This is a genomic window from Citrobacter sp. RHBSTW-00859, from assembly GCF_013729795.1.
Taxonomy (GTDB): domain Bacteria; phylum Pseudomonadota; class Gammaproteobacteria; order Enterobacterales; family Enterobacteriaceae; genus Citrobacter; species Citrobacter braakii.
Genome location: NZ_CP056285.1, coordinates 170,780 through 228,450 on the forward strand (window position 1 = coordinate 170,780; position 57,671 = coordinate 228,450).

Annotated in this window: 62 protein-coding genes (1 of these 62 cut by a window edge); 53 read left to right on the forward strand and 9 right to left on the reverse strand. The window is 45.4% G+C overall.

Annotated features, from left to right (window positions below):
- Together mobH and HV302_RS26890 are read left to right on the forward strand one after the other, a co-directional pair.
- Positions 1-538, forward strand: the 3' portion of a protein-coding gene (mobH, locus tag HV302_RS26885) for a MobH family relaxase (RefSeq protein WP_007372219.1). 2,165 nt of this gene lie to the left of the window's left edge; the window shows 538 of its 2,703 coding nt (coding positions 2,166-2,703); its start codon lies beyond the left edge, outside the window; it ends in the stop codon at positions 536-538.
- Positions 531-965 carry a hypothetical protein gene (locus HV302_RS26890; protein ID WP_326928783.1) on the forward strand — a complete coding sequence of 145 codons (435 nt, stop codon included), beginning with the start codon at positions 531-533 and terminating at the stop codon, positions 963-965. The genes mobH and HV302_RS26890 overlap by 8 nt, the downstream gene beginning before the upstream one ends.
- A gap of 5 nt (positions 966-970) precedes the next feature.
- Here the strand turns inward: HV302_RS26890 and HV302_RS26895 are convergent, their stop codons facing one another.
- Positions 971-2,002, reverse strand: a complete 1,032-nt coding sequence (locus tag HV302_RS26895) for an IS630-like element ISEc33 family transposase (RefSeq protein ID WP_032425611.1) — start codon at positions 2,000-2,002, stop codon at positions 971-973.
- 148 nt (positions 2,003-2,150) lie between these two features.
- Here HV302_RS26895 and traD point away from each other — a divergent pair, with 148 nt between their 5' ends.
- From traD to HV302_RS26985, 18 genes are all read left to right on the forward strand, one after another.
- The gene (gene traD, locus HV302_RS26900; protein WP_326928784.1) at positions 2,151-3,662 is read left to right on the forward strand and encodes a conjugative transfer system coupling protein TraD; all 1,512 of its coding nucleotides are present in this window, start codon (positions 2,151-2,153) and stop codon (positions 3,660-3,662) included.
- A 2-nt stretch (positions 3,663-3,664) separates the two neighbouring features.
- A complete protein-coding gene (locus tag HV302_RS26905; protein ID WP_009654243.1) occupies positions 3,665-4,051 on the forward strand; it encodes a hypothetical protein in 387 nt (128 codons plus the stop codon).
- Positions 4,036-4,686, forward strand: coding sequence for a DUF4400 domain-containing protein (locus tag HV302_RS26910; RefSeq protein ID WP_007372221.1), 651 nt, complete (start codon positions 4,036-4,038; stop codon positions 4,684-4,686). The genes HV302_RS26905 and HV302_RS26910 overlap by 16 nt, the downstream gene beginning before the upstream one ends.
- Positions 4,687-4,880: 194 nt before the next feature.
- A protein-coding gene (locus tag HV302_RS26915) for an IS1 family transposase (RefSeq protein WP_223429336.1) occupies positions 4,881-5,578 on the forward strand; the annotation gives its coding sequence in 2 pieces (ribosomal slippage) (positions 4,881-5,130 and positions 5,130-5,578; 699 coding nt in all).
- A 137-nt stretch (positions 5,579-5,715) separates the two neighbouring features.
- On the forward strand, positions 5,716-5,841 hold the full coding sequence (locus HV302_RS28505) for a hypothetical protein (protein WP_326928785.1): 126 nt from the start codon (positions 5,716-5,718) through the stop codon (positions 5,839-5,841).
- Positions 5,838-6,656: a DsbA family protein gene (locus HV302_RS26925; protein WP_007372223.1), complete on the forward strand. Its 819-nt coding sequence runs from the start codon at positions 5,838-5,840 to the stop codon at positions 6,654-6,656. Before HV302_RS28505 ends, HV302_RS26925 begins: the two co-directional genes overlap by 4 nt.
- A gap of 49 nt (positions 6,657-6,705) precedes the next feature.
- Complete coding sequence (gene traL / locus HV302_RS26930; RefSeq protein WP_007372224.1) at positions 6,706-6,990, forward strand: type IV conjugative transfer system protein TraL; 285 nt, start codon at positions 6,706-6,708, stop codon at positions 6,988-6,990.
- A complete protein-coding gene (locus HV302_RS26935; protein WP_007372225.1) occupies positions 6,987-7,613 on the forward strand; it encodes a TraE/TraK family type IV conjugative transfer system protein in 627 nt (208 codons plus the stop codon). Before traL ends, HV302_RS26935 begins: the two co-directional genes overlap by 4 nt.
- 159 nt (positions 7,614-7,772) lie before the next feature.
- Positions 7,773-8,891, forward strand: coding sequence for a TraK domain-containing protein (locus HV302_RS26940; protein WP_016241588.1), 1,119 nt, complete (start codon positions 7,773-7,775; stop codon positions 8,889-8,891).
- A gap of 4 nt (positions 8,892-8,895) precedes the next feature.
- A complete protein-coding gene (locus HV302_RS26945; protein WP_007372227.1) occupies positions 8,896-10,293 on the forward strand; it encodes a TraB/VirB10 family protein in 1,398 nt (465 codons plus the stop codon).
- The gene (traV, locus tag HV302_RS26950; RefSeq protein WP_016241587.1) at positions 10,290-10,856 is read left to right on the forward strand and encodes a type IV conjugative transfer system lipoprotein TraV; all 567 of its coding nucleotides are present in this window, start codon (positions 10,290-10,292) and stop codon (positions 10,854-10,856) included. The genes HV302_RS26945 and traV overlap by 4 nt, the downstream gene beginning before the upstream one ends.
- Positions 10,857-10,949: 93 nt before the next feature.
- On the forward strand, positions 10,950-12,548 hold the full coding sequence (locus HV302_RS26955) for a YadA-like family protein (RefSeq protein ID WP_007372228.1): 1,599 nt from the start codon (positions 10,950-10,952) through the stop codon (positions 12,546-12,548).
- Positions 12,549-12,728: 180 nt separating this feature from the next.
- Entirely contained in the window at positions 12,729-13,493 is a 765-nt protein-coding gene (locus tag HV302_RS26960; RefSeq protein ID WP_007372229.1) for a DsbC family protein, read from the forward strand.
- Between the two features lie 27 nt (positions 13,494-13,520).
- Complete coding sequence (traC, locus tag HV302_RS26965) at positions 13,521-16,007, forward strand: type IV secretion system protein TraC (protein WP_007372230.1); 2,487 nt, start codon at positions 13,521-13,523, stop codon at positions 16,005-16,007.
- Positions 16,004-16,276, forward strand: a complete 273-nt coding sequence (locus HV302_RS26970; protein WP_007372231.1) for a hypothetical protein — start codon at positions 16,004-16,006, stop codon at positions 16,274-16,276. Before traC ends, HV302_RS26970 begins: the two co-directional genes overlap by 4 nt.
- Positions 16,277-16,286: 10 nt before the next feature.
- Complete coding sequence (gene lepB, locus HV302_RS26975; RefSeq protein WP_007372232.1) at positions 16,287-16,811, forward strand: signal peptidase I; 525 nt, start codon at positions 16,287-16,289, stop codon at positions 16,809-16,811.
- The gene (locus HV302_RS26980) at positions 16,805-18,118 is read left to right on the forward strand and encodes a TrbC family F-type conjugative pilus assembly protein (RefSeq protein ID WP_016241583.1); all 1,314 of its coding nucleotides are present in this window, start codon (positions 16,805-16,807) and stop codon (positions 18,116-18,118) included. The genes lepB and HV302_RS26980 overlap by 7 nt, the downstream gene beginning before the upstream one ends.
- The gene (locus tag HV302_RS26985; RefSeq protein ID WP_007372234.1) at positions 18,115-19,182 is read left to right on the forward strand and encodes a TraU family protein; all 1,068 of its coding nucleotides are present in this window, start codon (positions 18,115-18,117) and stop codon (positions 19,180-19,182) included. Before HV302_RS26980 ends, HV302_RS26985 begins: the two co-directional genes overlap by 4 nt.
- Positions 19,183-19,230: 48 nt before the next feature.
- On the opposite strand, the gene HV302_RS26990 is transcribed toward HV302_RS26985, so the two are convergent.
- Positions 19,231-19,977: an AcaB family transcriptional regulator gene (locus HV302_RS26990; protein ID WP_009653890.1), complete on the reverse strand. Its 747-nt coding sequence runs from the start codon at positions 19,975-19,977 to the stop codon at positions 19,231-19,233.
- Positions 19,978-20,414: 437 nt separating this feature from the next.
- On the opposite strand from HV302_RS26990, the gene HV302_RS26995 reads away from it, so the two are divergent.
- From HV302_RS26995 to traN, 23 genes are all read left to right on the forward strand, one after another.
- A complete protein-coding gene (locus HV302_RS26995) occupies positions 20,415-21,026 on the forward strand; it encodes a hypothetical protein (RefSeq protein WP_009653893.1) in 612 nt (203 codons plus the stop codon).
- Positions 21,027-21,088: 62 nt separating this feature from the next.
- Positions 21,089-21,589, forward strand: coding sequence for a hypothetical protein (locus HV302_RS27000; RefSeq protein ID WP_016241582.1), 501 nt, complete (start codon positions 21,089-21,091; stop codon positions 21,587-21,589).
- Between the two features lie 366 nt (positions 21,590-21,955).
- The gene (locus tag HV302_RS27005; protein WP_016241581.1) at positions 21,956-22,720 is read left to right on the forward strand and encodes a single-stranded DNA-binding protein; all 765 of its coding nucleotides are present in this window, start codon (positions 21,956-21,958) and stop codon (positions 22,718-22,720) included.
- Between the two features lie 75 nt (positions 22,721-22,795).
- Positions 22,796-24,352, forward strand: a complete 1,557-nt coding sequence (locus HV302_RS27010) for a recombinase RecT (protein WP_007372238.1) — start codon at positions 22,796-22,798, stop codon at positions 24,350-24,352.
- Between the two features lie 57 nt (positions 24,353-24,409).
- Positions 24,410-25,519, forward strand: coding sequence for a lambda-exonuclease family protein (locus tag HV302_RS27015; protein WP_007372239.1), 1,110 nt, complete (start codon positions 24,410-24,412; stop codon positions 25,517-25,519).
- Between the two features lie 371 nt (positions 25,520-25,890).
- A complete protein-coding gene (locus tag HV302_RS27020) occupies positions 25,891-26,268 on the forward strand; it encodes a hypothetical protein (RefSeq protein WP_007372240.1) in 378 nt (125 codons plus the stop codon).
- 59 nt (positions 26,269-26,327) lie between these two features.
- The gene (locus HV302_RS27025) at positions 26,328-27,407 is read left to right on the forward strand and encodes an AAA family ATPase (protein ID WP_007372241.1); all 1,080 of its coding nucleotides are present in this window, start codon (positions 26,328-26,330) and stop codon (positions 27,405-27,407) included.
- Between the two features lie 59 nt (positions 27,408-27,466).
- Positions 27,467-28,822: a DUF3150 domain-containing protein gene (locus HV302_RS27030; RefSeq protein ID WP_016241580.1), complete on the forward strand. Its 1,356-nt coding sequence runs from the start codon at positions 27,467-27,469 to the stop codon at positions 28,820-28,822.
- Between the two features lie 64 nt (positions 28,823-28,886).
- Positions 28,887-29,846, forward strand: coding sequence for a hypothetical protein (locus tag HV302_RS27035; RefSeq protein ID WP_326928786.1), 960 nt, complete (start codon positions 28,887-28,889; stop codon positions 29,844-29,846).
- A 69-nt stretch (positions 29,847-29,915) separates the two neighbouring features.
- Positions 29,916-31,084 (forward strand): IS3-like element IS911 family transposase gene (locus HV302_RS27040; RefSeq protein ID WP_094461488.1). Its coding sequence is split into 2 segments (ribosomal slippage): positions 29,916-30,165 and positions 30,165-31,084, totalling 1,170 coding nucleotides; the frame shifts between segments, so codons are not numbered across the junction.
- Positions 31,081-32,052, forward strand: coding sequence for a VWA domain-containing protein (locus HV302_RS27045; RefSeq protein ID WP_326928787.1), 972 nt, complete (start codon positions 31,081-31,083; stop codon positions 32,050-32,052). The genes HV302_RS27040 and HV302_RS27045 overlap by 4 nt, the downstream gene beginning before the upstream one ends.
- A 63-nt stretch (positions 32,053-32,115) precedes the next feature.
- The gene (locus HV302_RS27050) at positions 32,116-32,616 is read left to right on the forward strand and encodes a hypothetical protein (RefSeq protein ID WP_016241579.1); all 501 of its coding nucleotides are present in this window, start codon (positions 32,116-32,118) and stop codon (positions 32,614-32,616) included.
- A 55-nt stretch (positions 32,617-32,671) separates the two neighbouring features.
- On the forward strand, positions 32,672-32,980 hold the full coding sequence (locus HV302_RS27055; protein ID WP_016241578.1) for a hypothetical protein: 309 nt from the start codon (positions 32,672-32,674) through the stop codon (positions 32,978-32,980).
- A gap of 10 nt (positions 32,981-32,990) precedes the next feature.
- Entirely contained in the window at positions 32,991-33,218 is a 228-nt protein-coding gene (locus HV302_RS27060) for a hypothetical protein (RefSeq protein ID WP_016241577.1), read from the forward strand.
- 33 nt (positions 33,219-33,251) lie between these two features.
- Positions 33,252-33,473 carry a hypothetical protein gene (locus HV302_RS27065; RefSeq protein ID WP_007372244.1) on the forward strand — a complete coding sequence of 74 codons (222 nt, stop codon included), beginning with the start codon at positions 33,252-33,254 and terminating at the stop codon, positions 33,471-33,473.
- Between the two features lie 27 nt (positions 33,474-33,500).
- The gene (locus HV302_RS27070) at positions 33,501-33,761 is read left to right on the forward strand and encodes a hypothetical protein (protein ID WP_016241576.1); all 261 of its coding nucleotides are present in this window, start codon (positions 33,501-33,503) and stop codon (positions 33,759-33,761) included.
- Positions 33,762-33,785: 24 nt separating this feature from the next.
- Positions 33,786-34,175 (forward strand): hypothetical protein, encoded by a 390-nt coding sequence (locus HV302_RS27075; RefSeq protein WP_016241575.1) that lies wholly within the window; start codon positions 33,786-33,788, stop codon positions 34,173-34,175.
- A 21-nt stretch (positions 34,176-34,196) separates the two neighbouring features.
- Positions 34,197-34,718, forward strand: a complete 522-nt coding sequence (locus HV302_RS27080) for a hypothetical protein (protein ID WP_007372245.1) — start codon at positions 34,197-34,199, stop codon at positions 34,716-34,718.
- A 216-nt stretch (positions 34,719-34,934) separates the two neighbouring features.
- Positions 34,935-35,273, forward strand: a complete 339-nt coding sequence (locus HV302_RS27085; protein WP_024196083.1) for a hypothetical protein — start codon at positions 34,935-34,937, stop codon at positions 35,271-35,273.
- Positions 35,251-36,351: a conjugal transfer protein TraF gene (gene traF, locus HV302_RS27090; RefSeq protein WP_007372246.1), complete on the forward strand. Its 1,101-nt coding sequence runs from the start codon at positions 35,251-35,253 to the stop codon at positions 36,349-36,351. Before HV302_RS27085 ends, traF begins: the two co-directional genes overlap by 23 nt.
- The gene (locus HV302_RS27095; protein ID WP_009653894.1) at positions 36,348-37,790 is read left to right on the forward strand and encodes a conjugal transfer protein TraH; all 1,443 of its coding nucleotides are present in this window, start codon (positions 36,348-36,350) and stop codon (positions 37,788-37,790) included. Before traF ends, HV302_RS27095 begins: the two co-directional genes overlap by 4 nt.
- A gap of 14 nt (positions 37,791-37,804) precedes the next feature.
- Entirely contained in the window at positions 37,805-41,323 is a 3,519-nt protein-coding gene (locus HV302_RS27100; protein WP_007372249.1) for a conjugal transfer protein TraG N-terminal domain-containing protein, read from the forward strand.
- 435 nt (positions 41,324-41,758) lie between these two features.
- Positions 41,759-44,416, forward strand: a complete 2,658-nt coding sequence (gene traN, locus HV302_RS27105) for a conjugal transfer mating pair stabilization protein TraN (protein ID WP_007372250.1) — start codon at positions 41,759-41,761, stop codon at positions 44,414-44,416.
- A gap of 44 nt (positions 44,417-44,460) precedes the next feature.
- Here traN and HV302_RS27110 read toward each other — a convergent pair whose 3' ends face one another.
- From HV302_RS27110 to HV302_RS27140, 7 genes are all read right to left on the reverse strand, one after another.
- Positions 44,461-45,231, reverse strand: a complete 771-nt coding sequence (locus HV302_RS27110; RefSeq protein WP_007372251.1) for a hypothetical protein — start codon at positions 45,229-45,231, stop codon at positions 44,461-44,463.
- A 127-nt stretch (positions 45,232-45,358) separates the two neighbouring features.
- Positions 45,359-45,889, reverse strand: a complete 531-nt coding sequence (locus HV302_RS27115) for a FlhC family transcriptional regulator (RefSeq protein WP_007372252.1) — start codon at positions 45,887-45,889, stop codon at positions 45,359-45,361.
- Positions 45,890-45,891: 2 nt separating this feature from the next.
- Positions 45,892-46,422 (reverse strand): hypothetical protein, encoded by a 531-nt coding sequence (locus HV302_RS27120; RefSeq protein WP_016241572.1) that lies wholly within the window; start codon positions 46,420-46,422, stop codon positions 45,892-45,894.
- Positions 46,415-46,975 carry a transglycosylase SLT domain-containing protein gene (locus HV302_RS27125; RefSeq protein ID WP_016241571.1) on the reverse strand — a complete coding sequence of 187 codons (561 nt, stop codon included), beginning with the start codon at positions 46,973-46,975 and terminating at the stop codon, positions 46,415-46,417. The genes HV302_RS27120 and HV302_RS27125 overlap by 8 nt, the downstream gene beginning before the upstream one ends.
- A gap of 29 nt (positions 46,976-47,004) precedes the next feature.
- The gene (locus HV302_RS27130; RefSeq protein ID WP_016241570.1) at positions 47,005-47,535 is read right to left on the reverse strand and encodes a hypothetical protein; all 531 of its coding nucleotides are present in this window, start codon (positions 47,533-47,535) and stop codon (positions 47,005-47,007) included.
- A 14-nt stretch (positions 47,536-47,549) separates the two neighbouring features.
- Positions 47,550-48,572, reverse strand: coding sequence for a ParM/StbA family protein (locus HV302_RS27135; protein ID WP_007372253.1), 1,023 nt, complete (start codon positions 48,570-48,572; stop codon positions 47,550-47,552).
- A gap of 846 nt (positions 48,573-49,418) precedes the next feature.
- The gene (locus HV302_RS27140; RefSeq protein WP_128297794.1) at positions 49,419-49,682 is read right to left on the reverse strand and encodes a hypothetical protein; all 264 of its coding nucleotides are present in this window, start codon (positions 49,680-49,682) and stop codon (positions 49,419-49,421) included.
- Between the two features lie 73 nt (positions 49,683-49,755).
- Between HV302_RS27140 and mobI the strand changes: the two genes are divergently transcribed.
- The 10 genes from mobI to HV302_RS27190 all read left to right on the forward strand — a co-directional run bounded on the left by mobI (position 49,756) and on the right by HV302_RS27190 (position 57,634).
- On the forward strand, positions 49,756-50,187 hold the full coding sequence (gene mobI, locus HV302_RS27145; RefSeq protein ID WP_016241569.1) for a conjugative transfer protein MobI(A/C): 432 nt from the start codon (positions 49,756-49,758) through the stop codon (positions 50,185-50,187).
- 876 nt (positions 50,188-51,063) lie between these two features.
- A complete protein-coding gene (locus HV302_RS27150) occupies positions 51,064-51,753 on the forward strand; it encodes a hypothetical protein (protein WP_009652897.1) in 690 nt (229 codons plus the stop codon).
- A 594-nt stretch (positions 51,754-52,347) separates the two neighbouring features.
- Positions 52,348-52,911, forward strand: coding sequence for a hypothetical protein (locus HV302_RS27155; RefSeq protein WP_007372259.1), 564 nt, complete (start codon positions 52,348-52,350; stop codon positions 52,909-52,911).
- Between the two features lie 12 nt (positions 52,912-52,923).
- Complete coding sequence (locus tag HV302_RS27160; protein WP_016241566.1) at positions 52,924-53,340, forward strand: hypothetical protein; 417 nt, start codon at positions 52,924-52,926, stop codon at positions 53,338-53,340.
- Between the two features lie 121 nt (positions 53,341-53,461).
- A complete protein-coding gene (locus tag HV302_RS27165; RefSeq protein WP_007372261.1) occupies positions 53,462-53,713 on the forward strand; it encodes a hypothetical protein in 252 nt (83 codons plus the stop codon).
- A 15-nt stretch (positions 53,714-53,728) separates the two neighbouring features.
- The gene (locus HV302_RS27170) at positions 53,729-54,001 is read left to right on the forward strand and encodes a hypothetical protein (protein ID WP_016241565.1); all 273 of its coding nucleotides are present in this window, start codon (positions 53,729-53,731) and stop codon (positions 53,999-54,001) included.
- Between the two features lie 13 nt (positions 54,002-54,014).
- Positions 54,015-54,398, forward strand: coding sequence for a hypothetical protein (locus HV302_RS27175; protein ID WP_007372262.1), 384 nt, complete (start codon positions 54,015-54,017; stop codon positions 54,396-54,398).
- Between the two features lie 62 nt (positions 54,399-54,460).
- The gene (locus HV302_RS27180) at positions 54,461-55,165 is read left to right on the forward strand and encodes a hypothetical protein (protein WP_007372263.1); all 705 of its coding nucleotides are present in this window, start codon (positions 54,461-54,463) and stop codon (positions 55,163-55,165) included.
- Between the two features lie 168 nt (positions 55,166-55,333).
- On the forward strand, positions 55,334-56,506 hold the full coding sequence (locus HV302_RS27185; RefSeq protein WP_048213837.1) for a hypothetical protein: 1,173 nt from the start codon (positions 55,334-55,336) through the stop codon (positions 56,504-56,506).
- A gap of 792 nt (positions 56,507-57,298) precedes the next feature.
- Positions 57,299-57,634: a hypothetical protein gene (locus HV302_RS27190; protein WP_007372266.1), complete on the forward strand. Its 336-nt coding sequence runs from the start codon at positions 57,299-57,301 to the stop codon at positions 57,632-57,634.
- Positions 57,635-57,671 lie beyond the last annotated feature (37 nt).

The following is a 57,671-nucleotide window of genomic DNA, read 5'->3' on the forward strand; positions in this document are numbered from 1 at the left end:
AGAATTTCTCGTTAAATATGTTACCGACCACTCAGACGATCTTTTCATTGAATCAGGCCACTTAATCATTGCTATTGATAAAGATTTTGATGAGCGTAATTATGCTCTGCTTCAGGACTCCAACTGGTTATGGCAAAGGTTTATGGAAGCCCCAGCCCAGTATTATTTCCATCGTACTCAGAAGTGCTTATATCTCAGAAAAGAACTTAATAATGATATCGACTTGCTGATGGATGGGAAGTTTAACGATCTGCTTTACTCTGCTTTAACTGATGTTTCTGATAAAGATTACAACATTACAGATTTATGCAATGAAATGATTTCAAAAGGTATGCTGAAGCGAACCTATTCTGGAGAGCCTGTCATTGCCGTAAGCGTTGCCTTAAAGCGACGTATTGCGGATGAACTCGGCATTGATATTACTCAATTGCAGAAGATTATGCTGATGCACTTTGATTTCTATTCAAAGACCGGTGTTGACTACATTCTTCCTAATAGTGAACGAATGCATAATCAAATGGTGGATAAAGATGAGTGAGTGGAAATATAACTTACGTTGGCGCACAAATTTTGAAGGCCTTGAGACTCTTGGTTGGACAGCAGGTATAGCCGCAACTATCGGGGTTAATACACTGTTTAACATGCCATCTCTACCCTGTTACCTCTCAGTTGCAGTCCAGGCTGCTTATGGTATTCGTAGTCTCCCGGCAGCATGGGATATTTATACGCACAAACGCCGCCTGAAGCGAAAACCAAAACCACTCGTAATGGACATGAAATCATTTATCGAACAGATGATTCGTGAGCCTGACAGCTATCTTATTTGCAGAGGCTTTGAGTGGGGCCAGAATGAGGGTCAACTGGCATCTGAGTTGATAAAGCGTGACATAAAGAAATTTGTAGCCAAACCATCCAAAAATTTTATGGGCCTCGGCTGGATTCATGCGCTAAATAGCTGCGCCTAATACCGCTACACTTTTGCCTGACCATGTTTTCCTCCGGGGAATGGGCTGGCGGTTTCCATAAAATGGCGGACCTTTTTCAGTAACTGCCACATTGAGCGGCACTGATGATTACGGGTTATCGTGTCATGAAGTGCCTGCCATAGCCGTTCCACATGATTCACCCACGGCGAGTAAACCGGCTGGTAAATTACCCTGAACTTGGGATTTGCTTTCAACCAGCGCTGTGTTTCGCGGCTTTTATGGATAATGTAGTTATCAACGATCAGCGTGATTGTTTTCGCCCGCCGGTAAGTGGCTTTCAGGTGCTTCAGCAGAGCGATAAACAGCGCTGAACTTTTGCTGTTGCCGCCCACGTAGCTGACTTTACCCGTGCCACTGTGCAGTGCGCCGGCCAGATAGTATTTTTCGTTCTGCCCCGGCGTCACTACCCGTTTCTGCTGTCCGCGCAACTGCCAGTCCGCACCGATTTTAGGATTAAGGTGGATATCCACTTCATCTTCATAAAATACCGGATGCTCTGCGCTGCATTCATCCAGCGCTTTGTGGATTACCGCCATCTTTTCATCTTTATGTGGGTCACGGATACGCAGAGTTGGCGCGGCCCTGCGCCATACAAGCCCCGCAGATGGCAACCAGCGGCGAACGGTTCCTGCATGTAACTGGCAACCGGTTATCTCATTGATTTTTAATGCCAGTAATTCGGTGCTCCAGCGTGAACGTTGATAACCAAAATCGCCGGGAGAATGCTTTATCAGCTCACGTAACAGGGTGCAGATATGTTCAAAAGGCCAGCGTCGGGAGCGCCCTGCGGGTAAGGATTTCAGGCCTTCAATACCTGAGTGCGTAAACCAGTTAATCCAGCGACCAACGGATGAACGAGCACAACAGAGAGTTCTGGCAACATCGCTGACCCGTTCACCCCGATGAAGCATCAGCATGGCCGTGAGTCTGCGGGCATGATTTTTATCGCGCGTTTTATGAATAGCTTTCTGCATCAGGCGTCGTTCGCCACGGGGTATTGGTGCTATGATCGGCATCGCTCAGTCCGGTTGGTGGTTTTGGTTGGTTTGGCGATTGATCAGATCGCACAATCCGGGCTGAGTTCCCTTTCAGTGATCTACTATTCCGCGCATCTATTTAGGTAAAAAAAACGAATGGATCGGAATTTCTGAAGAACTTTTATCGTTGCATACGCTTATAACTGGCACAACCGGCTCAGGCAAAACAACATATTTTAAACTACTTATTCTTCAAGCCGCACTAAAAAAACAACCACTAATCCTCATTGACCCCAAAAATGATGAAGAACTGGCTGAATGGATGAAGTTCTGTCTGGAATTGGTGGATCGCTCAACGAAATATAATTACGTTTCATTGGCGCATCCTGAAAAATCAGCTCGAATATCTCCAATTACTAACTACACTCAGGCTGGCGAGGTAGCTAACAGAATTACATCGGTTATTCAACGTGCTGATAGTACGAGCAATCCGTTTGTTTCATTTGGTATTATGTCATTAACTACGGTTGTTGAGCTGATGAAAATCTGTGAAATCAAACCGACTTTACGCAATATTAAATCACAACTGAGTGCTGACATCTCTTCATTAGCATCTCTATTGATTATGGCCATCACTAAATTCGGCCACAAGACTTTAGGAGAGTCCGATTTCGACATTATTTTACAGGCGAAAATTGACCGTTACTCGTCTAAAATTAAAGGCCCAAAAGAAATAGCAGAAATATGTGCAGACATTTACCGAAATGACATTAAAGGTAATAAAGGGAAAGGCGATACTTCAATTGAAGCCGGTATTGATATGTTCGGTCATCAGCGCGAACACTTCCAGAAAATGATTCTGAACGTGATGCCAATTCTTAGTCAACTAACTCAAGGGTTTATGTCAGAGTTGTTATCCCCTGACAGTGCTGATGAAGATGAACTGAATGATACTCGTCCAATTTCGAATATTCAGGATATCATCACTACCGGGGGAATGTTGTATTTGGGGTTAAATTCCCTTGCAGATGCTGAGACTGGATCTGCGGTCGGTTCTATTTTCCTGTCTGATATAACATCTGTTAGCTCGACTGTGTACAATTTTTTAAAACCTGGTGGTCAGGACTTGGCTTCTGTAATGGTGTTAATCGATGAAGCAGCTGAAGTTATTAATGACCAAGTTATTAAAATGTTGAATAAAACCCGTGGTGCTGGGTTCCGCTTATTTATTTCGTCGCAATCGACTTCCGACTTCGAAGCCCGTCTCGGTTCAGAAGCCAAAATGAAGCAGGTTATAACCAATACGAACCACTTTACGGCGCTACGCACACCAGATCCTGATGCCCAGGAAGCAGTCATGAAACGAGTACCACCGACAAAGTTCAAATATATTATGCGTGGTCATGGCTCCAGCGCAGGTGCAGATCCTGAACAAATCACCGGCAGTGTCGGGGAACGATTGATGGAGGAAGAAGGCGAGTTATTTCAATCTCAACTGCTAGGTTGGTTACCCAACCTCGAATGCATGGCCATAAATCAGGCTAATAAAATAGTAAAAGGTAAAGTCCCCGTCATATTAATGCCGAGGAATGAGTCCGAGTTAAGCGATGTCCGAACTATCGCTAAAAAGTACCTTTCAATCTACGAACGTCAACAAAAGGTTCGTGGTGAAAAATCACGTATCAGCGCCGAGGGGTAAATATGATTAAAACCAAAACTCTATTAAAGCGTAAAGATGATCAAGCCTCATATGACGGTTTGACCATGATCTGGCCATGTGTTGATGGCATCACTGGGCAAATGTTAGCTCTACTGAAAACCCTTACTCCTGATGAACGCGTTGGTGCAGCAGTGAGCTCCGCTATCAAAGCTTATCATCAGGACAACGAGCAGGAGCTGAATGACTGGGAGCGGCTTGCGATCTATATCATTGAGCTTGGCTTGTTCGTTTGCCGGGAACTTCAACACACGTTGAATTTCTGTGAAATTACTTCACGGATAAATCTCCCGAGAAAGCTAACCAACGAACTGATTATCCAGGCTGGGAGGAAGGCGAAGATTGGGGATATCGAATGTCTGATAAGTTGAATGAGGAAAAGTGGCCTAAGACGATAAAGACACTGATCATCTGGAGTTCGACGATTCTCCTTTTTATCTCTGTCTTCTTTCCGGTTGAGTATTTTAAGTCTAATGCTCTGAAAGAAATCGCATGGGGTCATAAAATGATAGGCGAAAAAGATTTCGTCATGGTATTGCAAAAGGCTCGCGACAATTATACTGAAGCATTTGTAAATACGGGGATTGATAAGGCGTTAAAGGATTTTTACCAGCTTCCTCCCAGCGACATGGCCAACCACGGCGGGCCACTGAAATACTTTGTTGGGCTTTTCCAGAACATTGCCGAGAACCTGAATTATTGGCTCTACATGATTATGTATCGTTTAACACTTGATATGTATTGGTTACCGTACATGGCCGTGGTCATCATCCCGTCTCTGTTTGCAGGGGTAATGCGGTGGATGGCAAAAAGATATAACTTTGGATATGCCAGTCCGTTTCTTAACCGTCGTAGCATGGTATTGATTGGCTGGGGTGTATATAGCGTTCTCCTGTCGCTTTTTATACCGTTACCTGTGCCTCCAATGATCGGGGCACTCATAATGATAGTAATGATTCCTATTGGTTCATCTCTACTTATTTCAAACCTACCAAAACGTATTTAACCTTAAGAAAAGCACCTCAATTTGCGGTGCTTTTCTTTTTCCTCAATATTTCATGTTTGTTAAATTAGCTGTGCGAGGTGATGCATGACTAATTCGAAACCATTTATTCTTTCTGCCCTGCTCTGCCTGACGTTTACCGGGTGATGCTGCCAACTTACTGATTTAGTGTATGATGGTGTTTTTGAGGTGCTCCAGTGGCTTCTGTTTCTATCAGCTGTCCCTCCTGTTCAGCTACTGACGGGGTGGTGCGTAACGGCAAAAGCACTGCCGGACATCAGCGCTATCTCTGCTCTCACTGCCGTAAAACATGGCAACTGCAGTTCACTTACACCGCTTCTCAACCCGGTACGCACCAGAAAATCATTGATATGGCCATGAATGGCGTTGGATGCCGGGCAACCGCCCGCATTATGGGCGTTGGCCTCAACACGATTTTACGTCACTTAAAAAACTCAGGCCGCAGTCGGTAACCTCGCGCATACAGCCGGGCAGTGACGTCATCGTCTGCGCGGAAATGGACGAACAGTGGGGCTACGTCGGTGCTAAATCACGTCAGCGCTGGCTGTTTTACGCGTATGACAGGATACGGAGGACGGTTGTGGCGCACGTCTTCGGTGAACGCACTCTGGCCACACTGGAGCGTCTTCTGAGCCTGCTGTCGGCCTTTGAGGTCGTGGTATGGATGACGGATGGCTGGCCGCTGTATGAATCCCGCCTGAAGGGAAAGCTGCACGTAATCAGCAAGCGTTACACTCAGCGCATTGAGCGACATAACCTGAATCTGAGACAACATCTGGCAAGGCTGGGACGGAAGTCACTGTCGTTCTCAAAATCGGTGGAGCTGCATGACAAGGTCATCGGGCATTATCTGAACATAAAACACTATCAGTAAGTTGGAGTCATTACCCGTTTACCGTAGGGATGATTAGCTATTTGCTAATTTCTGATGTCCCAGAAAAAATCCGTATCCTCAATCAGAAGATCACGGCATCAACTTACCCTCAGTCACGGGATGTCCTGAACAAAGACATGGCTGAAATCATACTGCCCTATCTTAAAAAGCAAAAAGCTGCTGAGGCGTCTCAGGTCAAAGTCCAAAAGCCAAACGAAATCTATACGCCGGAACAATTGCAGCAATCAAGAGGCTACAAATGAAAAAGAACATTTTGAACTCTCTTATATTTGGAATTCCGCTCATGGTTATGGTAAGCACGGCTGCATTTTTTACTTACCAAATCGATAGACAGTCCCAACTTCTTAATGACCTAGCGATCGTTGCTGAGACTCACAAGCCCGTAGTAAACAACAAAAGCGAACTACTGGACGCATTTGCAAAATACATTAATGCAGCGGGCCTAAAACCTGAATCGCAGAAACAATCCAATGTCGGTTACCGGACTGGAAACAAACCCGATACCGCCTATGCGCCTTCTACGGACAACGAACGTATTTATGGGAACCCGGATGCTCAGTTCTATATCATTGAGTATTCCGATTTTGAATGTCAGTACTGCAAACAACATTTCCCAATCGTTATGGATCTCGTGGATTCATCACAAGGGAATATTGCGATGGTTTTCAAACATGTTCCTGTTCACGGGCAGGCTTCCCGTACTGAAGCTTTAGCAGCGGAGTGTGCTGTTGAGCAGGGAGGAAATCCATCTTTCTTCCAGTTATCTAAAGCGTTATTCCGCTACAGCCAATCTGACGGGCACGGTCTTAGCGCACCGCTAGACCAAATCGCCCGCGAAACTGGTTTAGACCCGAACCGCTTACTTGAATGTATCAATGCGGCCAGGCCGTCCAGCAAGATAGCCGACGACGTTCGTGAAGCAGGTCAGCTTGGTATCCAAAAGACCCCTACAAACATTGTTGTCTACGGTGATAAGTCAGCCATTGTTCAGGGCGCAGTAGATGGAGCAGGCCTTATGCAAATGATGGCTCAGCTTGCAGGCTCTGGTCAGAAATAGGCGCATTTTGTCGTCAATAAATCTGAAAAAATTCATATGAGAGGTCATCATGGAACCTGTTTATATTTCTCACTCGATTGACGAACCACCAAAGTTATTTTTTTGGTCGATTGATGAAGCCATGCCATTTTTCGTTGCTCTCGCGGTTGGGATTATCACTGGACGATTATTACCGATGATAATTCTGGGTGTTGTAGTTTCACGTGTTTATGGCGGTTTTCTGGCGCGAGCTTCTGAGAAATATTTTATGCACCTCTGTTACTGGAAATTCGGAGTCACATTCGGTGGTGGCACTTTTGTACCTGAATCCTTCGACCGGGAGTTTATTGTATGAATATCCATAATTTCAAAAAAGGGTTAGTTGGACTTCAGTTAGAAAACAAAAGTTTCAAGTTAATCTCTGCCTCAATGATTCTGGCAAACCTTGTACTTGGTTATGCTCTGTTAGCCAAAACACAACCCATCACTATTATTCCGCCAAACCTTACAGAAACAGCCTGGCTGGATGAAAAAGCCGCCAGCAGCTCTTATATGAAGGCATGGGCGTTATATATAGCCGACAGTTTTGGAAATGCTAACCCAGCCACTTTAGATCTACTCAAGAATTCTATCGGCCCGTTTCTTGACGCTTCAATTTACACAAAAGTTATGAAAGCAATGGACGACCAGATTGACCAAATTAAGCGCGACCGAATCTCGCTTTCTTTTAATCCGGTCGGGGTTATCACCGACCCGTTAGCAGTTGGTACTTTTTATGTCACCGGTAACCAAACTCTCGAAGGTATCACCGGCAAACCATCGACCACGCCAGTCTATTACGAGATTACTGTTAACGTAAAAGGCTACCGGCCCATTATTACGTTCATTGAGATAAAGAGTGGCAAACCGTTGCTGCCAAGTGAAGAAGATAAACACAAAGGTCAAAGGCAGAAATCTTCGGCAGCTCGAACTTCCTGACAGAATTTCGTTAGTTGATTTAACCGAGATATAAATCTTTAAGCGAGAGATTAATAAATCAGCAATCAGTAAACAAAACGGATGTGCCGAAATGAATTTTCTGATTGGTAATAGCCAATTTAAAAATGAACGTAGTGTTGCCACTTATCGGGGGGCTAAATGTTGAATAGTAAACGCATAATTATCCTGTTGCTTACCGCGTCGTCCACATTAGCGACCCATAGCGTAACGGCGGGCGAAATGTCTGTTGATCAAGGCATGGTATTTGAGCAGCCTGATGCGCAGTCGCAACCCAAAGTCACTGCAAAACTCGCCTCTCGACCAGCATCCTCAACTCAGGCAATGCTCAGCACAGAAACACGCCCATATCCTGACAACTATACACCACCAGCAAGTAACTCTATCAATGGCGGGAGTGAACCAGCTATTGATGGCCGTAATATTCAACCAGTACCTGCTGCAATTGCCAGTCCCGTTCCACTCACAAAAGAAGTCATTCCTTCTCGGCTGGAATATATCGTTGCGCCTGGCGTGAACACCCTCGTACCGATTTCGATTAACCAGATCAACCGGCTTGTTACACCGTTTGAACACCCTGTAGTGCAGAAAGTTAAACAGGAGGGTGTAACTGTAAATGTAAAAGATAACGCTCTCTACGTTTCCACCTCAGACAGTAACCCGGCAAGTCTCTATATCAGTGAGAAAGGTGACGAAAGTGTAGCGATCTCCGTGTCGTTAGTACCTCAGAAAATTGCACCGGTGCAAGCCACTCTCATGCTTTCACGAAAGCTGAACAACACGAGTACTTCTGGTGTTATGCCTGCGGCATATAACAACTATGGTGGAAGCGAAGTCAAAGCCAGGCGATGGGAACAGAAAGATAATTACATCGAGACGATTCGCAACATAATGCGAACCATCGCGCTTGGGGACATTCCACCCGGATACTCTCTGGGAAATCTCTCTTCAGGAGTTGGTATCCCGAACTGTAATTTCCGCACGGGTACTGACCAGGATCAGATTCGCTACTCCTTTGCAAATGGCCAGTATCTTCAGGGTAGTCAATTCAGTGTCATCATCGGCGTTGCACAAAACACTGGTTCATCAACAGTAATGGTTGATGAATCACTCTGCACCCATCCTCAGCTTGCAGCAAGAGCACTATGGAGTCGCAACACTCTCCAGCCTGGCCAGCGAACTGAAGCTTACTTCGTTATCCGCAACATCCAGCCAAACGAACAAGCTAACGATTCCATGCGCCCTAAACTCGCGGAGTAAAATCATGCTTATCCCCTTAAAAGAGAAATGGGCCTCAATTTCAGCAAAGCATAAAAAATGGGTTTTATGGGCTGGCGTATTTACTTTCGCCGTTCTTTTTTTGCTCTTGGTTATACCCGACTCAGCTGGCCCCCGAAATCGAGCGCCACAAGAAAAAGTGATTGCCAGCGTCCTTACCGATGGTGATACCAATGGAGTTAGCCAGAATGCTATTGCGGCGCGAATTCGCGCACTCGACAAGACCATTAAAGAGCAAGGTCAACTGATTAAAACGTTAACCGAGAAATATGGTGCTGATCAGACAGCTCAGCGTCTTAGCAATCTGGAGAACAACCAGAAAAAATCAGGCGCTGAGGTTGCAGCTATTAAGAAACGCGTTGATACCGTCTCTAACCCTGTGCCTTACTCACAACAGTCTCGCGGAGCGACACCACTGGCTGGAAACGGCCAACGTAACGTCCCTACTCTGTATAAACCTGAAGAGATATCTGCCCCTTCAGTTGCGCCAAGAAACTCAGGAAGTTTCAATAACGGGAAAACATTACAGCGCGTATACGAAGATGCGGCCCCCCCTGTCGTACCGGAACCCGCAGCAAACCAGCGTCAGCAGAAAGGGAAGGATGGCAAAGCAGTACCAAGCCAGGCAACTCCTGAAATCATCACTGTACAGGAAGATATTGAAGCCGCACCCGTTGCTGACGAAGATGATAACCCCGAGAACCAGACCTACCTTCCTGCAACGTCGATCATAAGTACTGTTTTGATTGCGGGGATGGATGCACCAACATCTCGTGATGCACGAAAAGACCCTTATCCGGCGCTGGCCAGGGTGAAAAAGGATGCAATTCTCCCAAACCGTTTCCGTGCAGATATACGTGAATGCGGAATGCTTGCAGCTGGGTTCGGTGATTTGTCCTCCGAAAGAGCTTATTTCAGATCGGAAGTCATAACGTGCATTCGGGATGACGGTGCAGTTTTTGAAGCCCCACTCGTAGCCTACGCTGTTGGTGAAGATGGTAAATCAGGTGTTCGTGGTCGACTGGTTACCAAACAAGGGCAATACCTGGCACGAGCCCTGACCGCTGGCTTCCTACAGGCTGCATCTCAGCTCTTTAACGTACAGAGTATTCCGACAATCAGTATTAAACGCGATGGAGATAGTAGTGACGCTACTCCTTACCAGCAGGTTATGAGCTCTGACGCACTCCAGGGCGCAGCAGTTTCTGGCGTAGGTGGCGCATTGAATCGTCTTGCCGATTTCTATATGCAAATGGCCGGTGACCTTTTCCCTGTAATTGAAATTGATCCAGGCCGTAGTGTTGATTTTATTGTGCAAAAAGGGGTCATGCTGAAATTCACACGTGTTACTTCAAAAACTCAAACCGTTGGGGGCAAGAAATGATGACGAAGAAAATTGTATCGGCATTGTTTTTAGTTAGTGCCGGTTTTGCGATGTCGGGTTGCTCACTACTGGGCCAGAACGATGAATATGGATGCAAGGGAATGCCCAATTCGGTCACATGTATGAATGTCCGAGATGTGTATGCCCTGACCGATGGAGATGATTACCAGGAGCAGATTGACACCGCATCTGAAAACCAACTTTCGGGAAAGCCTGTGGAGGTTAAGCGGCTGCGCACTACAGCCGGGAACGGTGGACGGAATACTGCCGATGGTGGTCGATACGTCCCTGTGCCTGCTACTGCTGCTGATCCTCAACCCATCCGAACGCAATCTATCGTCATGCGGGTGCTGGTTGACCCCTATGAGACCGCAGATGGAGACCTTAACGTCCCTGGCTACGTCTATACCGAGATTGAGCCGCGTCGTTGGGAAGTCGGTGCAAGAAATAGTGCCACATCAACTGCTGTTATCAGACCAATGTCTGCACCGGTTGCCGCTGCTCCAGCACAATCCCAGGGTGAGACATCACAACCTCCTCAGAAAGGGAGTTACATTAAATAATTGTCCAGTAGTACCGGTATACCGGTACTACTTTTTTCATGTGCTGTATTCCTTGGTCGTCTTTTTAATACCCATCACTGAAAAGGTAAGCACATGAAACAAAAGTCATTATATATTGCTATTGTTCTGGCACTTCATTGTGCTGTAGCCGTGGCAGATAACTCAATCGATAGCACCCAAATTGACGAAGTTACTGTAAATGGTGATGGCAATAACATTTCAGGGCTAACACCCTGTGCAACCCCATCAAACTGTAAATCACCACTCGGCAACTCAAGTGTTTCAGGGAATAACAACACAATTACTTCGTTAACAAACTATATTATTACCGGAAGCAATAATGACTTATCATTTAGTTACGACCCAAGCCAATTCTGGAATGACTACGCCAATAGTTTCAATGTTTACGGGAATAATAATACTGGCACTGGTCTTTTTGATTTGAATCTGGTTGGGAGTGACAATAAAGTTCTAGGACAAAACCTTGCCGTTATGGGTTATAGCAATAACGTTTCAGGAAGTGCATTGCAAGTAATAGGCTCTTATAACGAACTGGATATGGTAGGTATGGGAGCAATTCTTGGTTCCAGAAACACTGCTACTAATTACGCTGGTTCTATAATGGGTACATTCAATACGGTGAGTGGTGGTTCCTACGCTTTGACTATCGGTTCCTTAAACAATATTACAGCTGCACCGATTAATGACCCCTCTGCTGTTTTTAAATTTGGCAACATCACAATCGGCACAATTAATACCATTGATTCCGACGAATCGATCGTGCTTGGCAACTACAATACTGTATCCGATGATAACGCAATTGTTATTGGTAATTATGCTTCTGCTTCAAATGGAGGTATTTCCATTGGGAACGGTTCATTCTCCAATAGTGCTGATACCGTATCGTTTGGTTCAGCTACGGTACAAAGAACACTGACTAATGTTGCTGATGGTTCCAGCCGGTATGATGCGGTGAACTATGGTCAGCTCATGAATTCCGTTAGTTCACTTCAGGCGTACACTGATAGTGCCATCAGTTCGTACCTTTCATCCATTGGCTCTGGCTCTAACACAACGCCACCTACTACAGGCGGAAATAACAATAACGGTACGGACGGCAGCGGGACAGGAAGTGGTACAGGGTCTGGTAGCAGTAACGACAATAGCCAGACTGCCACGGATACTAATACTTATACCGACGAGCGTGAAGTGTCGATCAACGCTCGTACCGACAGTCTAATTGCAACTGAAAGCGCATCCCGAGTTGCTGGCGATGCTCAAACTCTTGTAAGTGCAAACAGTCATACGGATGCCCGTGAATCTGTCATCAACTCAAGGACTGATTTCCTTGTCGATACTGAGCGCCAGTCACGGATTGATGGTGACCGACAGACCTTGGCTTCAGCTAATAGCTACACAAACCAGAAGTTCTCTGACCTTAAAAAGACGGTTGACCGTAATGATAAAAGAGCAAAAGCAGGCTCAGCAAGCGCAATTGCTATCGCTTCAATTCCCTTCCTCAATAACGTGTCGGGTTTTGGCATGGCGATGGGCGCGTACCGAGACCAGGGGGCAATTTCGGGAGGAGCGAATTACGCTATCAATGAAAAAGTAAACGTCCGCTTTAGCATGTCGGCTGATACAGCCGGTGGTGTTGGAGCTGGTGCAGGATTTGCGGTTGGCTTCCAGTAATAATAAAGCATAAATAAAAAGCCACTTTTTTGTGGCTTTTTATTTGGACTAATTGAGTAATTAAAACCGATATTAACATTTCATCACTTCCTTTTTTTGGGGACAGTTTGCAGCCCTTTTCCCTGCGGCAAAATAAATCAATATGTGAAAATGAAACCTCTCTCATTTGGAGCGGTTACTATGAACTTTATCAAACATGTCGCGACTGCGGCACTTTTGGTGGCACTTTCTGCATCAGCTTCTGTATTCGCCGATACAGTAAAAACAAACACCGGGAATATCGATACGATTTTCAATGAAAAAGCGTTCAAGAACATTCCTCAGAATTCGCAGGAAGTAAAACGTTTTGTCGTCCCTACTAACGGCATCATCGCACTAGAGATTGATGGGAAAGTTAATTTGCTGTCTTCTAATGGCCGCTTCGTTATACAGGGAACGCTCTATGACACATGGGCTAAAAAGCCTCTGACCACCATGAGCGAAATAACCAAGAACGCCAGCATCATTCCGATGAAAGAGCTGAACCTAAATATCGCGGACTTGCGCCCAGCCGTATGGGGCGATGGGCCTAAAAAGGTCATGATATTTACCGCACCTGGTTGTGAAGCCTGTGCAGCCCCACTTTCAGCACTTGCTGACCTCGACCCGAAAGAATTCACCGTTAGCGTTCTGTCGCTCGGAGCTCTGGGCCCGGCAAGCCAGCAGCGAAATATTGAATTGTATTGTGCATCCGACCGCTACCGCGCAGACCGCGCAATTATCAGCGGAAATTCCACTCAGAAATTCGACCAGGTAAAGAACTGCGATATGCAGGCTCTGGCTCGACGTGAAGTTACGGCTCAGATACTAGGTGTCAGCATGATCCCTTTCATTGTGCGTGATGACGGCTCCTACGTACTCGGCTCACCAAAACAAGGCCTCAAAAACTTTATCGAGAACAAGTAACACTTTCTTGGGAATCCTGGAGGCATTATGAGTGAATCTTTAATTTTTCAGCGACTCAAAAACCTGAAGCGTTTTTCTGACTTGTGTCCTGTACGTGCATATGACGAATCCAATCATTTGTTTATGTGCGACAACAAATATGTTGGTTTCGGATTTGTTTGTCGTCCCTTAAGCGGGACAACCGGCAAGGAGATGACTAACCTTCAAACGTTGCTGTCTTCCAACTTCCCCGCCAAAACTATCGTTCAGTTTGACCTGGTTGCAAGCCCAAACATCGTACAGAAAATTAACCGGATGGACGTATTGCGTATGGATTGCCGGGACGCAATCCTGCGTAACGCAATTTATAACCGCTCTAAATTCCTTTTGAAAAGCACCGAAACGCCGATGAAGCGAACCGGGACTCGCGTCCGAAATTGTGTGCTTCTCATTACAGTAAAAATTCCGATCAAATATAACTATGAAATGCGTGAAGAAGAATTCAATCACGTTAACGAGCTGCGGAATGTGTTCGAAACGACGCTGAGCATCACTGGTTTGTGTCCCGGTGCATTGACGCGTGAAAGTTACATCGATGTTCTGAGCTCCATTTGCAACCAGGGTGAAAGCGCCTCCTGGAGAGACCGGACGCCGGTACAGCCACAAGAAGACAAGTACATTTCAGAACAGTTAGTCGACCACGATCGCATGTTTTTCATTAAGAAAGACTATTGCGGTTTTGGTGATCCGACAGATTCCGAGCTTCGTGGAGAAGCACCTACACCGACAACGTTTGTGAAAACATTGAGTGCGCGAAAATTCCCGAAAAGATTCTTTCCCGGGCAAGCGCAATACTTTCTCGGCGATATGATGAGTGGTGTTACTGGAATTAAATCATCCTGCATCATCTCAATGAGCCTGATTTTCTTTGATCAGCAAAGTGAAAAAACTAAATTCACCTCGAAACGTAACTGGGTTGTTCAGCAAACCAGTGGCCCATTAATTAAGTGGGTTCCATCACTCATAAACTTGCGTGAGGGCTTCGATCTTCTTAGCGAAAAAGTTGATAACAACGACCCAATTTGCAAAGCCAAATTTACGGTATCAATCTTCTCTAACTCAAAAGATGGCGTGTTACGCGCTGCTCAGGAAGCTGCAAGTTATCTGAACACCTATCAGTTTAAGATGATCCCAGATACCTACTATGTTGCGCCAATTTTCCTGTCAGCTCTGCCAATGTTTAACGAAGCATCAGCAGAAAAGTCCATTGGCCGATATCGAACAATGGCACTCAGTGAAGCGATGGTACTTTCACCTCTCTATGCAGATTGGCAAGGTACAGACAAACCCGCCTTAATGCTGACATCGCGCTCTGGCCAGATCCAATCACTGGACTTGTTTGATTCTGATACTAACTATAACGCCTGTATCGCAGCTGAGTCGGGGTCGGGTAAGTCATTCCTGACAAACTACATTATCACCGCCTACAGAAGCCTCGGGGCTAAAGTCTGGTGTATTGATGTAGGTGACTCGTACAAAAATATCTGTGAGACCTACCAGGGCGATTATCTCGACTTCAATCCCAAAACCAGGCCATGTCTTAACTTCTTCGAACTGATCGAAGACTATTTCGGTGAGTCTGAAGATGATGACTCCAGTGGCGGTGAAGAAGATCTGATCATCGGATTGTTATCGGTGATGGCAGCTCCTAAAGAAGGTCTGAATTCATTCGAAGAGTCTCGACTTAAACAACATGTAGCTGATCTTGTCCGTGTACACAAGAAGCTGACCACCGTTGATATGGTTGCTGATTCACTGCTGAAAGATGAAGATAAAGACATTAAACGTATTGGCCATCAGCTCTATCCGTTCACGAGTGCGGGCCAGTACGGGAAGTACTTTGTTGGTAAGAACAATATCGACTTCAAAAATCCGTTCACTGTACTTGAACTTTCCCGACTGGAAAGTTCAGAACACCTTAAACAGGTTGTCCTCCTTCAGCTGATTTATCAAATCCAGCAGGACATGTTCATGGGCGACCGTAGCCAGATGAAGCTGGTCATTATCGATGAGGCCTGGGCATTGTTATCAGGAAATATCGGGGCGTTCATCGAGAAAGGTTATCGCCGGTTCCGTAAATATAACGGAGCTGCAATTACCATCACCCAGTCTATCAACGATATTTACAAAGATAGTATCGGGAAATCGATCGCAGATAACTCAGCCTTTATGCTCTTGCTGGGGCAAAGTGAATCCGCAGTGAACGAAGCTGAAGCAAATAAACGTCTGGCGCTGGACGAGGCTGGTTACCGGTTCCTTAAAACCGTTCGTTCCACGAAAGGTGTCTACTCAGAAATCTTTGTCATTTCTAAAGCGGGCCAGGGTATTTGCAGACTTGTGGTTGACCCATTCAGCTTACTTCTCTATTCGACTGACCCGAAAGACGTTGCCGCGATCAAAGACAGAAAGTCCCGGGGGATCAATACCGAAGAGGCTATCAACGAAATTCTGGTTGAGCGGGGGTTAGCCGCATGATTAAAACCGCTGCAATTGCGCTGCTTTTTGGTTTCATCGGAGCCGCCCTTTTTGGGCGGTTATTCCCACCAGCCTCGCCCTATGACTATGTTGCAGTCATCAACTTTATGGACGATAAAGGTCAACCGTTAGGTGAAGCCCAGTCAAGGCTGGTATTAGCCCGCGCTGAGAAACTGTCAGAGGCGGGGTATCTTGTGCTCAATGCCTCAGCCCTTTATAGCTACCCTACGGGGCTCAAGATCCCCCAGACCATCAACACTCAGCAATAGCGGTGGGCGAATGAATACACCCAAATCAGTATGGAGCTTAATATTTCGTAAAAAGCGAAGCTGGAGGCAACATATTGTTTTCAGCATCGTTGTTATTTTCTTAACCGCACCGCTGACGCTATACGTGCTTAACCGGTATGAGATTGGTATCGATCCACAAAATAACCAATGTCTTCCTCCGTACCGAATATATCTCGTCGATAAAATGGACAAATCAATCGTCAAAGGGAAAATTTACGCCTTTCATTCTGAGCTAATGCAACCATATGGCAAAGGGCTGAAAATTGTTGATGGCATTGCGGGAGACACAGTCTCCGTTGATCCCGAAGAGACTGCAATTAACGGCTCTATGGTCGGTGAGGGACTGGCATTAGCAGCAGAATCTGGCCATACCGAACAGGAGCTAACGCGTAGTGGTGTCGTACCGAATGGTCGCCTGTGGATGATGGGGCGCACCAGATACAGTTTTGATTCCAGGTACTGGGGATCATTAGACGAGTCACAAATTATAGGCCGAGCGTATCCATTATGGTAAAAAAAACACCTTTTCGACTTTCGATATTGGCATTTGTAACCGCTGTTGTTTTCACTCCAGTCTGGGCCGAAAACACTGGTATCTATTTAAGTGATCTGCCGTCAAGACCGGTATCCAACTTAGATAATATTCCGACAAGACCGGCTAATAACTACTCAGTCACTGACATTCAAAAAGCTAAGCGTCAATTATCTGCAACTGAAATGAAAGATATTGACAGTCTCATAAAAGCGGCTCGTGATAATCAAAATGCCACTGCCGACCGCGCTACTGACACGGTTAAAGATAATCGAAAAATGATGGGTGAAATGCCCGAGTATAAAAATACAGATGAACTAGTCGATGATGCGGTAAGAGGAGCGTTAGCAAAGTCTGATATGACTAACGAGAAACAAAATAAGCCAGCCGGTGATTTTATTTATATTCTCGTCTCCGCGTCTCTCAGCGATGCTGAAATCACCGACATTCTCAAGTTATACGATGGACGCACGGATATCGCTCTGGTTGTCCAGGGGGCAAAAGATAAAAAGAACCTGCTTGATGAACTTACCCACTGGCAGAAACTTTCCTTCGACTCCAAGTCTTCTCTGGCCGTAAACCTCGATCCAACTGTATTCAAAAACTACAACGTTAGTTCTGTACCGACCATTATCCATGAAAAAGATGGTGAGCTGGTGGCCAGGGTGACAGGCATCTATGACATCGCGTACCTGAAAGACAAGACCGGCGACCTTGGTGTGGCCGGGCCCGCTGTTGGGGTCGTAGAGAAGAACCTTATTGATGAACTACAGGAGAGTGTCGCTAAACTCGATTTTGATGGCATGAAGAAAAAGGCCATTGATAACTACTGGCCCCGCCAGGTTTTCCAGGAATTCCCGGAAGCGACAAAGCGAGCTACCAGAACCATCGATCCGACGGTCATTATCCCTCAAAACATTACTTCACCTAACGGCGATATCGTTGCAAAACGGGGGCGATTTAACCCGCTAACTGTGATGCCATTTACCATCAAGCTAATCTTTTTCGATGCACGTGAAGAATGGCAACGCCAGTTCGCCAGGTATCAGTTTGAACATACACCAGCCTCCCTCACGCCAATACTGGTCACGACAAACGTGTATGGTGATGGCTGGCAGACCTTCCGTGACACCAAGAAAGAATACGGTGACTTCGCAAGGCTATACATGATTCAGCCAGGCATGGCCGAACATTATGGTTTGATAAACGTGCCCAGCGTTGTGACAGCCGACAGTAAGCGATTCATTAATGATGAATATTCACGCAAAGATTTTGAGGAGCTGAAATGAAAAAAATTCTCTCAGTTCTGAAATCACCCAAGACCCTGGTGCTCGCATGTCTGGCTTTTACTATGCCGGTTTTTGCGGCTGACGTTTCATCACCCGTACAGAACAAGGTCTGTCATGATAACCAAGTCTTATCAGCGAAACTCATTACGGATGTTTGCTGGAACTGTATTTTCCCGATAAAGCTTGCCGGTATTAATCTGTCGATGACAGGTACTGCACCTGACAATGCAGCATCAGGGACAGTATGTGCCTGTAAGGATGGATTGAACGTCTATCACCCGGGTGTATTGACCGCGATGTGGGAACCGAGAAAGCTCATCGAGTTAACGAGAACACCCGGGTGCATGTCATCCCTAGGAGGGGTAACACTCGACCTTGGTAATGATTTGCAGTTTGGCCCGCAGACCGATGGAGCAGCCGAGGAACAGCGGGAGCGTTTCTCAATAAGTTTCTACAACGCACATATGTATGCTATGCCGTTATTAAGAATGTTGGATATGTATCTACCCGGTCAATGTAATGCCGACCCATACAGCGATTTTGATATCATTAATTTCACGGAGATTGACCCGACCTGGAATAATACGATGCTGGCATTCTTCCAGAACCCGGAATCAGCAGCTGTGGCTAACGTGATAGCAATGCAGGCTTGCGCCGGTGAAGCAGCGGCACAATTTGCAGGTAAACAGCCAATAGACTCACTTTGGTGGTGTGCCGGTTCCTGGGGTGGGCAGTATCCTTTAACTGGATCGGTACGGAGTATGGATGCCCCCAGAACAACCAGCCTGGTCGGGATCCGTATGCTGGCCGCAGAACATCGTCGTGGACTGGCCTACCGTTCGATGGGAAACGATACTGTTTGTCGCTCCAAGATTTACCCAACGTTGCCAAAGCAACAGTACAAATTGAATATGTTCTACCCTACCCCGGAGACAAAAAACAGTCATGAGGTCGGTGAGTCCCCATACCAATGGCAAGGTGGGCCTTTCCGTTATCCAACCGGTAAAGGCCAGGACAGCACCTACATGATTTTCCAGTGGGTAGATTGTTGCCGCACAATGTAATAAAAAAACCCTGCAATGCAGGGTTTTTAATTTCTGTTTTTCGTTGAATTAAGCCTGCCGTTTAATGGCCTCATTCTGATCATCATTCGCTTCATTACTGGCATCCTGCAACACCTTTGTTTCCTGGTCTACCTGGGTAGGTTCTGTCTCAGTGCTTCCAGCCAATTCTTTTTCAGCGGCCCGGCCATTGGCCTGATTAAGCTCATCAGCAGATGCCTGCGCGTGACGTTTGAGTGATGCTGCCAGATCACGAATGAGATTATGAAGACGAGACTTAAACTCCTCGACCTCATCCTGATTAAAACAGTTATTTAACCAGAGGGTATCGATGATCTGGTGCAATTTATCAAAGTTCTGAATAATGCGGATAACCCGCAGCGCTTGCGGCGTTCTGATGCGAACCTCATGTTCTTTTGGATGGGTATACCCGACTTCATTGAGGCTGCTGCGTTCTTCTTCTTCTTTTACCGCACGGTTCAGAATAGCAATGTTATTTTCCAGTTCTTTCTCAGGCATGTCGATTACTTCGTTAACCGCCTTCAGTGTACGTTCAATCGCACCACTGTATTTAGTGCCAAGCCGTTCAAGGGCTCGGCTGTTATTGGTCAGATTGAAGAGAGCCTGGGAGATAATGTTAAAATTACGGGACTGTACCCGAATACCTTCCTGGGTGTGAAGAGTAAATTTCACGACAGCTTCAGGATTGGAATATTCGACACGAGAGTTAGGGGTTCGGTTATCCTGAGCCCCACTCTTTTTAGCTTGTTTTACGGTTTGTACCGGTGCTTTAGCCATAACAGAACCTCGGAGTTAATTTGTATGCCAATTGATTAGGCCAAAACTCAGGATAGTTGTCATTGAAAAATGGCTGCAATATGACCATGAAAAACCGACTTGAAAAATTAAACCAATATGCTTAAATGAATAAGAACCGAGCTGACGGACATCAGCACAACTTCCTAGTTAATTTCGCGCTCAACCAGCGCCCACCGGATGACCTCCTCCCGGGTTAACTACGCCTTCTACAGGCCCGAGCATCTCTGATGTGTTTAGGTTAAACCTGACATGTCTCTTTGCTTACCCAAACGGGTATTTTGGTTCTCAATCCCAAACAAAAAAAATTGTTAATCCTTTTAACTCCAGCGAATCAACAGATGTGCAGTTTTGTGTACATCCGTTTAGTTTACCTTTTAGGTAGCTAAATTTTCGCATTCTAAATTTATAGGTGATCTATGTCTGACCCAATCTCATTAATGGCAGGTATCGTATTTTTTGGTGCTGTGTATTACCGTGCCGAATATATCAGATTCCTTGGCCCAATCTGGCTGGCAATTTTTATAACGGAACGCGGTTTACTGTTCACTGGTCTCGGTTTTGTTACCGCGACTGTATGTGTAGTTGTTGCTTTACTCGTTATTTATAATTCATTCTTTACCAAGTCTGGGAAAAAATCTAATGAAGCAACTAATGGAAACATGGTTGAAGGTGTTTCTCGGGCTGGGTCAAATAATGACAAAGCCAAATATGCAAACCATCGTTTTGAAGGAAAGCTTGTTTACCACGGTCTCGAAAACTGGAAACACGATCCTAATAACGATAAATCGTATTTAGTCACAATACGTAGTGGTGGGAAAGACCATGAAATTTGGGCTGTTGGGCTCAAAAATGCTGTTGAGACTTGTGGAGCACAAGTTGGTGATATTGTTTCAGTCTGGAAAGAGTCTGAAGTAAGAACCGACAAAGCACAAGTGTTTGACGAAAGCGGTAAGGTTACAGGGTATCGTACTCTCCTTAACGAAAAACGTCGCGGCATTTGGGTTATGCAAGTACTCGCCGAAAGCTAAAATATTCTTAATTCAGGCTATAAGCCTTAACTTTTTAATCTTTTAAATATATGAGGTATATTATGACAATTGTCTATGGTAGTAGCATTGAGCCGGGTGGTATGGAACTGGATGATTACACAATGATTGCAGAGTGTGAAAATTGTGGGAAAGACTGCCGACATCGGATTTATGAAGACTGTGTTGCAGGGGCAATAAACCAGAGATTCTCTTATACGTGTAATCACTGCGGTTATCATTCCTGTAACGCTGAAGTATGTGACGTATGCGATAGCATCGAATGCGAAGAACATGCTGGTCGTTATCAGTCTAATATTTTCTTCGAAATGCATGAGCTCATTGAGCTCATGAAAATAGAGGGAGATATACTGGCAATCAGAGCAAAAATCAATGTAGGCGCTCACGACTTTGGAGATCTTTCAAAGTTAGATGATTGCCTGCATAGGCTCACCTTTCCAGGTTACTATGAACGGCGAAATACTGATCTCTATAAAGAGATATCAGATGCTTCAACCGACATGGCAATCCAAACATGGAAGCGTCTGGAACGCTTGTTATGCTAAACCTCCCTATAAAAACCCAGCGAAAGCTGGGTTTTTTTCTTTTCTGGATTGACCAACCAAACGTCGTATCATAATCTTATATCGCGGGCATCCCGCTTAACTTCTTTTAACACTCTTTATTTCGGCAACGCGCCATCCCTGAATGAATAAGTTCATTCGCACGGCTTCCCTACGCCCATAGAATTCGACACACGGTGCATCATGCATCGTGTTTTCTGCGCCGTCGAAAAAGGTGTTTTTCCTCTTGTTGAGGATACAGTGAGTCCAGCACTCTAACTGGATGCTTCACAAATCTTTCTAATTTTTGTGCCTATAGCACTAAATCATTTTAACTTTTTTAATTTAAAAATTTATGAGGTATAAACTATGCAATCCAGAGCAAAGGGTATTGTTGCGATAGAACCTAAATATGTGCCTGCATCTAACAATGCAGATTCATATATTTATTTCCGTTTGCGCTGTGACATGTCCATTAGCGGCAAGTCTCAGACCGAGTTCTATTCGATAAAAGCATTTGGTAAAGTCGCGGATTTTCTACGCGATAATATTCAAATGAATACCGAACTGTATATCGAAGCATTAGCTCGATCATTCCGTTATACAAAACATGGTATTGACCAAATGAGGACTGAGTTTCATGTTTTCATGGCTCGAATCATTCAGACTGGTCAATCAATAGATACCCGTGCAAATGAAACTGTAAAGCCACCATCTACATCAACCGTCACTTCGCTATCCCCTCAAGTAGCGCAAAAACTTAAGGACGATATGAAGTGGCAGAAAATGTCTGATGAAGAGGTAAGAACTGCTTCTGAAAAATGGAGAACAGTATATGCCGAGCAAAAGCAGCTGCACCCTGGAAAAGAGTCTGTATCACCAGACAACAATAAAAATTCAGTAGAGAAGATACCAGAAGCTTCGCCGAAGCTGGATGCTAAGAATAGAGCCGTGCAGACATCACGTCCGCAAGCCGCAACCTCTAAGCACCCTGTCAACATGCAAGCCTGGACAAATCTGCCAGCCGATAATTCGACAGCAGCCGTTATTGTAGCTCGTATGAAACTTAATGAAAAATTAAGCTCCTCCGGGCAAGTAACTTTAACTAACGCATATTCATCAGTTCGCGGTTGATATGACTGGTTGCTGATTCCTCAGCAACCTTCTTCTTTTTTAATCTTATAATTTATTTAATTTAATGAGGTATATATGTACTCAAATAAATCACGTAGTTCTGGTTCATTCTCAAACAACAATAAAGGGAACACCGATATTGTCGTTAAGATAGACAGCATTGCTCGACATATGTTGTCGCTCGAAAAGATGTTTGCATCCGCAGGTTCCAGTTCACCTCACATCTCATTCGAACGTGAATGCGTTTTTGCAAAACATATTGTCAACAATAATAACTACTTGGCTGACATAGCAGTTAATAATCCAAAGTCCTTCGAAACAGCATTCCTTCAGCTTGCAAGTAGCGGCCTTACTCTTGACCCGGCGCAGAAGCAGGCTTACCTGGTTCCACGCGATGGTCGTGTCATTCTTGACGTGTCCTATATTGGGCTCAGCAGGATGGCCACCGATGAAGGTTTATGCGAAGACATTGTGGCTGAATTAGTTTTTGAAAAGGACTCATTTAAAACCAATGGTCGTCGTTCCAGCCCAGACCACGAATTTGACCCCTTTGCTTATAAAGGGGGACTCGTTCTCACAAACACCGATCAGGGTGCTTTAGGAGATCGAGGCATGTTCAGGGGGGCTTATGTCGACTATTTAATGAAGGATGGACGTCATCTGGTATTTTTCATTGACCTTCAGGATTTAGCTCAATCTCGGGCGAAATCCGAATCTTGGGCAAAAGTGGAGAAACGGCAGTATTCACCGTGGACTCAGTTCCCTTGGAAGATGGTGCTCAAGTCAGCTATTAAGCAGACCATACACTTAATTCCTGGTAACCGTACTCGCCTGAGTTCAATGATTGAATATCTGAACACTGCTGGTGGTGAAGGTTTCCGTACAGCAACAATACCCGTCGCAGCTGCTGAAGCTGAAATGGAGGTTAGACAAGAAGCCAGGACGGCTGGTAATACGGATACTACAATCCGAACTGCAAAGTCTGATGATAAAGTTATTGAAGGTGAGTTTAATAAGCTCCCTGAAGAACCTGATTCAACCGAGCAGCAGGACATCAAGAGCAATACACCAACCGATGTTTACGATACGGCTGAGGGAAATACACCTCCAGCTGACGTAAATGGTTCGGCTGATGATATTCTCCCTCCACCCGGAGAAACCAATGGGCAGTCCAATGAAGAAATGTCTGAGCATCCCGGGGTCAGAAAATGGGCTGAACGCAGAATTAAAAAGTTAGTAAGCCGGGCAGAAAAGACGCTTGGATACGAAACTATTTTAAACGATGCAAAAAGCAGTTTCGATCTGAATGAAAGTGAGCTGGCATTCGCTCGCTTATCTTTAGAAAAATCCCGTCGGTCACTTCTCAAAAATCATTTAACTAACGCAGTAGGTAGCTTCGATTTTACTCAAGTACTTAACTTCATCGAAAAAATGGGTAAGGGTGAGTTTAAAACCGACGCGGCCAAATGGGTCGGTGAAGTCCAAGCCGAATCAATGGAAATACACAAGTTATATCTTGAGGCTGTTAATACATCTGATTTTGTGAGGCTCAATGCCGCTCTCAACAATGTGACATTTCCCCCTCTAAAAGAAATGGTAGAAGGTCTTATTGAAGATCTTCTGGCCGCTTAACTTATCCGGCAGGAAACTGCCGGTTTAACTTTCTAAATTTATCTTAAGGTGATCATTATGTCTGACATTTATGAAGTCGTTGATGTTGTGCAGGGCTCAAAGGAATGGCTCGAATGGCGTAAAACTGGTGTGACAGCAACATGCTCCCCTATTCTGTTAGAGGAGGCTGGTGCAACTAAAACGCCCTACGAACTCTATTTGCAATACGCTGGCCTGATTAAGGCAGAAGACCTTTCTGTCATTAAACAGGTTGATGCTGGTAAAAAGCTTGAAGCACTTGCCAGAAGTTACTGCGAAAAAGAGATTGGACAAATCGCCCTGCCTTTCTGTGTAAGGAACAAAAAGTATCCTTACATGATTGCTTCGCTGGATGGGCAGTTCGACGATGGTTCAATCCTTGAGATAAAGAATCTTTGCGAGAGCAAACATCTTTCTATTCTTCAGCTTGAAACCAAATCGCCAGAATTCCGTTATTACTACTGGCAAGTTCAGCACCAGCTGCTGACAACAGGCGCACCCCAGGCGTATCTTGTGTTTTGGTCGGCCACTGACCAGACCAAGGTCTTTAAAATTATGCCTTCGAAGAAAGCGTTTTATCGAGTCCAGGTTGCCTGCGAATACTTCTGGAATAAGGTTCAGACAAAAACAGCTCTACCGTTTGATAAGGAAAAAGATATTTTGCTTATCTCTGACCCTGAAATCATGTCTCAGACACAAGGCTTTAAGCTTCCAGACGACCTCGAAGCTCGTGTGGTAGACATAGCCAGACAAGTTGGAACATTGCAGCAGATGGAGAAAGAGTTGGCTTTAAAGAAAAAGCAGTTCGAAGAATACCAGAACGCGGTCAATTTATTGATCCAGGGTCTAGGTGCTTCTATTGGCTTTTCCTATAACGAGCTGGTTAGAATCGATGGCTTTGGCTTTCGTTTTCTTCAGTCTCGCGTACCGGAAAAACCGAGCTACAAACGAATCTGCGATAAATTATCTATTGACCCCAAACATCATCCAGAATGTTACGGTCAGTCATCGGTACGAAATTCGTTAAGTACCTATGAATATAAATCAACTCTGACTGATACTGTCTACATTCCTTTGGATGACACTTCCGTACTGGTATCTCCTGGTGCAGAAGAGACAGACTCAGCCCAACAATACGTTGTTTTTTAATTATTGAGCCCAGTTTAAAACTGGGCTTTTTTTTTGCTTGACCAATTACACATCCTTTATTATCTTTAAATAGCGGCTTAGTCCGCTTAACTTCAGGCAACTGCCTTTAAACACCTTCTAAATTCGGCGCTCAAGCCACTCCTGAATACCTCCTGGTATTCACAAGGATTTCTTTCGCCTAAACAAATTCGATAGCCTGCGGCTCTCATAAGCGGCAGGCTTTTTTGTCCGTCGAAAAAGGTGTTTTGTTGTCACGTAGACAACAACAAGTGCCTCAGTCACTCCCAAACTGAAACTAGTACCTAACTTCAGCCTTCATGCAAGGCCTAATTCATCTAATTCACTAATCTTTTTAAATGAGGAGTCTGATCATGTTTCTTGTAAATATGACTGCATATCTTGCATCCCCAGAACAACGGGAAATGGGCGTTATTGATGTCGATCAGCAAGTATCACACGCATTACGTGAACTGTTGACCTTTAATACCTGTCCTTCAGAAGATGTTATGACCGATAAAGCTAAAGAATTTGCTGAAATCGCTACATCACTCTGTAATAAATATAAGGCTGATGGTGTACTTGTTTATGCCAAAACCTATTTTATGCCTGTTCTGGTCTCTGCATTGAGAGCCAGAGGCATCGTTTCTTATGTAACGTATGCACCAAAGGTTACCAGTGTTGATAACAGTGGCAGTGTTAGCCGCAATTATAAGCATGTCGATTTAGTACGTGCTGATATTGCTGCATAACATCATTCTTCTTAATTAATTTTTAATTTTTAAATCTATCTAATTTAATGAGGTATATCATGACTACTAATTTCGCAAACCTGTCTGTTGAAATCATGGCGCGCTCTACACCTGTCCACCCTTCTGTATTTGGTATTGTTGTTCCAGATCATCAGATGGATAAAGTTAAACCGTTCCAGGGATTTGACTCAGCCAATCCATTTAGTGCATTCGTGCCTAAACAGAATGACGACTATGTTTTTGAAGCGTATTTGCGTTCATCTGTACTGATGTGGATTAACTATCCACAAAATCAGTCTCTGTGGATCTCTGGCCCAACAGGTTGTGGCAAAACCAGTGTTGTCGAACAAGTAGCAGCAAGACTTAACTGGCCTGTCATGAAAACTACAGCTTCACAAGACCTGGATATTAACAATCTCATTGGCGGTCTCCGGCTTCAGTGTAATGAACTGACCGGTGATACCAAGACTGTTTTTGTTCATGGCCCACTGACGCTGGCGTACAAGTATGGACTGATTTTCCTACTCGATGAGTACGATCAATTAGACCCATCCTGTGCCAATGCCTTTAACGCCATCCTCGAAGGAGGGAATTTAGTTATTCCTGAAACCAACGAGGTAATTAAACAGCACCCGAACTTCAGATTTGTTGCAACGGCTAACTCAATTGGTCAGGGCGATTTTACTGGCGTTTATGGCGGTGTGAAAACATTAAATGTGGCCAACCTTGACCGCTATATGTTTATCACTGCTGACTATATGCCAAAAGAAACCGAGACTAAATTGATTACCAAATATATCCCCGACACCAAAGTCGCGGAGAAATTTGTTGACGTTGCGAATATGATTCGCGGTCTTTTTGTAGGCAAGAATATCACCGGTGAAATTGACACTAGTGTCAATACTAACAGTGCAAAACTCCCGGACGGTGTTCTTCCCGACACTCGTTTATCAGTAACGTGTTCAACTCGTTCGCTGGTGGCCTGGCTTGACCGCTACTCAATGATGAAAGCTGCAAAGATGCCACGTGCATTATTAACAGCTTTCGATTATCAGATTGGTAATCGTGCATCAGCAGATGATAAAAAATCTTTGCATCTCATCGTTGAAGCTGTATTCGGTTCTGAAGCACTTAAATAAAACCCCGCTTGGGGTTTTTTAATTCTTTTTAAATCAATTTTAAATTAATGAGGTATGTCATGACTATCAAATCCAATGCCACTCAGGTTCTGGAACAACTTATTCTCGTTTCTCTTTCTGATATCACCAGTATTAGTGGTCGTCGTAAGCTGAAAAGAGAAGATCTTGGTAACAGTGCTGATTTGCCACCTGATGTACTTGTTTCATTAGGTAGCAAGAAAATCATTGACCCACAACTCATCAATCCATTTACCCGCAAGAAGAATTCAGCTCACGCTTTATGTCTTGAAGCGGGTATTAAATTTATGGGAGGCTATGCAATTCCAGCCGACAAGGTTAATGATTTAATTGGTAAACTGAATGTACTTAAGGGCGAGTTTTACGATTACAAAAAGGAATTTATGAAAGCTGATTTTAATAGCTGGATTAATTCTTTTGAAGAAAAGTATCGCTCTATACTTTTGCGTGATGCTGCGATCGATTTGTCTTATATGGATAGCCAGATACAATTTGGCTTTACTGCGATTCATATCACACCTTATGGTAACAGTGTCATTCAGGATGGTTTAACTGGGCAAGTTAAAAGTTTAGCGGATGAAGTTTATGAGGATGTGGCTGATGTTGTTGAAGGTTTCCTTAAAAACAGGAACCCCGATGCGTTTTCTCAGCACACACTAAATCCTTTACGCCGCTGCGGCGATAAACTCGCTTCCCTAGCTTTCATCGCACCAAGCGTCCAGTCTCTTAGCGACTATGTTAATCAGGTAATGAAAGACATTCCGCTAACCGGCAAAGTGACGGGCAAACCTTATAACGACATTCTCTCTCTCCTCAATAACCTACGCGACCCAATTCATGCAAAACAGTTTGTAGAACTGCTGTCATCAGCCAGTACTACAGATGGTAACGATGCGATTGACCCATCACTTTCAATGAACCTTATTGGAGATGATGATGCCATGACTTTAGCGGCCATTTCGGCAACTCAGGTTCAGGTAGAAACGCTTCCTCCTCCGCATACAGATGCGTTTGCATCTGCTGTGGTAGTAGAAGATCCGATCGGATTGCAAAGCGTTGATTCACTCGCTGAAGCCCCATCTGTTCTGGTAGAAATCAATGGTTCAGCTGATACGTCTTTGGCAATCGAACCGGTTAATACGTCGGCTGATACTGACGTTAACGACTTGTCCGATACCCAGGAGCATGGAATTGTTAATGACGCTGTAATACCGGCGTTTAGTGCGGTTATAGTCGATGATGATTCATTTTTGGGCGGTGATTCGATTGTACCCCGCTCTCTGCCAGACTCAGCTCTTATTTCGGGTTTGGATTCTGAAAAAGTCATTGATGGAAAAGAGCCTGAAATTGTAATTTCGTCTTCACTCGATGATGACGAAACAATAATGGTGTTTTAAAAATAAAAGGCCCACTCCGGGCCTTTTTTCTAATTAATCTATTTAAATTTATTGTGAGGTATATATGGGTATTTATAATTCCCTTCCTATTGTCGCACGTGCATTAAGCTCTCAGATTGGTCTTAATGTTTCTGTTGGCGGCAATGAAGCATATGCTACGGAGACTGGTGCTGGTTTTCTTATTAACCTTCCATTCTTCAAGGACGCTGAAATGTTGGCAAATCCGTTATTAGGGTATGCCGTACATGAAGCAGCACATATCCGTTTCACTGATTTTGGTGATCTTAAGATATTCATTCAAGAGCATATGGAGTCGGATAAATACAACGTTGAGGTACTTAGACACCTGGTCAATCTTTGCGAAGATTTGCGCATTGAACGTGCGATGAGTTGTCGCTATCCAGGTACATTGAAGTATCTCAATTCACTGAATCATTTTTTGTTCAGTGAAGAAGCGGAATCCTGTGATAAAGCTTCATCGGTATTTCTGGATACCCTGCTTACTTGTGGTTTGAACCGCTTCAACGGTTTAACTATCCCAACAAAGCAAGTGCGTGAAGACTTTGAACGCATCTTCGGGCTGGAGCTGTACGACAAAGCTATGACGGTTATGGCTGAAGCAGTACAAGCAACCTCGATTAAAAAGGTGTTTGAAGTTGCATGTCGGTTATATGACCTCGCAGTAGATGCATTTAACGAAACTAATGAGCAAGAAGAACCTCCGCAGGATGATAATCAGGGCGCTGATTATGGTGACAGCAAAGGCGATGACAGTTCGTCAGAGCCGGGCCAGTCATCCGACAGTTCTGACAAAAATGGGGATGGCCAGACTGTAAGTTCAGGCGGTAATGGCGGCTCGCCGTCATCGTCAGCCGGTCAGAATGGGCCTTCTTCAGATCCTGATGGTAATACCGGTGGCGCACCAGATAAAGAACATGGGCAAAACGATAGCGATGATGAAAACGATAACTCATCGTCAACGTCAGCTAATCGTAATACTCCTGCTTCCGACTCTGGTGACTGAAGTGGCACACTGAATTTGGCCACCTGAACAGAGGTGATATGCTCACCTCAGAACAACACAGGTGCTCCAATGAAAAAAAGAAATTTCAGCGCAGAGTTTAAACGCGAATCCGCTCAACTGGTTGTTGACCAGAACTACACGGTGGCAGATGCCGCCAAAGCTATGGATGTTGGCCTTTCCACAATGACAAGATGGGTCAAACAACTGCGTGATGAGCGTCAGGGCAAAACACCAAAAGCCTCTCCGATAACACCAGAACAAATCGAAATACGTGAGCTGAGGAAAAAGCTACAACGCATTGAAATGGAGAATGAAATATTAAAAAAGGCTACCGCGCTCTTGATGTCAGACTCCCTGAACAGTTCTCGATAATCGGGAAACTCAGAGCGCATTATCCTGTGGTCACACTCTGCCATGTGTTCGGGGTTCATCGCAGCAGCTACAGATACTGGAAAAACCGTCCTGAAAAACCAGACGGCAGACGGGCTGTATTACGCAGTCAGGTACTTGAGCTACATGGCATCAGCCACGGTTCGGCCGGAGCAAGAAGCATCGCCACAATGGCAACCCGGAGAGGCTACCAGATGGGACGCTGGCTTGCTGGCAGGCTCATGAAAGAGCTGGGGCTGGTCAGCTGTCAGCAGCCGACTCACCGGTATAAACGTGGTGGTCATGAACATGTTGCTATCCCTAACTACCTTGAACGGCAGTTCGCCGTGACCGAGCCAAATCAGGTGTGGTGCGGTGATGTGACCTATATCTGGACGGGTAAGCGCTGGGCGTACCTCGCCGTTGTTCTCGACCTGTTCGCAAGAAAACCAGTGGGCTGGGCCATGTCGTTCTCGCCGGACAGCAGGCTCACCATGAAAGCGCTGGAAATGGCATGGGAAACCCGTGGTAAGCCCGGCGGGGTGATGTTCCACAGCGATCAGGGCAGTCATTATACGAGCAGGCAGTTCCGGCAGTTATTGTGGCGATACCAGATCAGGCAGAGTATGAGCCGGCGCGGAAATTGCTGGGATAACAGCCCAATGGAACGCTTCTTCAGAAGTCTGAAGAACGAATGGATACCGGTGGTGGGTTACGTAAGCTTCAGCGAGGCAGCTCACGCCATAACGGATTATATCGTTGGATATTACAGCGCACTAAGACCGCACGAATATAACGGTGGGTTACCCCCAAACGAATCGGAAAATCGATACTGGAAAAACTCTAACTCGGTGGCCAGTTTTTGTTGACCACTTCAGACAACAAAGCCGGAGCTTCCCAACCGGGCTCAAATGCTTCGGGTGAAGCTTCTGTCGTTAACATGTCCCAGGGCGGTAAAGACCCTTTCGAAGGAACCACATCGAATGACCTTGGCCGTACTGGACAGAACACTTCAGATAAGCTCAATCAGTTAATCAAAGACAAAGTACCCCCGCATCAACGTATCGTTTCACCTACTCCATATTCAGTAGCACCTGCGAAGCGGCACGATACCGGTAATGCATCCGTAAGTTTAGGGGTGCAGATGGCTACCGGGTTACGCCAATCACTTCATGGGTTGTTACAGGGTGTAAGAGCGGTGAGAAGAACACATCGTGAAACTGGTCGTAAGCTTGATTCTCGACTGGTTACCAGTGCCATGCTGGGCAATACGCGTCTTTTTAAACATAAGTCCAAGGCAGTAGATGTCAGTTCTGCTTTTACTATCCTGCTGGACTCTAGCGGGTCAATGAGCCGGTCGGTTAAAGAGGCTGAAGCCGCTGTTGTATCAATGTTGTATGCGCTCGATGGTATTCAGGGGGTAACTACCTCGGCATACCATTTCCCACACGCCGCACATAATAGCGTAGGTCTGTTAAAAGGACGGGAGCAAACTTTACGGACAGCTATAGGAACTCATCAGTTTGGTATTGGTACGCAAGGCTGTACTCCTCTTTGCGAATCGTTATGGCCTGCACTTGCAGACCTGACGTCAGCTAAAGCGGATCGCCATGTATTGGTTATAGCAACTGATGGCCAGCCTGATGATATGGCTTCTGCGCGAGCGATGATACAAAGCGCTAAAGATGATGACATCATCGTTATTGGCATCGGTTTCGGTGATGCCAGTGACCGCATGATGAAAAGTCTTTTTGGTGATACCGGTGTTTCTGTCGGTTCTGTTTCTGCCTTACGTAGCAAACTCTTTGAAGTAACCCGTAAAGCTCTCATGTCTTAATCTGTATTTTAATTTCCGTTTTAGCTTTCTAAATTAATTTAATTTATTTTAAAGGTGATCATTATGTCTGCAACCGCAAAATCTAAAGTGGTTCACGAAAATCAACTCTCATTCATGAGTATTTTCGATGCCACTGAAAGTGAATATGATCTGATATCAGCCGATTCAGAACATAATTATGAACTTCGTTTTTCATCAAAGATGGCTTACGAAATAATTCGGGATAGTATATATATCATGACTGCATACCGTAGTACTGGTGAGCAGCGTGTGGATGAAATCCTCTGGATTTGTTCGGAAGAAAATCAGGAAGACTTATGTTCATTTACGAGTTGCTGCAAAATAGCGGGTCTTGATCCATTCGAAACCCGGATGGAAATCCTGCACGAGTGGTCAAGTGAATTGGCAAAACAAGCAAGACTGATTGCGTGTCATCACTTTACTGCTCCCACTAATATGGAACATGTTGCATCCCAACGTATTGGATACGAAAAATACAGAAAAGCGTTTTATCACACTTATCCTAAAGAGGCTGCGAAGCCGCTTAAGAATAAACCTCTGTAATAATACAAACGCTGACTTCGGTCAGCGTTTTTTTCGTGCCACGCTGGAGACTAACATGAATATTTTAAAACATGACTTCGATAGTTCCTCTGAACTGCTACAAGCGGGTTTATTGCTTAATCAATTGGAGGATCTAATAGGGTTTATTTCCACGAATGAGTTCAGGAAAACCTCAATCAATCAGTTCATTGAGGTTGAGGCATCTGAACTTATGGTTTTTAACCTATGGCATCCGATGTGTCCCGATATCACTGAGGTTCATTTCTTCCGTGATATGGATTCAAATTGGTGGCCATACAAGATTTATGAACTCATGTCTGATATAACCACCCAAACCCAATTCATTCCTCGGGTAAATCAATAAAGGTGACATCATGATTCATTATTGGGTTAAAGTGAGACCCGGTGAAACAGATATCCTCGCACCTCTTCGTCATGGGGTTCTCGCCATAAAATATTTGGATGGAGCGCCATTGCTTTTCCAATGGCCTCCTGAAGAAGGATGGACGTTCGAAACCCTGGATAAAGTACAGCCTTGTGGTGTTGAGTTTGGGGCCGATGCATATATTAATGATGTATGGATTGGTACTACAGAATTTTAATCTTTAAAGACTGAATGTCTGGAGTCTCATTTAATGGATATCCCATGCATTTTGTTTATATCAAATAGTCGGCATTATGTAATTACTGAAGACTCTGTTATCGCTTCATGGCCATCACGTTCTGATAAAGAAAGTGAGATCATTCAGCTTAATGACGGTCGGATTATTACTGCAAACAATGTACGACGATTTAACTTCATCGACATTTCAAAGATCGAAAGCCTGACGGCGATTGATGATGGAATTGTCTTTTAACTATATAGATTAATAACTGGAGTCTGTATGAGTGGCTGCGCGTTGATAGAGTATAACAACCGCACCGCCAGAATACGCGGTGAAGTTGCACAAGGCGATAAGCATTATATTCAGTATGCTCTCGCTCACTGGGCTGTCATTGCAATCAGGATTCGCAATACAGACCATCATTTTACCCGATTGCCGGTTGATGAGTGGATTGAAGGAATTGCAAAACAAGTAAATCCTTCTGAGGCTCGTGAGCAGATATTTAATGCTCTATTGCGGTGTAAGCCGGGTATCTTCTAATTCATTTAATTTATCGAGGTATATATGTTTCATTCTGAAACCGAGGATATCTATGGTTTTGTGTCTGGCGATATGTCATTGCGACCTCATTCAATCGATAGAGATTTGCAGGACTTAAGGTTACTACTCGCCGATATGGATACCATTAATATTCTGAACGAACGAGGGATAGGAACTCAGAAAACCATCTTTCATGTAACACAAAATGAGTCGAAGGCATTAATGCTGGTTACTCGTTTAACTTACTGCCAAGGTGGTGGACGATTTACTCACCCTGAATGTGCTCTTCTTGTTGAACAGATAACTGATCTAGGACGTAAGTTGGGTAATAAACATTTCGATGCGGCGATGAATGAAGCAAAACGCTTTATAGCGAATGAGGCTGACTTCATGAAAGAACAAACTGTCTGGTAGAAAATTTCTAAGGAGTCACTCATGTATACTTCAACTACTGCTAAATCAGATCATATTGATAGCTTTAATAACGCACAAAACCGTATGTTGATGAATTACGAACGTGATGAGTTTGAACAAGCTCCCGCTGCCGTACTTTATGATGCTGTCGGTGCTGTCGTAAACGATGAATCTGATATTGATATAATTTTTCGCCTTATGGATATGGAAGGAGAAATGTTGTTTCTCCGCGCAATGAAAAACCTCGGTTGCCAAGAGAATGTTTTTTATTACGCATCTGAATCTGGTGCGGTGCTGACTGCTAACGATGCAACGTTGCTTGAATTTGCTTATAACCTGGGCAAACATATCAGCAATGAGTTCTTTACGCGTTTCTTGCGTAATTCTCAGTTAGCCCGTGAACTCATCGGTAACATCATTCGTATAGGCAACGATGCCCTTAAATTTCCAGATGACGGCCTGAATACAGTATTTGAATGCTGTGTGATGGAGAATTCATCCTGGAAGAACCAAGGCCATTTTAAAGATAACTTTGGTCTTTAAAGCATCTAATTCTTTTAATTAGCTAACACAGAAAAACCCAGTCTTCGGACTGGGTTTTTTTGTATTTGCTGATTTCAAATCATGTAAACAAAACGGATGCACATGAAAATTACTTTTGATTTTTACAGTCAAAACGTTGCCATTTTTGAACTTGTTATTTTAACCCATATGGCAAACTAATCGTAATGCCGTCCGTATTTCTGATAAGGGAGTTTTATGAAGACACTTAAATGTTCTCATAACAGGGCAATGCTTATGCCAGCACACAAAATCCCTGCGGTATTAGTTAACGACGACCCTAAGAACATAGTTACTGATGAGCTGTTGCGTAAATATGGAACACGCATGACTCTCGATGAGGCTTGCTCCGAAATTGGTGTTAAGTCGGATAGTGTAGCCAAACGTATAGGACAGGTCAGATATAGGCATTATGCATTAACTCGCCAACTTGAAAGTGCAAGGGTCTTTAGTGGAAAAAATAGCTTTTTCTGGACGGAGTCTATCGCAAGAATAATTTCCGAGGGTAATTCCGATGAAATATCAATTTTTAACTAAAATCATTATTCCCCTGCTAGTGGGATTTGCTTTTTCTACCTCAGTTCTTGCGGATGAGGGTAACACCCCAACGTCTCAATCCCCTCAGACCACCAGTGACGACCTCGCTGGTGGTCAGGCATTTCTGAATGGAAAAGAGGAAGGTTGGTTCTGGCGTAAATCGCCACCTGAGCCAGTGAAGAAAAAGCCAGTGAAGTTACCTCCTCCGCCGACTTTACCGCCTCAAGAAACGCCTAAACAGGTTGCTCAAACACCTATGGAGTCGACTCCAGAACCTGCCGCAACTGAAAAGCCCGGCCCGGCTCCGTTCACCGTAGCCTGGTTTAATGAAAACATTCAGAAACTACGCAACCAGGCCATCGACAATCCTACCCAAGAAAACGTTAGGGCATATTTTCTGGCCCAACGCATTATGCTGGATAAAGCCAGCCGCTTTACTGATATGGCTAGGTTGGTTACTTCTACCGACCCCCTCATAGATGAGAATAGCCGCCGCTCAACCTCAACATTTGGGGCAATGGATCAATCGAATGAAGCTGAAAACAATTCGAGAACGGTCATAAAAGACGTAGCGACAAAAGCAGGATTGTTTTTCTTCTTCCGTGGGGAAAACTGCTCCATATGCGTAAAGCAAGCTTCTGTTATGAATACGTTTAGTTTCATGACAGACATGAAGGTCATCCCAATTTCACTTGATGGTAAACCTCTTCCAGGGAATATTTACCCGGACTGGAGGCCTGATTCTGGCCAGGCATCAAAGCTCCAAATATCAAACGCACCTGCGATAGCTCTGGCAATCCCGCCATCTACAACACGCATTGTCTCATTTGGGCCTATCAGTGCAGACCAGTTAATTTCAAGAACAGTCCTTATTGCCCACGATGCAGGGATCATTTCTGACCAGCAATATAAGAGCACCTTGCCATATAACGATACCGGCTATATCGACTCAAACATTCTGAATGACATGCCTAAAGACCTAACTCAACAACCTGATGAGTTTATCAAATATATACAAGCTAAAGCTGGCTACGGTTCGACACCTAACCCAAATGCTAATAACCCGGGGGAAAAATGAAGATTTCGCGCAACTATAATATAAAGAATGTATTCCGTAGAAACATTCTTGCAATTTCTATCTGCCTCTCCGGGTTGACAGCTTTTCAATGCGAGGCCACCAGCATTAGTACTCAGCTAGACAGTATGTTCGGCTCTATGTCGAATGTTACAGCTCCCGGTGATTATCAGAGCGTTACACGTGATGGATATACCGGTGGCGGATTTGTTCTACGTAATAAGCTCCGTACATTGACACCTATTAGTATTAGTCTCCCTTCTGCGTCGGGAGGATGTGGAGGGATAGACCTTTTCGGCGGGTCATTCTCGTTCATCAACGCTGATCAGTTCGTCCAGATGCTACGTAATATTGCTTCTAATGCTGCCGGTCTAGCTTTCCAGTTGGCCCTGAACGCTATGGATGCCGTTCTGGATAATGCTATTTCGAAAATGCAGGCAATCATCCAGCAGATGAACGATCTGACCGCAAATTCGTGTCAGTTAGCGAAGGGGTTGTTAGTCGACACTGCCTCTGCATTTGGTGACAGTGCAAAGGCTGCTGTATCTTCTCAGCTGTCCTCTGATGGCCTCTCAGACCAATTTAAAGCCATGTGGGGCAATATGGGTGGTGGTAAAGCACCCGACGTACAAAAACAAGAGGCAGGGAAAAGAAAGGCATGTGACGATTACGGTAACATTGTGTGGTGTTTGCTCCAGAATGGTAGCTTTAGTAATCAATTCATCGGCTCCGAAGATGAGCAAAAAGAACTTATTATGTCTATGACCGGCACCATCATCGTCGGTAGCCAGTTGGGTACAGATAAAGATGGGTCAGCTAAAAAGAGTGTGGTTAGGATTGCTCCACTCGCAACTTCAAATGTCCTGGATTCTTTTATAAATGGTGATGATAGTTTCGATTTCTGGTCTTGTTCAGGTCAGACTAGTACTTGTGAGAATCCCAAAAAACAGACCAAAATAATTAAAGGTCTCGCTGCCAATATCACACTCTTCTTTATCGATAACGGATATTTGAGCTCGGCCAGAACTGGTTCAAACCCTGGGGATGCTAAATTACGGCAAGCAAACTACTACAACGTAGCTGGTGCTACCAGTAAAGCGACTCAAATTGCACGTCATGATTTAGCCGCATCTTATTCCTATATACGTGAACTATCTCCTGTCATAGCCTATTCAGCTGCTTATAACTACCTCAGCGAAATGCTTACGGCTGCTGCGACCGGCGCACGGCTCCAGCAGGAAAATGATAAATCGGCGTCAGTTTATTATAAGGATGCTGGAGAGCTAATCGAAAAGGCAAGGCAAAATCTGTATGTCTCCTATAACGCCATGATATCCCGTTATGGTGGCGAGGCCCGTATACCTGAATCATTCAGCAACTATATGACAACGCTTCCGCAGGTTCATTATGAATCTGAAGGTTCTCTTGATGGCTCGCTCTAACAAGGTAACTTAATATGAGTGAATGGAACGTATATACTGTTGGCAACATTGAATTTATTTATAATATATTCAATTCCGTTGCCATGTTATTGAATGATGGCACTTACGGATCCTTGTTTAGGATTTCAGCACTCATTGGTGTAATTTGTGTCGTGCTTGCTGCTGCTATATCAGCCGGGAAATCATTATCCCTTTCTCATATGTGTGTGGCCGTCGTGATGTATTACCTGTTTTTCAGTGTATCGATGCGCACCAACATTGAAGATGTTACAACGGGTAAGTTTCGTGCTGTTGATAATGTACCAGCGGGATTAGCCGTTGCCGCATCTGTACTGTCTACTGTTGGGTATGCAACTACCGAGAAGATGGAGCAGGCATTTTCTGTCCCAAGCATGACTGAGTATGGGTCTCTGGATCCCCTTTTCACTCTGGCCACTTTATACGACACATTGAAAACGCCAATGCGCTGGACGGGTCAAACTGGTGCTTACGGTGATCTGGACGCAAGCGTTTCAAACTATGTGAAGAACTGCGTAGGCAACGATATTATTCGTGGGTCTAAAACCTTTGCTTCAATGTATCGCTCTAATCAAGGTGTATCAGGGCTAGCCTCGAACGATTCCTTCCAGCGGGTTGTTATTTACGACAATGTACGTAGCGGCTGGTCTACCAGTACTGAAGAATCTTCAAATGGGGGCTCACTTTATACCTGTTCTGACGCGTACACGAAACTTAAAGGACTCGCTACCCAGAACGCTTCTAGCCTGGACTCAGCTTTTGCCAGCTCTTATACCGCATCCGGGCGCACTTGCGGTGGTGCGCCATGCTCAGGTTCAGGAAAAGCCCAGGAAGTACTGAATTTCTTCAACATAAGTGGCACTGATATTCGTGATTTCCAATTGATGTTGGTCATGTACCCTCATTTCAGGGAACTGCCAATGTACGGACTCGAAAGCTCATTTCGTGGTACTGCTGCTGTAACTCGCGCCCAAACCATGACTCAACAGGCATTCCAATGGTCTTCTTCTGGTTCATCATTCTTGAGCTGGATGGGTTCATTTATGCCGATTTTCCAGGGAATAATATACGCACTCGCACCATTTATGGCCTTCCTTTTCGGTCTGGGTATTATGGGTTTGCGACTGGTGATGAAGTACTTCCTCGTTATCATCTGGACATGGACTTGGCTTCCCCTCGCAGCGGTCGTCAACATGTATGTGTTAAACAGTATCCGTGATACGTCAAGCCAAATTCTTGTCAGTTCGGGTTCTGGCGGACTTAGCTTTGCTCAGCTTTATCAGCTCCTGTTTGAGACTCAAAAAAGTATAGGTCTTGCTGGTAATTTATACGCGATGATCCCGGCCCTGGGTGGATTCATTGTCTGGGGCAGTTCTGTTGCCTTTAACTCTCTTGCAAGCTCAGCAGCAGCACCTTCAGCTGCCGATACTAAAACTCTCGCACCTGATGTCACCAACGCTCCTGCGATAAACAGTCGTGGTTCCGATGTTGAATTTAACCCAACACAAGGAACTATCATGGGTGGGTCTTCTGGCACTCTCCCTGCCATTGACATGAAAAAGGTCGCTACTCACAACCTGTCCAGCGCTAAGCAAGAACTAGATTCAGCATCCAGTTCCTTGACTGCCCAATCTGGAGCAATGATTAGCCAGGTGGCCAGTAACATGAATTCTGGTGGACATTCGCAAGTTTATAGTGACGCTTCCAATGCAGCATTTGCCAGCCTGAGCAGCTCAGATCGTGCCCTTGTCAGTTCTGTGGCTAAAGAACAAGGTATTTCTGATATGCAGGCGCTTGTCTCTATCGCCAAAGGTGATGTGAGTGTCGGTGGCGGTGCGGGAAGTTCAAGTGCTGGTGTTGGTGTTAAAGGTGGAATGTCACGTTCAGAGGCAGAAAGCAGTGGCCTGAGTAATGACAACAGTGCTAAGTACGGTTCTACAGACAGCGCCTCGTCGCACAAAATAGACAGTGCGACCCAGTCACGCATCGTCAATACCGCAGCAAGTGCGATGTACCAGTCCTTATCGCAAGAAGGTGAGAGTTCTCAATCGACTCGTTCTTTTGCTGAGGCAAATCAAAGAATGCAGTCCGCACAAAAGAACTTCCAGGAAGCAAACTCCTTCGTTTCAAGTACCTCAATGGGCCAGACAATGAATGCTGCGCAACTTGCTACAGCCATTGGTCGTAATCATGATGCACAAGCAACATTGACTCAAACCCTCGCGGCGCACCCGGAACTGTCCAGCAAAATCGCCGGTGATGCAGCGAGCCTGACCTCTTTAGGTATGACTCACGAAGACGCGCATACCTTTGCTCAATTCAAAGCAGCCAGTGAACTTGGTGTTGCCGGTGCAGTAGCTGCCAAAGCCGGGTTCATTAACGCTGATTCCAGCCCAGTACTGACGACAACTGCATCTGAGCAATACCGTGGCGTGAGTGGTGGAGCTGAAAGCGCTGGTGGCCGCGCAGTTGCTGGTGCAGCGGACGTTGGCAACTCCGTTAATGCAGTAACAGGCCGATCTTACGGAGCGCTTGGTGAAGCACATGCGTCATCGTCTGATGGTTATGGGCAAGGCCAGGTTAATACTGTCGGGGGACAGAATAGCGGTGCAGTTGAGCAAATTCACAAGGGAAATGAGGGTGAAGTCATGACGAAAGCGGGTAACACCGCCGCAAATGATTTCGAAAACAACCACTATAATCTTGGCGGTATTACTGGCGATTTTAATAAACTCGTTTCTCATGTCAGTAATGCGTTCAAAGAAAGCCCGGTATATGAACAGGTACATGATCAGGCCAGAACCATCGCTGGGGAAATTCCGCTTGGTGGAGATGCAAACCGCGAAGCGGCGCGAGATTCTATTGTGAACTACTACGCCATGACTAAAGCTGGAGCGTCTGAGCAACAACTTTCCCAGGCCCGCAGTGACATGATGGCACGTATTCAACTCGCGACGGGTGGTGAAAATGACAATGGAACGGTTATGGGCGGAAATACTGCTCTTGCCCGTGGTATTGCAGCCCGTATTGATAATGCCGGTTTAGACCGTTCAGCCAATGATGGCTCCATTATTCAACAGGCTACTACTGCACTGAATACCGATCGCCAAACCCACGAATACAACACCGGTGGCATGGCCAACAACCTTGGAGGGATGCATCAGGCATCAAATGGAGGTTCTGCTGTGGGTGATGGCGTCCCTTACGCGATGGGAACCCACAACCAGGGATACGGCGAGGCTGAGACAATGACCGTTAATGCCCAAGGTGCTGAAGGTCATAATGGTTTAAACCAGAACTCAAACTATGGTGGGTCTGAGACAACAAACATTAATACCCAAGGCGCTGGTGGTCATAGTGATTCAAATAACGGAGGTACAATGTTCAGTGATCCGCCACCTGCACGTGCAACCCAGTCGCATCAGGAGTATGTACCTGTGCATCCACGTAATAAAGAGAACAATGGAGGTCATAGTGGTGGAAATGACGACATGATAATTTCATCGAGTAAGTGATTCGCAATAAAGCCCTGCAATCTTGCAGGGCTCTTATGTGGTCACGAACATGTATACGACAGGAAGGCTCAGTAAAGAATAGAGCAGAATATAAAACTCCCACATACGCTCACATTTGCTCTTGAACGTTCTGCCATTTTTTCCACGTCCCCTCTTACCATTTCCACCACCATAATCTGAATCGCTTGGCCCCGATAATGGGATAAGGCCAGTAATACCAAACATGTCCATAAGTACCTCCAGTCGGTAATATTCAAGACGCTGAAAACACCCTCGTTTTGCCGTCCTTCTTTATTGTCTGAAACCAGTCTGTTTAATACGCTGCCTGCTTAATCCTTCATTTTAGTAGCTTCGCATAGAAATGCTGGCTGACGAAATTTAGTTACCGAGATCTCTGATTTCATAATCAGTAACCACGACAAAGGTGATCATAGAATGAAAAACCTTTTCCGCAAAAAATGGTTTTACAGACCACTCTGCACAATAACGATGTTATGTCACCTTGGTGTTGTATCCTACGTGCCGTATGCCTTTTCAGCAACGACCCAGGAAAACGTTACATCTGCCACTAATTTCTATAAAACACTGCCGCAAGTTTCAGCTACGTCAAATGGTACGGTTCAGTATGGAAAAGGCCAGGCCGTTGATTTGAACTCTGCTTATCCAAATCAAGGTTCATCAACTTCACTGGATAGCCTGAAAGGAACCTACGGAGATGACAGCAACACGCTAAAACTGGGCAATACAACCAACGCCAATCTGAAAACCGAAAATTCACTGCGCGGCGAAGCTTACCGAACGCTGGTGGGCTCAACGAAAACTACAGCAAACATTAAACCTGATGATTCCATCTTTGATGGCCATAAAGACTTCCTGGAGAATCAGGATAAGTACATGCAAGATCTTGGTGATTGTTCTATGACCAAGACCATGACGAATAAGGACACCGTCAACCATATCCCTGATTATCGCGAATGTACCCGTACCACAAGTGTCAGCGGCACATTCACCCTCTACCATCCTTACGTTGCCGGTATGCTCTCGCATTATAGTGGCGCGGCGAACATCGGTTCTTGCGGCACTAACTGCATCGAACTCTGGCTCGGGACTGTCGGTGATAACTACTGGGACGGCAACTGCACAATATTTGAACAGGCAATGGCCGTCACTGTCTACAATCCCCAGGCAGTTACCAGCGCCAAGATCATCAGGGCTAAATGGGATGATTACATGCAGATTTATGTCGGTGGTACAGATAGGGGTAGTTTGGTTTGGGCAGGGCCAAAAGGTTTAAACGTCTTCCCGCCAGAGACATCAGGAGCCTGTGAATTAAAAACAAGCTGGGATCAGTCGATTAATGTAGATGTAACAGCACAAATCCGAAATACCCCCCAAAATGGCGTTCTTAATTTCAAAAACCGTGTGTCAGTGACTGGCAGCGGCGAAGGTTATGCTCTCATTTATATTTACTTTGACCCAAACAAAATTATCTCGGATAACGCCTGGACTGTTGATAAACCTGAACAATTCGATACGTTGCTGAAGGCCATCAACGCCGGGTATTGCCAGAATTACACGGTAACCTGCCGCGAGACAGTCATTCCTGATGCAAATGGGTGCGCAACCATAAATGGCGCACGTATCTGCGAAAACCAGCTTGCTAAGCCGCCGATCGGAGGTCTCTCACCTTTCTGTAAGTCTGCAACGGTAGTTTCCAACTGCGGAACCGACGGTGGCGTTAACAATACTTGCAAGCAGTACGATGCAAACACTGCATGTAAATTCATTAAGTCCACTTGCATAACAGGTGCGGAGGGTGACAAAAATGGGTGCTGGCAGGCAACCGAGGTATGGGATTGCGGAACGGATGTCGTTGTACCCAATACCTCCTCCACCGATACCTATACTTGTCCTGGCGCTGTGCAATGCCTTAATGGGTCTTGCCTACAGCCTTCTGCTGAACCAAGCGGCGATTTCAACAAAGCAGTTGCAACTCTTCAGGCCGCAACTTACGCATTGAATGAAATGAAGTGTGGCGATGATACTGACGAAACCAACCGTTCCTGCACTCTTTTTAAAGGTGAGTCTGCACAATGTAAATCGGCGATGGGGGGATGGGTGGATTGTTGTGATCAGCCCGTAGATGTCAGCTGGATTCAGTATTTGCAGTTGTCCTACTACACTCTAAAAATTGCTGATGCTGTCTCTGTAAAAGCCGGTATGTTCGAACAGGGAAAAGGTATTTTTGACATGGGTTCCGAACTTATGACTAATGCCATCGATACAATAACTCGACCAGCTATTTCCGCTTTCAACAGTCTGGTTGGGTCGGCAGGTACTGAAGCGGCTCAGCAAGCTACAGAAGCAGGTTTGTCCGGTTTGATGAATCAGGCTATAGGAGCGCTGACGAAACAAGTTGCTCAATGGACTCTTGATACCTTCGGCCCTGCTGCGACGAATCTGATATTTGAAAGTGCGGCCTCTGGCGGTGGCGCAGCCGTAACATCGTCTGGCCTGGCTACATCTGTTCAATTGTCGTCAACTATTGTTTCGGCAATATCCGTGGTTGGATATGCTTACATGGCGTACCAGATTGCTAATATACTGGTCAACATCATCTGGGCTTGTACTCCTGATGAATTTAAGCTTGCCGTTAAGAAAGAAACAAAATTGGCCGTGCATATATCCAGCTGGTGTGAAACAAAGTTTCTGGGTGTCTGTATCGAGAAACGGTCAAGTTATTGCACGTTTGATTCTCAGATTGGTCGCATCATTCAGGAACAAGGGAGACCAATGTTAGGTATCGGCTGGGGGGATAAAAAGAACCCGGATTGTCGACCACTGACGTTAGAAGAATTTGGACGGATTGATTTTAACAAACTCGATTTGTCAGAGTGGATTGGTTCACTTTACGAGGCGAAACTTTTACCTAAAGCGTCGGAAATAAATCTGGATAAGATAACCGGTAAAGGAAACGTATTGAATATAGATGGATCTCGCCAGAACTCCCTGGAGCGATTCCAGAGCGGTGTTGACAGTATCGATGTTGATGCGGCGAAATCTAGCACAGAGGCTGTTTTGAAAACTCAATAGCTTTGCAGGATAAGAAGCCCCGACTTTATGTCGGGGCTTTTTTTTTACTTTCTGAACAGGTATTGCTTACCGTCACTGAATACCATTGGTTCATGTTCAGGAGAGCCTGGTAAGAACAGAGCCCGCTGAGCACCCAGTTCTTTACTCATTTCTTTAACCAGACCTACGTTAGAGGCTCGTGTTGCATAGAGGTTGAAGCAGTCATTACCGATAATGAATGTCACCTGACCGCTGGTGCTGATAGGTGGTTTCGGCAACGTTGGAGCTATATCAGCATACGATACCCAATCACCGTTCGTCGCTTTCCGACGAACTGCATTTTCAACAGCACCGCCTTTCCCCTCACACATCCCACCAACTTTGTATCCATCCATCCGGGTTAGTGTTTTCCAGAAAATCGCATTGACCTCACGCTCATTATCTTCCTGAGATTTACCGTTCCATGACGCGACACGCACCACGCCATCAACAATAGCAGTAGGCTGTTGGGCCGTTAAAACAGACAGCACAGGGATGAAAGATGTGTGTGTCGCGAAGCCCGCAGCCACATCGGCCACTCCATTACCTCCCAGGTTGGTTACACCTTTTTCACCAGCCTTAACCGGGGTTTTGAGAGGGACAAGCTGCCCATTGGACGCGAAACCGTTATAGATAAGGTATTGATCGCCAGCATCGGTGATCTGACGTAAATCCATCGCTCGGGCAAATTTCAAAGCATCAGATGGATTGCTGTCAACCGGCATAGCTGGTGGTTGAGAAGCCGCGCAACCAACTAACATCAGCGATACCAAAGCAAGACCAGAGATTTTCTTCATTTTATTTTCCTTGGGACACCAGTAGGTTTGTTATTCAATACTAACCCGACTCATTCACGTGACGAAGTATCCAGGCAATAAAAAAGCCCGTTAAAACGGGCTTTTTTATGAAATTTAACTTAGTCACTTACGAGCTTTCATTTTCAGCTTCTGTATCAGAGCAGAACGGACAAATATGTTTTTTCCGTGGACGGTCACAACTCTGCGGTGAAATAAATGAAAGATCGCAACGGTAACACCTTACCATACGTATTTCTTCAGCTCGAAAATCACGAGCAAGAGTCCAGGCCTCGTTGGCATCAATCATCATTTTCGAGGCTTCTTCCGGGCGGAATTTAAGGTTTAGTTCCCGGTAGATTTCGAACGCACTCACCACATCAACGATGTTGTCACTGTTGTTTGGGTCTTTCGAACGACGCAGATAGATGCTCATAAAATTGGTTGCCTCAACCTTTTTATGTGTCGTATTGAGCAGCGTCTCTGAATGTTTAAGTCGTCCGATTGATACATCACTCAGATGGAACTCTTTTCGCAAAAAATCAATAACACGGTCACTTGCATTAAGCGAATGCACAATGATCTTTCTACGAAATCCTAATTTTACCATTTTCTGTGTTAAAGCAAATTTATCTTCATCCCGGACAAGAGCAGCCTTCATAATCAATTACTCCAATGAGAATAGCGCGACTGTAAGTAACCTGTTAATTCTAAGGTTGGGTTGGGGGCTCCAATAACTGTACTGAAGTCACAATCTACTAAATCGGCAAATGGACGAATAGGTTTAAAATATATTTTGCCGGTTATGATTGCATCGATTGTTTGTGCATCATCCATACGTTCGACAAGCTGTACGGTTTTTTCATTATCAAACCAGTAGAACGTTTGGGCAACAGTCCCCGTATTAATGAAAACACGAACACTGAATACCAGCAGGGCAAGCCGTAGGATGTATGAGTCATGACGAACGAATTTTTCTACCTCAGTAGATATCTTGCGCTCGGGATCATGACAGATATTAAAGATGGGCAAGTCATACTTCTCCATCGATAAAGCGAGCTTGGCCTGATTAGATTTCTCTATCAAAAATTCCCGGTCTCCTTCTGCTAACTCAAAAGGGCTTTTATACAACGATTGCGCACGGGTAATAATTGAGATGGCAGTCTGTAGAAAATACAAATTTTGATTAATCATTTTCGATAAGCCTCTTCCATACGCGTAATACGCGCTGACCATATTCACGAGCCTTGCCTTCCAACTTAGGGTTTTGAGTGTTGTATCCACCTATCGCCAGTTCTATATCGCCAGGGTTAGCTTTGATGGCTGCACACAAAGTCTTTGCCCCGATTCGGATGTTTGTATCGACATCCAGGAGTTCTTCAGGATGGTTAACATACTGTCCGTTCCAACGAAAATTAATTTGAACGATTCCAATATCTGTTACCGGAGTGGCTGAGAGATAGCGGGCTAGCGCTCTCTTTGCATCTTCATAACTTGTCGGGTAATACGACCCATAAACATAGTTGTTCAATGCCCAGGGGCTGGGAACAACATACCCCTTGGTTCCTGCATTATTTTTACTCTCGGTGAGTGCCACCGCGTAGAGAAGGTACGGATCGAGGCCACACTCTTTCTGGGAATGCTTTTCCCAAGAAGTGCCACGAAGATCTACAAGCCTGGCGTTCGTACTCGTGCAGTAAGCAGCACATAGTAAAGCGAGCACCAAACTCTTCGTTGCTATCTGCATTTCCCCTCCCCACAAACCCTACAACGGCATCAACTTATGCGAACACGCCTTGGTGTAACCTTTTCATTAACGCCGCTATCTTGATTGTCGCCTGTCTCCCCAACGCCCGATTTATCTCCAGGATTGGGATCCGGTATTTTTCCAGCAATCTCAGGCTTACTGGTAAGGTTCGCCGTCGATAACTGGTCATCTTTAACTTCGAACTCTTGAATATCACTGCCCACACAAAATGGCGGGCCTGTATTGACTATATCGTTGCTAACCACGTGACGAAATTTTGGTTCAGTGTCCTCATTTACTTTGGGTAAGTGGCCGTCTCTCTGACTAGTCATCAGACCAGTCTCATTTTCTGTATTCGGCCCACGGACTGATTTCTTCTGTTCTGATTTACGTTTTTTTGAAGTCTCACGGACGATACCGGGTATAAAACTGTCACCTGCTAGCAATGCTCGGTTTGCCAGCGCCAATAGTGAACTGCTGCGCTGGCCAGACTGTTTTGATTCCAGATAATTAATCAGCTCTGGAAACAGTATTGGATTAATCGTCACTCGAACTTGCATGAAACCCCCTTTGCTCAATCATCGCCGTAAAGCATCAAGTCAACGCCATAGTTCCAGAAACCAATGGCATTACTGGCAACAGGCAACGGGCTCGATACGATCCTGGCTCGGGGGAATTCTTCTCGTATGGTCTGTTCGTAGAACCTTGTCCCACCACCGGCAGCTGCAATGATATGGACTGGCCCGAGAACCCTTGTCGATTTTCGCAACTCTTTGACTACATCACTGGCGATGGAGGGAATAGCTTCTTCAAGCAGAGGACGTAGGGAAATGTGGCGGAACCCATTAAAGAAAGACTGCTCATTGTTACGGAGAGCGATTTCAATAATTTCTGGTAGATCATCAATTCGCTCTTCCGGGTTATCGGCATTAAGGCGGTTCACAATGCTTTCGATAATTGCACTGGTTGCTTTTAATGATGAACCTGAAGAGCCTGATACCCTGCTTCCGCTCTTAAAGGCGATGTAGTCCATCGAGAAGAAGCCAGGGTCAACCACGAGAATGGTCGACTTCTCTAATTCTTCCTGACTGATAAGGCCCGGTCTGTTAACGATGTCATTGATGACACCAACGCCCTGCTGAAGAACGAGGCATTTTTTAACAGTCACTGTTTTTCCTGGCGCAATAGTAAACGTACCGGTGAGCCTCGCAGTCAGTTTCGCGCGTTCACTTTCATTAGCAAGACGGACAGGTAAACCAGTTACTACCAGGTCGATTTCATTGCCTGCTTTAGCAGTGATTTTATCCAGTGAGGCCAGATATAGTGCCAGGTACATTTCTGTCATGTGGTAACGGTCATGCAGCTCACGCGCATCGGGGCGTTCGGTAAAAGCCCGCCATTCTTTACCTCCTGGGTACACCAACACTTCATGTTCGCAGCTACGCTTTACCAGCCGCACATCATCTACTGGCTCATTCGTAGCGTAGGCCGGATAAATACTGACTGTGGGTTTGTCATCCGCTGAATCCCCTACAGCAATTTTTACATTGCTGTATCCAATATCAATTCCGCAGACAACCAATTTGTCATTGCTCATTCGTTAACCCTGCAAGTTAAAAATGAATTACTGCCACTCCGATAACATTTGAGCGCCAAAAAGGGGTTCGCACTAACGTAAAGAAAGGTGGCCTCCCTCTGTCAACGTCGGGAATTAACCGTTAACAAGTTGTAACATGGTATTCAAACGATCATCGATTACCATTTTTTTTATCGGCAAAACGTCCCCATTTTTGACATTAATAATGGCTAGATACGGACGTTTAAAATGTCAGATATGTACATAAATGCTGCATGAAACTGGACGTCATATATGGCTAAATCCGGCCCTAAAAACCTTAACCCCTAACCTAAATCAGACTGAGGAAATTAGGTGGTAATGTATGAGGGCAACACATTTAGATTGGCTTTCCGCCTGGGGATTTCGCGGAGTATATATACTAAAAACACATGCTTCGGTGAGGTGAATTAAGGTATGTTGTGGCGATTACTCAAGGGTACACTTCGTGAAAATTTTACTTAAGCACAAGTTATAATTTCACTTAAATATGCATATCTCCCCTTCACTTCCCCCCCAAAAAAACTCTCTCAAACTAGTATATATACCTACAAAATGTGACATAAATCACTATGAAGTTACTGTGATTTAGGATTGATCCTGAAGACGGAGGGAGGTGATGGAAGTTTCAGCTGCGTTTGCCATTGTATTCTCCAGAAAGGTAACAAAAAGTGGAAAAGCCAGAAACATAAGTTTCTGCCATATCATATAGCGACTCTACATAATCGTTTACTAAGAGGTTTGTGCAGCGGTGGGCGTCATCCCGTTAATCGCCTCTACATTAGGGGAAGTAAGTTTCCATTATATTCCCCAGAAACCTATTAAAAATCAGAAATGCCCAGAAACGTAGTTTTCTGCCATATCATATAGAGATTGGCAAACTGCTTGATTAAAATAAAATGGCTTGATAAAAGTACCCGTACAGATAGATATTAATAGCTCAATCACCAGATTGCCATTGTATTCTCCAGAAACATGCAAAAAATGAGAACACCCAGAAAGATACTTAACTGGAGAATCAATCTTTCCTGTTTTGGAACTGAAAACTAAAAATCGAACCTGAAAAGGAGTTTTCTCTTTCTCCAGAAACATAGAGTTCTGGCGTAATAATAGAGATTCTCTTTTTTGGGGTTAAGTCCTAATCAAAAAACATCGAGGTGGTTTTATGCAACTCGTCGGGTACATCAATGATCTGGAAAAGGCTCGTGATGCGGTTGATTCAGCCGCAGAACTTCTGTTTAACGAGGCCAATAGTCTTCGGGAGGAATACTGGGACAAAGCTATTGCTGATGACGAGAAGGCACGGTACAGCTTTAACGTAACCAGGCAAGGAACAACTATCAGGATCCGCTGGGCCAGATTGACACCTTTGCGCAAAGCTGGTGGAGGCATTGATCGTGTCGTTCCCAAATACCTACCTCTCAACAAAGGCGAATCATATCCACCAGCGAAATTTAAGGATGCAAGCCAGCGAGAACTTGCGCTTATCGAACTGTATGAAGGTCAGCTTATTTGGTTGCGTGATGAGTTACGAAAAAACCGTGCAATTCGGCAGGCACTTTCACTTCGAATAACTCACCTAAGAAAACAGCTTTAGAAATACAAACCGCTCTGGAGTAAACATAACGGATATACATGAATACCAGGCGATGACCTGGTATTTTTGTTAGTGAGCCTTCAGGCGATCTGTTAGTGAGCCTTCAGGCGATAGCGGACTTATCGCGGCGGAAATGAATCAGGATGATCGCAATATGATCGCGAGTGTTTTCGCCCGGGTATGATCGGGTGGGAATGCAGCGGACTATTTCGCGGGCGCGAATATGGAAGGTAAACAAAGCGGAAGCGATAGCGTCGGTTTTCTCTATTTTTACATCGGGAGGTTGAGCATGGTAATAATCAAACCGCACGATGTCGGAGGAAAGATGAATTTCCTCCGGGGGTTTTTATGGGCAACCGGAGGTTGCCCTGGTTTTAATCGCCGGGGAAAACCAAAAGTGAATAACCAACATGGTTTTCCTCCGGGGGTTTTTGTCGCGGCGAGTACCGCTTAGAAATTGTGATCGGCTATCGAAACGGACAATATGAAGTCGATACCCTCGTTCGGAATAACTTCCCTCCCGATACACGCGTAAACAAAACGAAACCATTAACAAATTATCGCTCAGATTATCAAAGTGGATCATCTCCGTCTCATACCAGCCAAATTCCCTTGTAAACCGATCTGTATTCGCAAAAGGATCCGTTATTGGGATAAAACCACGCCAGAATCGCCTCAGAACGATTCTGAGCTTATCCCCCTGGTATTTTCACGATCGGATTGATTAAAACGCGCCTGAGCGTTTTGAGCGCGTTTTGTAGATCGACATATCTGTAAATTTCCTGAGTATGGTTTGGCTATGCCCTGATTTTGTTCCGAACGGGGAAGCCGTTATGATTAGGTCTGAATGTAAAGCACTTGTAGAGGTGATGCGGTATGAGTCACGAGCGCATTGAGGTTTTTGGTGATGGAGGCAGCTGGATAGCCGAAAGGCTTAAGTCATTCAGGTTAACGATCTTGGGTCAAAGTGAGTCGTTGTCTATCGTCAGGAACCCGACTGACAATTCTGCCTGGGTGACTCACGATGATACCGGCCTTGTTTTATGTCCCCTCCATGTTGATGGTTCGTTGGCCCCGGATATCGCTGAAGCTACTGAGACGGTGGAGAAATACATCTCCCGAGTGAGCCCTGCGGGAATATCAGCACGGATAAAGCAAGCCCGTAACCACCTGGATAGAATTGCCGCACCGGTAGACTCACGTTCTGCGGCAGCACTGTTAAGACGTGGCGGAATCCCGATTCTCTCACTGCGAACCACGGAATATCTGAAGTGGTACGAGTTGTTAGCGAGACTGGCGAAAGGTCAGGCTCTGTCACCATCCATCTGGGTGGATAACTACCTTGCCGGTGATACACCAGAAAGTGCATGGGCTAATGGACGCGGACTCTATGAGTTAATCAACAATGGGAATATGACATCAGCCAATACGATTTTCCCGGTCTGGTATTCTGTAGCTCTCGCACTGGGAAGATTCACAACAGAAGAACTACCTGTGATGAACGCCTGGCCGAGCTATTGTGATGGAACCCGTGTGGAGAGTTTTATCCAGTTGTATCGTGATTAATTCTTATTCATATGTCATATGATTAACGCTAAAGAAGATCTGCGGTAAGTCTGGCCGTTACCCGGAACCCCGGGACAGACCGAAACTTGCTTTCGGGTTGTCTCGGGGTTGGCCGAGCGAAGCGCTGGCAAGCACCACACCTATTTTGAGGAGAAGCCAATGTTAATTTCGTATAAGAGCAAATTGAAATTAGGATCTATCGCACTATGTTCATTTGGTGTAGGTATGGGCGTTATGCTATCAAAAACCGTTCCACTATCTTTAAGCGCTGTAGTAGTACTCGCCTTTTTCTGGTTACTCTCAATCATTTGTTTAGGGGTTGCTGCTTTCTTTTGTTCCGATTGAAATTGTGTAGTTCATACAGTACCCCGAATAATCCCCGCCTTTGTCAGTAGATAACCGTGAGGCAGACCGAAACTTGTTTTCGGGCTGTCGAGGGGTTGGCCGAGCGAAGCGCTGGCAAGTACAGACCATATTGTTCCCCCTGCATTTCTCATCGCTAAATTCTTTCTTGAAATATCGTCAGATTCCCTGTTTGTCACCCACCAGCCTCATGTTGTTATTGACCTAACTGCCATTCAATGGGAAGCAACAATGTTTAATTTAATCGCGAAGGCTAAAGAAGCAGGTTATCAATTCTGGATCAGTGCCTCCAAGGTACTGACAGTTACTACCGGAACCGAGATGGGGCTGACGATTATTAAAACTGTAACTGATATTAACCCTTGCTTGCTGGTGGCGGAGTTAATGAACCTTGGGATCACGTTATCCCCAGATAATAATTATTTCTGCTGGTTGGATAGCGAAGGTGTCCTTTGGGCCGTTGACCGCCACCATCTCTATCGAGGAAATACAGGGGAGCATGGGGTAAACTGGGATGTCGTCTATCATCACGGCATGGTAATTAATACCCCTGAGCAGGCATCCATCCTTTTCAAAATTCCCCACATTGGGCGCTTTACTGCCACTGTAATGTATAGCGCTGGCTATACACCCGACTGGGCTCTTCCAGCCTTTGTTGATTTTTCTGGTGAACCGGATCATGAAACAATACTGTCGTGGTTATCCGAGGTAGGCATTCGTAATGCAGGAATGCATCTCGAAGATATTGAGTTTCTTTCTGTTGAAGAAAATCCCGACGCTTATATCTCTCTTTAATGAGGTCTCTGTATGTCAAACGTTAAACCTTATTCCTGGGTAGTTCGCTTCGATGTTGCTCCTCAGTGGGTAGCTGACGGCTTTATCATGACAGATACCACAGCTCTCGAAATGCTATCTGATGTTATCAACTATGCAAACGATCACGAACTTGCCGCATTGGTTATTTCAGCACCCGATGCAGAAAGAATTTCCGAGGAGCAAGGCTATTTGGCTTCTAACAATGCGGAGCTAATGCGTCAGGTGCTAATCGGCTCACCGCAGGCATATGCTAAAGCATCTGTGGCAAATACCCTGCTAAAGGCTATAACCGCACTTGAGCAAACGCAGGATAATAAGCAGGTCGTTAAAGAACTGCATTCCAGCCTCGCTTTACTGACGGGCAATAAGCCTATTTCGGACATTATCTGGTTTCCAACCCCAGAATAATTCTTTCATAAAGAGCTTAAATCTTTAGCTCATTTATTTATGGATTTTCTATTCGTCAGCCACCCAGCGTGTGTTTAACTGAAGTTAGTAAACAAAACGAAAAACATACGCGGGGTGATTTATGAATACTGCAATTCATCAAGTACGAAATAACGTTCGTCGCACTACATCTGCACGTCCTGTTTGTTATCCAGTTCGCCCGCAGACAGAGAAAGAACTTTTTTCTGTAGGCCGCAGCCTCTGGTATCGCTACACCACTTCATTTGGCCCGTGCCGTGAAGTTCACCATCATCATGTGCAGCAGCTTGCACACCTGGTGGGTAAATCTGTTGGCTATGTTGAACATGCCATTAATCATTACCTCACGCATTGAACGAGGCGGCTTAATATGTCTACTCAAATCTATTGTGCGGTGCTTCGCCATTTCATGATGATGGCTGCATCCTCCCAGCACTCATTGATTGTGCTGAAGCAATTATATAACGCAGAGATTTCATCGAAAGCTCACCTGGCCGGTCTCTCCGTGTCCGAAGCTGAAGCGCTCCTGGCTCTACCATCCACCAGCTGGCGCAAACGCGATGATGTAATTCATGAGCTGAACATTCGCCTTAAGCAACTCACTAGCGTAGCCACACCGCCAGCTCAACAAGTCGCAAACTGAAGGAGTCTATAACATGCTGCCATTTCTCATTTTGCTGTTCTGCTCATCGCCTGAGACGGCGCGAATGATCCTAATCTACGCTACCGATGAATCTGCGGCCCGCCTCCAGGCGCTTGAAGATTTCGCACGTCTGAATGATTCGGGTTTTGCTGCTTCCGCCCAAACCCCATATGAGTGGGAGAATCCTCACGGTGACCAGCTCTTTATTGAGTCGGTATACCCGGTTCCATCCGGCGATTTATCTGCTATCCGCCGTATGCTCGGGGATGACGATGCCCCATATACCGACAAGCACCTTATTGCCGGTTTACTGGAGGACAGCCGACGTATCCAGATGATTGAACCGAATGCCGGTACTCTTTCTCGTATTGCTCAGGCAGAGCAGTACCTTCAGTAGACTTGTGTTCCGACCGCCCACCAGCAGGTGGGCTTCGGGCTAATTTCCTGTACGAGGTATGTATGCAAGGTACACCACGCTGGTGGCAGAACGGTCGTCGGGTGCAGGCCGTTCTCGCAGAGAATCAGACCGCAGATGTAAGGCTCAATATCGGCCCAGAAAATGACTTCTGGTTTACTGATGATGGTAATAATCCTGTTGCTGTGCTTAGGGTTATCGGCCCGGTCTGTCCACTGGATCCGCTAAAATTCACCTCCAGTATCACTGATGTCCTTCCTGAAGATGTCCATAGCTATAAAAAAGCCCTTCAGGAACACCAGATGATAAACCGGCCTGTCTCGTTCTATCTTGCACTTGCCGATGCCTGGTTGCTTGTTAACGAACAGCAGCCGGTTTACCAGTTCCGCATCCGAAACCAGTACAACGGCATGACTACTGAATGGAATTCCGTTGCCCGGGACAAAGTCATTGAAGTGATTAAGATGCAGCCGGAAACCGCTGAATTCCGGGTTCTCGTCCCATCGGCTCCTGAGCCTGCTGCGAATGCCCGGCAGTTGATCTCAGAAATTGAAGGTCTGCGTGAAGCTATTGGGAAACTCTACCCGGCAAATACTGATGTACGTCGTATTGCCAGAAACAGCGGCTGGATGCATGTATACGACGACACCAATGCCAAAATGAACTTTGCAGACAATGCCAGAAATACCCCTTATCTCGATGCCTTTGTGACTCAACTGCATCTCTTCCTCACAGATGATCGAGAGTAGATGTAAAACCTCCCTGAATCTTTCTGCTCTAACCAGCGCTGTCATATAGCATTTTTTTGACGGCGCTGCCGGTTGCGCTTTTATCAAACATGGTAAATACATTGTTTCATGCTGTCTGGCTCCCGGGCGCGGAGTTATCGTTGATGGAACCAAGTTGAGATATTCGAAATGAAAAGACCAACGGCACATAAAAATGACCGTCTGCCGGTGCGAAGATCTAACCCTACAACGCCTCAAGCAAGAGAGCGCGTTATTGCCGGGCTGGTGGCCTCAGCTACATCTGACTTCGTCTACCTCGTTCAGTGGCTGAAATCAGGAAAGCAGAACGGTGACCCTCTACAGCTATCCAGATGGGATAGCCTGAGAAATGCAATAAGCCACCTTGAGACGCTTGATGCTGGTGTACAACCTGACTGGCGCAAAGTCCTCACCCTGGTGTCGCGGGAAATTCATACCAGCCATAATGTCCAGGCGGTTGTTACTCCTCCGTCTAAAATCGCCGGTGGTATACTCAGCAACCTTAACGACATCAGCCAGAAGATAGCGACCGGGCTTGCTTCCCCTGACATGCTCGGCAGGCTCGATTATATGCTTCAGTTGACCGCAGGCCTGGCAGGTGGTGATGATCTGACGCAAAGCATCCGTAAGGTTTCAGACAGTGCAGAAAAAGCCCTACGTGGTTATGACAAGCCGCAGGCAAAGGCCAAAACGCCTAAACCGGCCCCACCAGCTCCTGCATTCCGGGATGATCAGACGTTCAGGCAAGAGTGTGCGCCACTGATTGGGGTTGATGACCTCTTTGTTCTGGCTAATTGCCTTATTGCGATGTCCGCCCGCCTGGGCCGTTCTCCTGTCAGCCTAGCGAAACGCGCAGCGGGTTTAAAAGGTGTGATTAAACCCGATATGCTGGCTGACCTGCTGGAGCTCTTACAGCAGGACGTGGATCTGACCGCCCTGGCCCCGCCACCCAGGGTTAAAGACGATAATAGCCGCAGTGATGGAGGTAAGCTCGTCGGTTTAACCGGGGTCGTCGAAGGTGGCGCGTCAATCGGTGCTGAAGCGCAGCGTATCATCACCGCAGAACTGAAGAAGCACTCGCCGCTCACTTCGGCGCAGCGCGTATCTTTCGATACCGCCCGTGCGGGTCTGGCGCTGGAGAGCGATACATTCCGGGTTATTGAAGAGATCAGACGTATTGCAGCATCACTCAACTGGAGACCGCTGGCTGTCGCGGCCCATGCCGCGCATAAATCGCCTGGTATCCGCCCGGAGATTGCCGGGGATGTGATCACGTTGCTGGCGCAGGATGAGGCCTTAACCACCAGCAAGCCTAGCCGTTAAGTACCTGCCGCGCTGACTACAGCTTACCTCGCGATATTGCACCAGCAGCTCAGAAATAATACCGGTATAAACGTCCGCGTTTTGCCGGTATTTTAATTCGCCCTATTTTTAGAATTAGCGATAATAGCGTTGCTTATTACGTATTTTTACACTCAGAAACCTTCGTCACATGAATAGGGTATGGTTCACTGAATAGACAAAGACGTTAAATCTGGTCAGCTACAGAAAGGAGGATTTATGTAAATGCTCTCGTTACGTTCAAACTCTTAAAAAACTGCCGCGCCTGCCTATATAAGCCAGGCTGTAGACCTGAAGTCTACAAATTTAGCGTTACTGACAATTCACAATCCAGTGAACCGGCCCACACTAAGGAGGTTATATGCGAACGCGTAACTTTAAATCTGAGTCTATGTAATCTGATCAGCTGGCGCTGCCGAGAATGGCGGACTCCGCTACCCCGGTGATAGACCGGGGTAGCAGGAAGAAAGAGTAACGATTTACCGGTTTTAAAACCAAATTTTCGTCAAATGGGATACAAGCGCCCAAGGCCGGTTCCCGTCTGACAGACCGAAGTTGTGATGTGTGCATCGCCCCCCTGGAAGTTGTTTTATTGAATTGCTGTGTGTAGTTTTGCGGGGATAATACCCCGCTTTTTTTTTGCTTATTCTTCTTCGTCACCCCACCTTCCTGTGCCATCATACGTATAGAAAATAACTTTTCACTTCTGACCCTTTTTCAGTTGAAGTCTTATGATTTGATATTCCGCTAATACACACACATTAAGGAATGAAAATGAGCAACGATATTCATAACAAAATTGCTGATGCTTTAGCTTCTGTTGGTTTAAAACTTTCCGATGGATATACCCGGGCCGCACTCTTACTGAAGATGAAAGGTTCAGTTAGTCTCAATTTTGCTGTTGATGGCAAACCTGTCACTGTCACTCTCCATATGACTGAATCGGGTGATGTTACTGCTACCACTGATTATGACGATTCAACCGCTACTGCCGCAGCAGCAGCCGCAGCCACTACAACGCCAACACAAGAGTCGGTGGAAAAACCAGCAGAAGAGTCGGTGGAAGAGCCAGAAAAAAGTAATACACGAAAAGGCCCAAGGCCTAAGTAATAACTGCGCTGGAACTACATGTTGGCATAATTATAAA

What these genes read in the sequence shown, in the direction of transcription:
- HV302_RS27065 (WP_007372244.1), top strand. Translation starts at nt 33,252, where the DNA reads ATGGATATCCCATGCATTTTGTTTATATCAAATAGTCGGCATTATGTA.
- HV302_RS27110 (WP_007372251.1), bottom strand. Translation starts at nt 45,231, where the DNA reads ATGAAGAAAATCTCTGGTCTTGCTTTGGTATCGCTGATGTTAGTTGGT.
- HV302_RS26970 (WP_007372231.1), top strand. Translation starts at nt 16,004, where the DNA reads ATGATTAAAACCGCTGCAATTGCGCTGCTTTTTGGTTTCATCGGAGCC.
- traC (WP_007372230.1), top strand. Translation starts at nt 13,521, where the DNA reads ATGAGTGAATCTTTAATTTTTCAGCGACTCAAAAACCTGAAGCGTTTT.
- HV302_RS27140 (WP_128297794.1), bottom strand. Translation starts at nt 49,682, where the DNA reads ATGTTTCTGGAGAAAGAGAAAACTCCTTTTCAGGTTCGATTTTTAGTT.
- HV302_RS27130 (WP_016241570.1), bottom strand. Translation starts at nt 47,535, where the DNA reads ATGCAAGTTCGAGTGACGATTAATCCAATACTGTTTCCAGAGCTGATT.
- HV302_RS27170 (WP_016241565.1), top strand. Translation starts at nt 53,729, where the DNA reads ATGTCTACTCAAATCTATTGTGCGGTGCTTCGCCATTTCATGATGATG.
- traV (WP_016241587.1), top strand. Translation starts at nt 10,290, where the DNA reads ATGATGACGAAGAAAATTGTATCGGCATTGTTTTTAGTTAGTGCCGGT.
- HV302_RS26910 (WP_007372221.1), top strand. Translation starts at nt 4,036, where the DNA reads ATGTCTGATAAGTTGAATGAGGAAAAGTGGCCTAAGACGATAAAGACA.
- HV302_RS27095 (WP_009653894.1), top strand. Translation starts at nt 36,348, where the DNA reads ATGAAGATTTCGCGCAACTATAATATAAAGAATGTATTCCGTAGAAAC.
- HV302_RS27055 (WP_016241578.1), top strand. Translation starts at nt 32,672, where the DNA reads ATGAATATTTTAAAACATGACTTCGATAGTTCCTCTGAACTGCTACAA.
- traF (WP_007372246.1), top strand. Translation starts at nt 35,251, where the DNA reads ATGAAATATCAATTTTTAACTAAAATCATTATTCCCCTGCTAGTGGGA.
- HV302_RS28505 (WP_326928785.1), top strand. Translation starts at nt 5,716, where the DNA reads ATGGCTGAAATCATACTGCCCTATCTTAAAAAGCAAAAAGCTGCTGAG.
- HV302_RS27165 (WP_007372261.1), top strand. Translation starts at nt 53,462, where the DNA reads ATGAATACTGCAATTCATCAAGTACGAAATAACGTTCGTCGCACTACA.
- HV302_RS27060 (WP_016241577.1), top strand. Translation starts at nt 32,991, where the DNA reads ATGATTCATTATTGGGTTAAAGTGAGACCCGGTGAAACAGATATCCTC.
- HV302_RS26985 (WP_007372234.1), top strand. Translation starts at nt 18,115, where the DNA reads ATGAAAAAAATTCTCTCAGTTCTGAAATCACCCAAGACCCTGGTGCTC.
- lepB (WP_007372232.1), top strand. Translation starts at nt 16,287, where the DNA reads ATGAATACACCCAAATCAGTATGGAGCTTAATATTTCGTAAAAAGCGA.
- HV302_RS27020 (WP_007372240.1), top strand. Translation starts at nt 25,891, where the DNA reads ATGTTTCTTGTAAATATGACTGCATATCTTGCATCCCCAGAACAACGG.
- HV302_RS27085 (WP_024196083.1), top strand. Translation starts at nt 34,935, where the DNA reads ATGAAGACACTTAAATGTTCTCATAACAGGGCAATGCTTATGCCAGCA.
- HV302_RS27120 (WP_016241572.1), bottom strand. Translation starts at nt 46,422, where the DNA reads ATGATTAATCAAAATTTGTATTTTCTACAGACTGCCATCTCAATTATT.
- HV302_RS27030 (WP_016241580.1), top strand. Translation starts at nt 27,467, where the DNA reads ATGACTATCAAATCCAATGCCACTCAGGTTCTGGAACAACTTATTCTC.
- HV302_RS27185 (WP_048213837.1), top strand. Translation starts at nt 55,334, where the DNA reads ATGAAAAGACCAACGGCACATAAAAATGACCGTCTGCCGGTGCGAAGA.
- HV302_RS26955 (WP_007372228.1), top strand. Translation starts at nt 10,950, where the DNA reads ATGAAACAAAAGTCATTATATATTGCTATTGTTCTGGCACTTCATTGT.
- HV302_RS27070 (WP_016241576.1), top strand. Translation starts at nt 33,501, where the DNA reads ATGAGTGGCTGCGCGTTGATAGAGTATAACAACCGCACCGCCAGAATA.
- mobI (WP_016241569.1), top strand. Translation starts at nt 49,756, where the DNA reads ATGCAACTCGTCGGGTACATCAATGATCTGGAAAAGGCTCGTGATGCG.
- HV302_RS27050 (WP_016241579.1), top strand. Translation starts at nt 32,116, where the DNA reads ATGTCTGCAACCGCAAAATCTAAAGTGGTTCACGAAAATCAACTCTCA.
- HV302_RS26990 (WP_009653890.1), bottom strand. Translation starts at nt 19,977, where the DNA reads ATGGCTAAAGCACCGGTACAAACCGTAAAACAAGCTAAAAAGAGTGGG.
- HV302_RS27180 (WP_007372263.1), top strand. Translation starts at nt 54,461, where the DNA reads ATGCAAGGTACACCACGCTGGTGGCAGAACGGTCGTCGGGTGCAGGCC.
- traN (WP_007372250.1), top strand. Translation starts at nt 41,759, where the DNA reads ATGAAAAACCTTTTCCGCAAAAAATGGTTTTACAGACCACTCTGCACA.
- HV302_RS26890 (WP_326928783.1), top strand. Translation starts at nt 531, where the DNA reads ATGAGTGAGTGGAAATATAACTTACGTTGGCGCACAAATTTTGAAGGC.
- HV302_RS26905 (WP_009654243.1), top strand. Translation starts at nt 3,665, where the DNA reads ATGATTAAAACCAAAACTCTATTAAAGCGTAAAGATGATCAAGCCTCA.
- HV302_RS27000 (WP_016241582.1), top strand. Translation starts at nt 21,089, where the DNA reads ATGACAATTGTCTATGGTAGTAGCATTGAGCCGGGTGGTATGGAACTG.
- HV302_RS27175 (WP_007372262.1), top strand. Translation starts at nt 54,015, where the DNA reads ATGCTGCCATTTCTCATTTTGCTGTTCTGCTCATCGCCTGAGACGGCG.
- HV302_RS27075 (WP_016241575.1), top strand. Translation starts at nt 33,786, where the DNA reads ATGTTTCATTCTGAAACCGAGGATATCTATGGTTTTGTGTCTGGCGAT.
- HV302_RS27125 (WP_016241571.1), bottom strand. Translation starts at nt 46,975, where the DNA reads ATGCAGATAGCAACGAAGAGTTTGGTGCTCGCTTTACTATGTGCTGCT.
- HV302_RS26995 (WP_009653893.1), top strand. Translation starts at nt 20,415, where the DNA reads ATGTCTGACCCAATCTCATTAATGGCAGGTATCGTATTTTTTGGTGCT.
- HV302_RS26945 (WP_007372227.1), top strand. Translation starts at nt 8,896, where the DNA reads ATGCTTATCCCCTTAAAAGAGAAATGGGCCTCAATTTCAGCAAAGCAT.
- HV302_RS26940 (WP_016241588.1), top strand. Translation starts at nt 7,773, where the DNA reads ATGTTGAATAGTAAACGCATAATTATCCTGTTGCTTACCGCGTCGTCC.
- HV302_RS26935 (WP_007372225.1), top strand. Translation starts at nt 6,987, where the DNA reads ATGAATATCCATAATTTCAAAAAAGGGTTAGTTGGACTTCAGTTAGAA.
- HV302_RS27150 (WP_009652897.1), top strand. Translation starts at nt 51,064, where the DNA reads ATGAGTCACGAGCGCATTGAGGTTTTTGGTGATGGAGGCAGCTGGATA.
- traL (WP_007372224.1), top strand. Translation starts at nt 6,706, where the DNA reads ATGGAACCTGTTTATATTTCTCACTCGATTGACGAACCACCAAAGTTA.
- HV302_RS27100 (WP_007372249.1), top strand. Translation starts at nt 37,805, where the DNA reads ATGAGTGAATGGAACGTATATACTGTTGGCAACATTGAATTTATTTAT.
- HV302_RS26980 (WP_016241583.1), top strand. Translation starts at nt 16,805, where the DNA reads ATGGTAAAAAAAACACCTTTTCGACTTTCGATATTGGCATTTGTAACC.
- HV302_RS26960 (WP_007372229.1), top strand. Translation starts at nt 12,729, where the DNA reads ATGAACTTTATCAAACATGTCGCGACTGCGGCACTTTTGGTGGCACTT.
- HV302_RS27190 (WP_007372266.1), top strand. Translation starts at nt 57,299, where the DNA reads ATGAGCAACGATATTCATAACAAAATTGCTGATGCTTTAGCTTCTGTT.
- HV302_RS27010 (WP_007372238.1), top strand. Translation starts at nt 22,796, where the DNA reads ATGTACTCAAATAAATCACGTAGTTCTGGTTCATTCTCAAACAACAAT.
- HV302_RS27155 (WP_007372259.1), top strand. Translation starts at nt 52,348, where the DNA reads ATGTTTAATTTAATCGCGAAGGCTAAAGAAGCAGGTTATCAATTCTGG.
- HV302_RS26925 (WP_007372223.1), top strand. Translation starts at nt 5,838, where the DNA reads ATGAAAAAGAACATTTTGAACTCTCTTATATTTGGAATTCCGCTCATG.
- HV302_RS27080 (WP_007372245.1), top strand. Translation starts at nt 34,197, where the DNA reads ATGTATACTTCAACTACTGCTAAATCAGATCATATTGATAGCTTTAAT.
- HV302_RS27005 (WP_016241581.1), top strand. Translation starts at nt 21,956, where the DNA reads ATGCAATCCAGAGCAAAGGGTATTGTTGCGATAGAACCTAAATATGTG.
- HV302_RS26895 (WP_032425611.1), bottom strand. Translation starts at nt 2,002, where the DNA reads ATGCCGATCATAGCACCAATACCCCGTGGCGAACGACGCCTGATGCAG.
- HV302_RS27025 (WP_007372241.1), top strand. Translation starts at nt 26,328, where the DNA reads ATGACTACTAATTTCGCAAACCTGTCTGTTGAAATCATGGCGCGCTCT.
- HV302_RS27015 (WP_007372239.1), top strand. Translation starts at nt 24,410, where the DNA reads ATGTCTGACATTTATGAAGTCGTTGATGTTGTGCAGGGCTCAAAGGAA.
- HV302_RS27115 (WP_007372252.1), bottom strand. Translation starts at nt 45,889, where the DNA reads ATGAAGGCTGCTCTTGTCCGGGATGAAGATAAATTTGCTTTAACACAG.
- HV302_RS27135 (WP_007372253.1), bottom strand. Translation starts at nt 48,572, where the DNA reads ATGAGCAATGACAAATTGGTTGTCTGCGGAATTGATATTGGATACAGC.
- HV302_RS27035 (WP_326928786.1), top strand. Translation starts at nt 28,887, where the DNA reads ATGGGTATTTATAATTCCCTTCCTATTGTCGCACGTGCATTAAGCTCT.
- HV302_RS27160 (WP_016241566.1), top strand. Translation starts at nt 52,924, where the DNA reads ATGTCAAACGTTAAACCTTATTCCTGGGTAGTTCGCTTCGATGTTGCT.